Below are 54,124 nucleotides of genomic sequence, written 5' to 3'. Positions count from 1 at the left end.
CCCGGCTGAAGCCAAAGCCCGGCGAAGACGAGAACAAGAAGAACTGGCTGCTGTTCAAGGAGCGCGACCTCGCCGCCGACACGGGGCTGAATATCCTCGAAGCGCGGCCGGAAAGCGTGAAATCCGGCCTGCGCATCGAGGAGCTGGCAGCGCCACCTAAGCCGGCCGCGAAGTCCGCGCCAAAGCCCGGTTCGCTGAAGCCGAGCGACCTGCCGGGCGCGGCCAAGGCGCCAGCGCTGAGCCGCATCGAGCCGCAACTGGCGAGCCAGGTGCCGAAGCCGCCGGGCGGCGAAGGCCTTGCCGAGAATACGAACGAGCCCTGGCTGCACGAGATCAAATTCGACGGCTACCGCACCATGGCGCATATCTCCGACGGGGAGGTGCGGCTGATCACGCGCGGTGGCATCGACTGGACGAGACGCTATGGCGACTTGCCACATGCGTTCGCCAAGCTGCCGTGCCGCGAGGCGATCGTCGACGGTGAGATCGTCGTGCTCGATGCCAAGGGCATTTCCCGCTTTGCGCTGTTGCAGGACGCGCTGGCAGCGGGCGCCGGCAGCAAGCTGCATTTCTACGCCTTCGACCTGCTGCATCTCGACGGCTGGGACCTGATGAAGGTGCCGCTCATCCGGCGCAAGGCGCTGTTGGCCGAACTGCTTGGCGGGCTTGGCGCCAACTCCGCGATCCAGTTCTCCGACCATGTCGAGGGTTCCGGGCAAGCGCTTTACGACCAGGTGACGGAACTCGGCCTGGAGGGCGTGGTCTCCAAACGCGCCACCGCGATCTATCAGAGCGGCCGCACCAAGAGCTGGACCAAGACCAAGGCGCTCGAAAAGGACGATTTCGTCATCGCCGGCTACACCATTTCGGACGCGGCCGAGGGGCTGGCCGCGCTCGGCATGGCCGAGTGGGTGGACGGCGAACTGCACTATCGCGGCAAGGTCGGCACCGGCTTCGATGCCGGGACCGCGGCCGACCTGCTGGCCCGGCTTGGGCCGCTCACATCCGGCGCCACGCCGCCGGAAGGCGTGCCGCGCGAAATCATGCGCGAGATGCACTGGGTCAAGCCGCTGTTTTCGGCGCGCATCCATTTTGCCAACCGAACCGCGGACAATTCGTTGCGCCACGGTGTGTTCCGGGGCCTCAGGGATGTCGGCCTGTCGACGCCGGTGTCGGCCAAGCGCAAACGGCTGATCTCCGAGGCCGACCTCGCCACCATCTGGGTGACCAACCCGACGCGTCGGCTGTTCGGCAAGACCGGCCCGACCAAGCTCGACATCGCCGTCTATTACGCGCTGGTCGGCGACTTCATGCTGCCGCACATCCTTGGCCGCCCGGTGTCGCTGGTGCGCTGCCCGACCGGCCTGCCCAAGGACTGCTTCTTCCAGCGTCATGCGTTCACCGGCATGCCGCCTTCGGTGGTGACGTTCCAGGCGACCAATTCCGAGGGCGAGACCAAGTCCTATCTCTCGGTCGAGGGCGCGAAAGGATACCTGGCGCTGGCGCAGTTCGGCGTCGTCGAGTTCCACACCTGGGGCACGCATCGCTCGAGCCTCGACAAGCCCGACCAGATCGTCCTCGACCTCGACCCGGGCGAGGGGATTTCCTGGCGCGAGGTGGTGGAGGCCGCCGTGCACATCAAGGGCGAGCTGGAGGGGCTTGGCCTGGTGCCGTTCGCAAAAACCTCCGGCGGCAGCGGTATCCACATCACCGTGCCGGTGACGCAAAAGCAGAACTGGAAGAAGCTGCATCAGGCAACCAGCGCCATATCAACGCATCTAGCGGCCACCGCGCCCGACACCTTCACCACCACAATGGGCAAGGAAAACCGCAAGCGGCGCATCTTCATCGACTATCACCGCAACGCGCGCGGCCACACCTCCGCCGCCCCCTATTCGCTGCGCGCCCGCACCAACCTGCCGGCCTCGACACCGGTGAGCTGGGCCGATCTGGAGGCGATCGATGCACCGCAGGATTTAAATTATGCGTCGCTGCCGGGGTTGCTGGAGACGTCGGGCGATCCGTGGGCTGAGATCGACGACTTCGCCAGGGATTTGCCGGTGGTCTCGGGAAAGGTAAACGGGCTTTGAGGCACCCTTCGACGACCAGGGCTCCTGAACTTCGTCATCCTAGGGCGAAGCAGGAGCGAAGCTCCGTCGCGAAGACCCTAGGATGACGAAGCGTGGAGCGTTCGCTGTGGTCGCCGGCGTGTCGGCTCAAACGCCATCGACGCTTTCGACAATTTGAATTATCTTGTCGCCGGTCCTCTCGCAGCCCCGGCGGGAAGATTTCGTCAGGGATTTGTCGGTATTGTGCGGGGTCGGTGTAGGATTTGCGCAGCCTTGTTCGTCCTTCGGACGAAGCGCTGCGAAGTAACAGTCAGTGCATGGCCGCGTAGGAGTTCATCATGGCGCCCAGGGCAAGTTGGAAGGGTTACCTCAAACTCAGTCTCGTCAGCTGTCCGGTGCGGCTATATCCCGCCACCAGCGCCAGCGAGCGCATCTCGTTCAACCAGCTGCACAAGAAGACCCACAACCGCATCAACATGAAGCCGGTCGACCCTGAACTGGGGCTCGTCGAGCGGGCGGATCTGGTCAAGGGCTACGAGTACGAGGACAAGCAGTACATCATCATTGACGATACCGACCTCGACGCGGTGCGCATCGAATCCAACCACACGATGAACATCGAGGCCTTCGTCGATGAGGACGAGGTCGACGTCATCTATCAGGACGCGCCCTATTACATGGCGCCGGACGGGGCGATGGCGGAAGAGACTTTCGCCGTGCTGCGCGAAGCGATGCGCAAATCCGGCAAGCTCGCCATCGCCAGGCTGGTGCTGTCCAGCCGCGAGCGCGTGGTGACGATCGGCGCGCGCGAGAACGGGATGTTCGTGTGCACGTTGAGGAACCCGAACGAAGTGCGTGGCACGGCTGAATATTTCGGCAACATTCCAGCCGGCAAGCCTGACCCGGAAATGCTGCAGCTTGCCGAAGCGCTGATCAAGCAGAAGGAAACCACCTTCGATCCGAAGAATTACGAGGACCGCTACGAGGTCGCGCTGATGACGATGATCCGCGAGAAGCTGAAGGGCCACAAGCCGATCATCGCGGCGGCACCGGAGCGCGGCAACGTCATCAACCTGATGGATGCGCTGAAGGCCAGCCTGTCTCAGTCGAAGCCGCCGGCCAAGTCGAAGAGCAAGGCCGACGAGCCCGCCAAGCCCGCCGCGAAGAAGGCGGCCGCGGGTGGTGCGCCTGAAAATCCGCTCAAGGCCAACCTGCTCAAGGCGGTCGGCAAGAGCAAGAAATGACGGCTCCGGCCGTTCCGGGCGCTGTCTTCGGCACGATCGGCGCACTGGCGGCGTTTCCGCTCAGGCTTGCCACACGCGAGGTGGAGCGCCAGCACGGCCAGCTCAGGCGCGGCGTCACCCGCCGCACTACGCATGTCGTGTTCGGACGCGCATTGTTGGTCAAGGCGGGACTGACCAAGGCCGGACTCACCAAAAATAGCGATAGCGAGATCGAACGTCGCGTTGGCGCCGAGCGCGCGGCCGGGCGCATTCTCATGAGCGAGAACGGTTTCCTGCGGCTGCTCGGGCTGATGAAGGCGCCCGAGGCCTCTTCGCTGTCGCGCCAATCGCTGATCGATCAGTCAAAGCTGTCCGGCGCCGATCTCGACAGGCTCAGCCTGTTCGACGCCTTCGAGCATGATGGCGAGCCCTTTTCCTTCCGCGACCTGATCCTGGCGCGCAAATATGCGGGGCTGATCGCCGGGGGCGCGACATGGGGCGCGATCGCGCGCTCCGTCCACCGCTCCGGCCCGGTGGCTTCGCTGACCGCCAAGTCGCTCAATGTCGGCTCGCAGCACGGCCGCCCCGACGCGATCTACCTCGAAGGCGGCCAGAGCGAGCTCGACGGGCAGCTGCTGTTCGATCTCGGCGCCGCGGCACAAGGCGACGACACGCTGGAAGATTTGTTCGCCGAGGCGGAAGCCGCCGAGGAGGGCGGCGACCATGACGGGGCCGCCGCACTCTACCAGCGCTGCCTCGCCATCGATCCCACCGACGCCATCGCCGCCTTCAACCGCGCCAACTGTTTGCGCGGGTCCGGGCGCGTGGCGGAAGCCGCGCATGATTATGCCAGGGCGATCAAGCTCGATCCGGTCTTCGTCGAAGCCTGGTTCAACCTGGCCGGGCTGATGAGCGAGCAAGGGCGCGACGCTTCGGCGCGAAGGCATTTGCAGAAGGCGATCGCGCTCGACAAGACTTATGCCGACCCGGTGTTCAATCTGGCGCGGCTGGAGTTTGACGCCGGCAATCTGCTTGAGGCGCGGCGGCTGTGGTCTCGTTATCTGGAACTCGACTCCAAGTCCGAGTGGGCCGGGGTCGCCGCCAAAGGCGTGCAGTTCGTGGATATGGAGCTGGCGCAGAAGTCGGCGGGCTGAAATGTTTGCGCTTGAACACCGGGAACTCGGCCTTCATGAGGAAGACACCCATGACCAGCTTCCTCTTTGACGGCCACGAGACCGCTCCCGTCACCATCCTGCTTGCCCATGGCGCCGGCGCTTCAATGGACTCTCCCTCCATGACAGCCGCCGCCAAGGCGCTCGCCGCCGCGGGCTTCCAGGTCGCACGCTTCGAGTTCCACTATATGGCCGCGCGCCGCTACGGGCAGCGCAAGCCGCCGCCGCGTGCCGAAACTGTGAACCCGGAATACATCAAGGCGATCGCCGACCTCAGGGCGAAGGGTGTAACGGGCAAGCTCATCATCGGCGGCAAGTCGATGGGTGGGCGCGTCGCCTCGATGATTGCCGAGGAGATGTTTTCCAAGGGCGAGATCTTAGGATTGATCTGCCTCGGCTATCCCTTCCATCCGCCTGGCAAGCCCGAGCAATTGCGGACAAAACATCTCACCGGGCTGAAGACGCCGACGCTGATCTTCCAAGGCACGCGCGACGAGTTCGGCACCAAGGACGAGGTCGCGACCTACAACCTTTCCGATGCCATCGAAGTGATCTGGCTGGAGGACGGCGACCATGATTTGAAGCCGCGCAAGAGTATTTCGGGTTTCTCTACCGCGGATCATCTGACGACGCTGGCGGAGACGGTGAAGGCTTGGATGGGCAGGATCGCGCCCTGATCCAATGAAGATCGCCAGCTTCAACATCAACAACATCAACAGCAGGCTGGACAACCTGCTGTCGTGGCTCGGCTCCGCAAAACCCGATGTGGTCTGCCTGCAGGAACTGAAGGCGCGCGACACACAGTTTCCGCGTACCGCGCTTGCCGATGCCGGCTATGGCGCGGTGTGGAAAGGCGAGCCGACCTGGAACGGCGTCGCCATACTCGCGCGCGGTGCCGAGCCGGTGCTGACCCGCGATGTGTTGCCCGGCGACGATGCCGACCGGCAGAGCCGCTACATCGAGGCGGCGGTGAACGGCATCGTCATCGCCTGTCTCTATGCGCCCAACGGCAACCCGCAACCGGGGCCGAAATTCACCTACAAGCTCGCCTGGCACGCAAGGCTGGAAGCGCATGCCGAACAGCTCATCGACACCGGCCTGCCGGTAGTGCTGGCCGGCGACTACAACATCGTGCCCGAACCGCGCGACATCTACGCCACACGCTCCTATGACGACAACGCGCTGGTGCAGCCGGAAAGCCGCGCCGCCTTCGCCGCGCTGCTCGAACAAGGCTGGACCGATGCGTTGCGCAAGAAATACCCGAAGGAGACGCTCTACACCTTCTGGGATTACCGACGGAACCGCTGGCCACGCAACGCGGGCCTGCGGCTCGACCATATCCTGTTGTCGACGACGCTGGTGCGCAAGCTCAAGGCGGCAGGCATCGATCGTGACGTGCGCGGACAGGACGGCGCCAGCGACCACGCGCCGGTCTGGGTGGAATTGGGGTGAAGGCCGTCGCGACAGTCGTCGCGTAAACCACGCGACGGCAACGCTGTCACGGCCTCAAGAAAGACAGAGCATCCCTGCCTGCCGATCGGACAGTGCCCCCAACATTATTGGCGGATATGTTCCGGGTACTGAAATCAGCCCGGCAGTATCGGCGCCGAGGGCCCGGCCGTGACCGACTTCAGATTACCCTTCTTGACCAGGACGGGTCGTTCATAAATCTTCTTCATAGTGCAAGCTCTCCACTATATCCCGTCGCGATAGTGACACATTACGGTCATCTGTCAATGTTGTGAGGGCGATAGTCGAGGTTATCCCACCGAAGCATCGCGGACTCTGGGCTCCAGGAGGCCGGGTGCCCTGGCGCAAATCCGAATCCTGCGATCGGTATACATCAGGGCAGGAAACAAGAGCGGCGCTTTGCGGCATCCACCGACGCTGATAATCTTGTCCAGATCGGCGGGCGGAGGGCGCGATGAACAGGTTGGCTGACAAGGTGCTGGCGCTTGTCCTGGCCGTGGTCGCGGCTGCCTGTCTGGCCCAGGTCTATCCGCTGATCGACATCCTGGCCGGGCGTGGCCTTGCCGGGCTCGACGTTGCCATGCTGCGGCCGGCGGCATATTCGGCGGCGGCACTTGCCTGTTTCATCGGTGCGTTGCTGTTCCTGGCGGGCCAATTGCCCGGCCGGCCCGTGCACGCGGCCGGGGTGCCGCTGTTCGGCAGGGACGCCGAATTGGAGCCGGCGGGCCGCCCACGCCTGCGCCAAACTTTCCTGGTGCTGCCAGTGGTTGTCTTGCTGGCGCTGCTTGGCGACGGGTTCGGCTCGTGGCGGCCGCATGAGGGTGGCGAGCATGTCGCCAGCGCGCCGCCCATGGAATCCGTGCCAAAGCCGGAATCGCCGGCGCCGGTTGCTCGGACACCGCCCTTGCCGCCGGCCCTGCCGCCCGAGCAGGCGGCCACGCCGCCAGCCGCTGCAAACCCGCCGGCTTTGCCGGTGCAACCAGCTCCGCCGGTGGCCGAGCCTGCTGTTCCGCCGGCGTCTACGGCCCCGATGCCGCCGGAGGTCACGGTCATTCCGCCGCCGACGGTGGCGCCGTTGCCGCCGTCGCCGCCGGCGGCACCAACGCAGCCCGACGGCCATCGCGATGCGGTCGTCTGGCTGGCGGTGGCGCCGGATGGGCGTTCGATCATGAGCGCCAGCACCGACCACACGATCAAGCTCTGGGACATGGGCGGCAAGCACCTGATGCGCAATCTCGGCGTTCACAAGGACATGGCGCGCACCGCGCTCTACATGCCCGACGGCGTCAGTGCGCTGACGGCCGGCGACAACGGTGAGATCGTGCAGCGAAAACTCGCCGACGGCGCGGTGCTGCACGTCTTCCAATCCGGCCAGAATGGTGGCGTCAACAAGCTGGCGATCAGCCCGGACGGCAGGCGCGCCGTCAGCGGGCACGACACCGGCAACGTCATTATCTGGGACTTCGTCAACGGGTCCGTGCTGCATGTGCTGACCGGCCACGACTGGTCGATCAGCGCGGTCGCCGTCTCGCCCGATGGCAAGCAGGCCCTCTCGGGCAGCATCGACGGGACGCTGAAACTCTGGGACATCGACAGCGGCAAGCAGTTGCGCAGCTGGCACGGCCATGAGCAAGGCACCTATGGCGCCGTCTTCACCGCCGACGGGCATCATCTGATCACCGGTAGCGGCGACCTGACGATCAAGGTCTGGGACGTCGACAGCGGCCGCGAGGTGAAGCGCTTCGAGGGCCACGAGGGCACGGTTTACGCACTGGTGCTATCGGCCGACGGCAAACGCCTGCTGTCGGGATCACTCGACGGCACAGCAAGGCTGTGGGACATGGCGAGTGGGAATCAGATCGCCATGTTCGACAGCCAGACCGGACCGATCTACGCCGTCGCCTTCGCCGCCGATGGCACGGTGCTGACCGGCGGCTCCGACCGCACCATCAGGGATTGGCCGGCGGCCGGTGGTGACGGCGTCGTGCTGTTTGGAGGGGCGCCGGGGTGAATGCCTGGAGAGGCTGGGCCGGGGCATGGACGCTGGTCAAGTAACCGGGCGCTTGCCATGGTCGACGCGGACGGGGGGGCGCATTGTTGGGGTGTGCTCGGCGCCCGCGCCAACCAGGGCGGCTCGTACCGCCGCAACAACACCATCGCACATCGCCCAAACCTCGGAAACTTCCGCGAAAGCGGAATAGGCAGGGGCTGCAAGGCCCGGCATTGTAAGCCGGTATGATCGGCCAACCGCCAGACGGCTTGGCGAGGTGGCAACGCAGTATGGCAAAGTGCTGGTCCATGGATTGACCGGGGACGTTGCGTCGCTATCTGACTCGATAGGCTGCGCGCCTGCGGATCGAACTGATCGGTTTTCCTTGTAGGACCAAGGTCTTGTTTCGTGCACCCGAAAGTCCGAGAGGCCCCGTTCGGTTCCGGCAATGTCCATTGGACGTTCCGCTATTTTATCCAATCGAGATATGATCACCCGGCCTCGCCGCCAGGTTCAAGAACGGTAGCCTGCTCGGACAGGCATGGGCTGGTGGCTGCCCGGCAGGCAAAGACAAGCGCAAAATTCCGGCGAGAGCCGCTGCCAGCCAGCCTGCCCGCGTGAAAGCGGGTAGCTGCGGGTAGCTCTTGAGGTCGTTTGTTTCGGAGCGAAAAACTTGACCGCTCCATGCAGGCAAGGGATCGAACTGCCTGGGCTTGCCGTTACCCCAGCCACCACCACAATGCCGCGATCACCGCCGCGATGGCGGCCATCGTCAGCCCCAGCATGATGTAGGAGCCTTTGATGATGTCGCGGATGATCTTCTTGATCGTTTCGCGGTCGTTCAGGTTGGGGAAGGTTTCGTTTGGCTGGGCGACGTCGAGGAAATGGCAGAGCGGCCCCCAGCCTTCGCTGACGTTGAACACCAGCAGCTTTTCCGGCGGCACGGCTGCTTTCACTTCGTCGACATAGCTGGCGTAGCGGGCAACCGCCTTGTCGCGGTCACCCATGACGCCGGCCAATGTGCGGCCCCAGATGAGCTTGCGCGACATGTCGCCGAACTTGCGGCCGAACGGTGTGAGCCATTCCAGGACCTTGAACTGCCACAGGTTCTCGGTGAAGTAGATCGTGTCGATGGTGCTTTCATACCAGGCCTCGGCGCCGCGTGGGTGTAATGTCAGCAGCACCTTGGCGTCGGGGTAGGCAGCCATCAATTCCTTCCAGACGCAGCAGCCTGGATTGTCGACGGTGGCCGTATAGCTTGCGAACACGCGGTTCCAGTCGTGCTGGGTGCCGGGCGGGCTGTTGGCCACCGCGCGCCAGAAATCAAGATGGCCCTTATTGGCCTTGTTCATGATCACTTCCTGCATGTGATAGCAGGGCAGGCCGAGCCTGTTAAGCGCTGCAAAGGTCGACCATGTGCCGGTGCGGCCGAAACCGGCGCCGATAAGCTTGAGCGTCATTTCCAATCCCCACCGGACTTCTTTTCCCTGATATCGCGGTCCGTGAGCATCAAACTGCTCCTGCCGGGGCCGCCCCGCAACAAACTTCTACATGGATGCCTAGGCGGACGCCATACTTGCGTAGTTGCTAAAATAATGAAAGCCTGTGCGCGGGTGTGGAGATGGGCAGGGAGTCGCCGGACCGGAATCGGTTCGGCGATCTTGATGGTCGATGTATTTTGGGTCTTTTCTCGTCGGGATGTCGGCGACCACGATCGTTGTCGCAGTGTGGACCTATATTGCTACCGGTTCGTTCTGGGTGGCGCTTGGCTGGACAGTGGTGGTCCTGGTCGTCCTGCAGGTCGGCTATTTCGTGCTCGTCGTGGGGCTGATCTACAGGCGCGCGCAAGACGTCGCGATGAGCCCGGATGCAGTCAACCCGGTGCCGCCGCTCCATCGGGACGGCGTCCGATTCTGACGAAGAGCTCCCGCTCCGGTATCGAGCGTTGCGCACCTTCCGCCAAATCGCGGCGGCCGGTGGAACGAAGCTGTGATGCGTGCGTTTTTCCTGCCGCGATCGGTGAGGCGCCACCTCCACCGGTCCGTTGAAGGCCCGTTCTGCTCCCGGCAGGGCGGGCCTTTTTTGGAGGCCCGGTAGAGCATTTGGAACGACACTCTCCGCTATACGTTAGTTGTTCCCAAGGAGCGGGTAATCCGAGAAAGAGGCGACATTGCTTGCGCTGCAACGCGCGATGCTTTTGCTATTTCCGCAAATTAGAAGAAGTTTCTTCAGAAAAGCAAAGCATACCGGTGCTTATCTTTACATGTGTGCATAATAAAATGTGGCATGTTTCTGGTTTCGCGCCACATTTATTTCACAAACAAGGATGGAACCTCCCAGTTGCGTGAGAGTTTTCCCTGAGGCGGAGCGAAATACCAAATCATGGAGGTTGTTATGAAACATTATCTTACGAGCGCCGCGGCTGCCATCGTCCTGCTGGGCGGCGTCGGAGCGGCCCTGGCGGACACGATCGTGGTCCAGCCGGAACAGGAGACGGTGGTTCGCGAATACATCAAGAAGGAGCCGCTGGCGTCGGTGAACCTTCTGGGCGTCGAGCTCAAGCTCGGCTCGTCCGTGCCGGACAAGGTCGAACTGCGCGAGGTCCCCAATGTCAAGTATCGCGTTGCGGTGATCAACGATCAGACCGTGCTGGTCGACCCGGACACCCGTCAGATCGTGGAAGTTCTTCACTGATCCGTCTCATGCATCAAGCAAAAAGCCCATCACCGATTTAATCCGGTGATGGGCTTTTTGCTTGTCGCCCGCCAGTTCTCCAGAATTTACTCGGCGGCCAGCTTGTCCTGCGTCCTGGTGTCGAAGTCGCTGGCGTCATGGCGTTCGTGCAGTTGCATGGACGGTTCGCCAAAGGCGCGGTTGACCATGCGGCCACGCTGGACAGCCGGCCGTTCGTCGATCGCCTTTGCCCAGCGCTGAACGTGCTTGTAATCCTGAACCGACAGGAATTCGGCGGAATCATTGTACATCCGGCCGAGCGCCAACCCGCCATACCAGGGCCAGACCGCCATATCGGCGACCGAATAATCCTTGCCACCGAGATACTCGACCTCGGCCAACCGGCGGTCGAGTACGTCCATCTGCCGCTTCACCTCCATCGAGAAGCGGTCGATGGCGTATTCGAACTTCTCCGGCGCATAGGCGTAGAAATGGCCAAAACCGCCGCCGAGATAAGGCGCAGAACCCATCTGCCAAAACAGCCAGGACAGCACTTCCGCCCGGGCCGGCTGTTCAGTGGGCAGGAATTCACCGAATTTTTCGGCGAGATAGACCAGGATCGAGCCGGATTCGAAGACGCGCAGCGGGGTCTTGCCGCTGCGATCCATCAGGGCGGGGATCTTGGAATTGGGATTGACCTCGACAAAGCCGCTGCCGAACTGGTCGCCATCGTTGATCCGGATCAGCCAGGCGTCGTATTCGGCGCCCTTGTGGCCAAGCGCCAGAAGCTCCTCCAGCATCACCGTTACCTTGACGCCGTTCGGCGTCGCCAGCGAATAAAGCTGCAGCGGGTGCTTGCCGACGGGTAGGTCCTTGTCATGCGTCGGACCGGCGATCGGCCGGTTGATGCTGGCAAAGGTGCCGCCATTGGCCTTGTTCCAGGTCCATACTTTCGGCGGGGTGTATTCGGTCATTGCGCGGCCTCGTGTCGTGGGAAGGATGGATAGGCGTTTATAGGTAGGGCTGTGGAGGGGGAAGTTCAACTTGTGTTGAACTATGTTAATCTTGGGCCGCCGCATTGTCCTGCCGGGCGTTCGAACCTCGAAAGGCCAAGTGATTGGCTTCGTGGTCCATGGCCACCGTTCTCACCCCTTGCGCCTTCTCCCGCGTGGCATACCTATACAGCAAGCCGCCAGGCATTCGCATCGCAGGACAAAATCATGACCATCAATCCCAATCCGCGCTCCGTGGTTGCCGTGCGGGCGACCGTTCCGGAGGATGCCTTCACGGCCGGGGCCCTCGGTACGCTCAGGGAAGGCAGCGGCGTCGTCATCCGCGATGACGGGCTGGTGCTGACCATCGGCTATCTCATCACCGAGGCGGAAGAGGTCTGGCTGACCTCGCATGACGGCCGTGTCATTCCCGCGCATGCGCTGGCCTACGACCAGGAATCAGGCTTTGGCCTCGTCCAGGCGCTGGCGCCGACCGGCCTGCCGGCCGTGGCGCTGGGCGATGCCGGCAAGGCCAGGATTGGCGACGCGGTGGTGCTTGCCGACGGCATCGGCCGGGCAGTCGAGGCCAAGATCGTCACCAAGCAGGAATTCGCCGGCTATTGGGAGTATCTGCTGGACGAGGCGATCTTCATCGCGCCGGCGCATCCGTCCTGGGGCGGCGCGCCCTTGTTCAGCGCCGAGGGCGCACTGCTCGGCATCGGTTCGCTGCGCCTGCAGATGAGCCGCGCCGGCGAGGTGGCCGATATCAACATGGTGGTGCCGATCGACCTGTTGCCGCCGATCCTCGACGACCTGCTGACGCGTGGCCAGGTGGCTAAGCCGCCGCGCCCGTGGCTCGGGGCGCTGTCGGCCGAAAGCGACGGCAAGGTGGTGGTGATGAGCGTGACCGAGGGCGGCCCGGCCGCCAAGGCCGGCCTGCGCGAAGGGGACGTCATCTCCGAGGTCCGTGACGGCGCGGTCGACGGGCTCGCCGATTTCTATCGCAAGCTGTGGGAAAGCGGTTCGGCCGGTGCCGAGATCCCGATGCGGGTGGTGCGCGATGGCCGCGAAACGTGGCTGCGTGTGAAATCCGCCGACCGCGGCAGTTTCCTGAAAAAGCCGCAGCTGCAGTAGGCCGGGCGATTTCGGCCAGCCGATGCATCCAAGACTGCTCAAGACCTTCCTCGTGGTGGCGCGCTGCCGTACCGTCACGCGCGCCGCCGAGACGGTTCATCTCGCCCAGTCGAGTGTGAGCGACCAGATCCAGTCGCTGGAGGCCGAGCTGGGCGCTGTCTTGTTCACGCGCTTGAAGTCGGGCCTGGAACTGACCTCGGCGGGACTGGCGTTGAAGCCCATCGCCGAGGAACTGCTGCGGCTCGATGCCGAAGCGCGGGCGGCGGTGCTCGCGGCGGCGGGACAGACCAGCGGAGCGCTGACCATCGGCGCGCTGGAGACGATCGCCTCGGCCCGGCTGGCGCCCTGGCTGCCGGGGTTCCAGGCCAGTTGTCCTGATATCGCCGTGCGCATGAAAGTGACTGATAGCGGCGCGCTGCTGCGCCTGCTGGAGGAGGGCGACATCGATGTCGCCTTCTGTTTCGAGCGCCGCGATATGTCCAACGGCGGCGCCGATCAGCGCTTCGCCAGGCGCACGATTTTGGCCGAACCGCTGGCGCTGGTCACCGCGCCGGGGCAGAAGCCGGTTCCGTGCGACCTGGCCGCCCTTGCCGCGCTGCGCTTCGTGGCAACGGAGCCTGGATGCATCTACCGGCACATGTTCGACACCGCCTTTGCCGAGGCGGGCACTGGTACGCCTGAACTTGCCGCCGAAGTCGGCAGCATCGGTGCCATTGCCCGGCTGGTGGCGGCCGGCGCGGGGCTGGGCCTCATTCCACGTCTGGCCGTCAGCGACGCGCTCAAGCGTCGTGAGCTGATCGAACTGCCTTGGCCTGGCCCGGAACAGGCGGCGCCGCTGACGATGATCTGGCGGCGTCGGCGCGTCCAGCCGCCGGCATTGCGCCGACTGCTCGCCGCCGCGCGCGACATGCAGGCGCCGGCATCCTCGAAAGCCAGTTCAGACGCTGAATCCTCAAGCCGCTCCAAGGCCCTGCTTTAACAGCATTTCGCAGAGCCGTCCGTTTTAGACGAGACGATGTCCGCCCTCGACGTGGAGCGTCGTGCCGGTGGCAAAGCCATTGCCGATGAGGAAGGCGATCGCGTCGGCGATGTCCTCGGGCTGGCCGATCCTGCCGACCGGCAGCCGCTCGGCCATCGCCGCAAGCGTGTCTGCCTTCCTGTCGCCCGCCACTTGCGCCCAAATTTCGGTATCGACCCAGCCGGGTGACACCGCGTTGACGCGGAGCGGCGCGAGTTCTATGGCCAACGCCCGCACCAGCCCTTCGAGCGCGGCATTGACGGCGGCGACGACCGAGCCGCGCGCGGCCGGCCGGTAGGCGGCGATGCCGGAGACGAAGGTCATCGATCCAGCCACTGCCAACCGTGGCGCACCATGCTTGGCAAGCAGCAGCGGGCCGAAGAGCTTGCTGTCGACCACGCGTTGCGCCGCCTCGAGACCGAGCTCCGGCAGCAGCCGGTAGGCGCCTTCGATGTCGGCGGCGGTGCTGACGATATGGTCGAGGCCGCCGATCCCGGCGAACAACGCCCCGACCTGGTCTTCCCGCGTAATGTCGACAGTGGCCATCCCCAGCCCTGCGGGATTGCCCAGCGCCTCACGCGCCTGCCGCAGCCTGTTCTCGCCGCGCCCGGCGATGATGACTTCGGCCCCGGCTGCCAGGCAGCGCCTTGCAAGCGCGAGGCCCATGCCGGATCCGCCGCCGACGATCAGGATTCTCTGGTTCGAAATGCTCATTCCGCTCTGCCTTCGTTGGTTGGACAAGGGCAGGGAATTGGCAGCTCGATGCGGTGAGGGGAAACGGAAGAAACCGATGGTGCTATCGGAGATGCCGATTGGTCCGACGCCGTGCGGATTGGAAACCCGATTGCCTCGATGGCCGGAGCTTGGTCAACGGGCCAGCGGGCTATCCCAGACTGCGAACAAGAGCGCCTTAAGTTCGGCGAAGCGCTTCGGCCCAAGTTCGGTGCGCCAGTCCTCCTCGATGTCGCGCAATATGTCGACCATTTTCCAGAAAGCGGCGTGGCCGCGCTCGGTGGACCGCACCACGCGCGCGCTGCCTTCGCCGTCGGAGCGGACGAGATAGCCGTAGCCTTCCAGACTGGTGAGCAGCTGGTTGATGGCCTGCTTGCTCATGCCGGCACGCTCGGCGATCGTGCCGGGCCGCGCGCCGTCCGGGCCGGGAAACTGCAGCACGGCCATATGCGGCAGACGCAGTTCGTCGAAGCCGGCGGCATTGAGCTCCCTGATCAGCCGGCGCTGGATCGCCTGGGCTGGCACGCGCAGCAGGGCGCCGATCAAAAGATCCTCGGTCTTGGTCTGCAGAACTTCGGTGGAGGTGGCCATTGACGATCCGGTAAATTGAATTTACTGATAGCTAGTAAATGTAATTTACCGGAGGGGTTTGCGCAATGTCATCCATGAATCCTGGGGTCAACCCAGCCGATGAAACCATCGGCACCAAGGGGCTGTCGGTCCGTTTCCTGGTGTCGGGCGAAAATTCGAACGGCAGCGTCGCCGCTTTCGAACTGATGGTGCCAAGCGCGCAGCGCTTGCCCGCGCCGGCGCACAGCCACGACCATTACGAGGAAACGATCTACGGCATTGACGGGGTTTTGACCTGGACCGTGAACGGCAAGCCGATCGAGGTTGGGCCGGGGGAGGCGCTGTGCATTCCACGCGGCGCCGTCCACCGCTTCGACAATAACGGCACCCGGGATGCCAAGACGCTGTGCGTCATCACGCCGGCGGCAATTGGCCCGGACTATTTCCGCGAGGCATTCGGTCTGCTTAACGCCGCTGCCGGCGGGCCGCCCGACAAAGCTGCGATGATGGAGATCATGCGCCGTCACGGCCTGACGCCGGCAATGCCGCCACCGGCCTGATGCCGGCCGAAGCCCAGCGAGCCATTATTCCTGGCAAGCAGCGAAGGCGTCGCCCGAGTTCCAGTCCCGGAATGCGATGGTCTTGCCTTCCGCCGACACGGTCTTGTGCTTCGTGCTGCCGTCCGGCTGCTGCTTCGAGCTGGTGCCCTTGCCGGTCAGCACATTGTAGTCACAGGCGCTGGCGGCATTCTCCTGCAGGTAATCATCGGAATCGTAGGCGAAGCCGGCAACGATGAAGGCGCCGTTGCGGTAGGCGACGGTCAGAGTCTGGTTGGTGCGCTCGCTGCCGATCTCCGGCGCCGGCAGATGGAATTTGATCGACCCGTTGGGCAGCATTGTCAGCTCCGGCTCGGCGTTGGAGTTCTCGTAGCCCGGTCGGTCGTAGCCGTTCCACTCGCCACCGATCTGTTCGCGCACGATCTCGACAGGCTTGAGGTAATTGTGCTCCTTGTCCCCGAGGAAGAAATGGATGTCCATCGGGTCGGTCGGGCCGGTCTCGACCACCATGGCAAGGTCGGGAGCGCCGTCGCCGTTGAAGTCGCCGGTCAGCGCGGTGATGATCTTGCGGGTTTCGATCGGTTCGGCCAGCGCCACGCCCGGCAGCAACAAGGCAAGGCCGAAGAGCAGAGATTTCATTGCGGCATATCCCCCGCGTGGCATTTGTGGTCCTATAGCACGGTGGGGAAGCGTCGTGCTCCTCCATCTGGTCGGGCGCGCTTCAGCCGCAACGCGGCAATCCATGGTGTGTTTCCAACTTCATGACAGCGTCTCCACTGCTGACGGGAATTGGGTGTGATGCCATGATGCCGGGCCGCAGGATGACGGAGGCAAGATGACAGGGGCCCCAGCGACAACAATTCTGAACCGGCAGGCCCGCTGATGGCTCCGGTCAAGGTCGATCCCGAAAAGGTCAGGGAATTTCCCGACGCGGCCCGTTTCCATACCTGGCTCGGCCAGCACCACGCCACGGAAACCGAAGTGTGGATCAAGGTTTACAAGGTAGGCTCGGGACTGAAGTCGATCACACCGAAGGAAGCCATCGACGTCGCGCTGTGCTTCGGCTGGATCGACGCCGTGCGCAAGGGGCTGGACGAGAACAGTTTCCTGCAGCGCTACACGCCGCGCGGCAAAAAAAGCATCTGGAGCAAGATCAACATCGACAATGTCGCGCGGCTCATCGAGGAGGGCCGCATGACCGAGCACGGGCTGAAACAGGTCGAGGCGGCCAAGGCCGACGGGCGCTGGGCACGTGCCTATGGCAGCGGCAAGGAGATGAAAATCCCCGATGATTTGCAAGCGGCGATCGATGCCGAGCCGGCGGCCAAGGCGATGTTGGAAAAGCTCAGCGCACAGAACCGCTTCTCGCTCGCCTTCCGCACCCACAACATGAAGACCGAAGCCGGGCGCAAGAAGAAGATCGAAGCCTTCGTGGCGATGCTGAAGCGCGGCGAGACGATCTATCCGCAGGGAAAGAAATAGCAGCCTTCAGACGCGGTAGTGTGGGTCAAGGGTCCGGGAATTGTCCGCACGGGCGCCGACGACGCCATCAAGACATCGCCGCGGACGGCCTGGATAAGAAAGTCGAGCACCGTTGTCACACGCAGCGGGATATTCCGGCGGGACGGGTAGACGACATTGATCGGCAGGCGCGTCGGCGGAAAATCCGGCATCAGCTTGACCAGCCTGCCCGCTTCGATGTCCGATCCGGCGAGGATGTGGGAAAGCACCGCAAGCCCGGCTCCCGCCAGGGTCGCGCGATGGACGGCCATCGAATTGTTGGCGACGAGGCGGGGCTCAATCCGCAGAACCACTTCCTCCGCTCCACTAGAGAACGACCACGACCGGCCGTCCCCGCCACGGCTGTAGCAAATGCAGGAGTGATCCTTGATGTCTTGCGGCGTTCGCGGTGTGTCGCGCCCCTCGATGTAGGCTGGCGAGGCCACGAGAAAGGCTGTTGTCCAGCCGATCCGGCGGCAGATCAGGCTGCTGTCACAGACCGGCCCGAGGCGTACCTCTAGATCGATCGCATTCGCGACCACGTCCGACGGTTCATCCCGAAGGAGCAGTTCGACCTGAAGTGCCGGATGGCGCTCCAACAGCCCTGCCAGACGGTCGCTGAGGAAGAAGCCGAGGGGCGTCGGCAGGCTGAGCCTAACCTTTCCGGATATGGCTGCCGCTTCGGCGCCGCTGGCTTCGCCGAGCGCTTCGACCGCTTCGATGACGCGCAGCGCCATCGGCAGCATCCGTTCACCCTCCGCCGTCAAGGCGAGCGCGCTCGTCGTGCGATGCAGGAGGCGCGTCTTGAGATGCGATTCCAGCGCGGAGACCTGCCGGGATACAGCCGGCTGCGTCAGATTGAGGTCGATGGCGGCCGCTGAGAAGGATTTTGTCTGCGCCACCCGCAGGAACGTTCGCAACGCCGATACGACGTCCATCCTCGCCCTCATACTTTTCGACATAAGCCTTATGTTCGCATCGTAGGCGGGTGGCGCTTTACTGTCCAGTCATTATGGATATTGATTGTCCTTAAGGACACAAGATATCCAAAAAAGGAAAAGCCATGACGCAGCGCCTGAACGCCGCCCAGCAATCGCCTGAACTCTTCAAGAAGCTCCTCGATTTCAGCATGGCCGAGACACATGGCGCGATCGAAGAGAAGCTCCGCGATCTGGTCCACGTCAGGGCATCCCAGATCAATGGCTGCGCCTTCTGCCTCGACATGCACGTCAAGGAAGCAAAGATCCACGGCGAGAGCGAGCTGCGGCTGTACCATCTCGCCGTCTGGCGCGAATCGATCCTATTCATTCCCCGAGAACGTGCCGCCCTTGCCTGGACCGAAGCCGTCACCAAACTCCCCGAAGGCGGTATCCCGGACGAGCTCTATGAACGCGTGCGCGGGCAGCTTTCGGAGAAGGAAATCTCCGACCTCACCTTCTCGATCATGGCCATCAACGCCTGGAACCGTGTCAGCGTCGCCTTCAAGACCGTGCCCGGCTCCGCGGACAAGCTCTACGGCCTCGACAAGGCCGGCCTGAACTGACCTCTCCCTCAACGAAACCAGCAACGACGCGGCGCGGCCGCGAACGGAGACTATCATGAAAATCGTCATCATCGGGGGCACCGGGCTTATCGGCTCCAAGACGGTCGAACGGCTGCGCAAGCAGGGCTGCGAGGTGGTTGCCGCCGCCCCGAATACCGGCGTCAACACCATCACGGGCGAAGGCCTGGAGGCGGCGCTGGCTGGCGCCGAGGTCGTCATCGACCTCGCCAATTCACCTTCGTTCGAGGACCAGCCCGCCATGGATTTCTTCACCACTTCAGGCCGCAACCTGCTCGCCGCGGGCAAAGTTGCCGGGGTCAGGCACCACATCGCGCTCTCGGTTGTCGGGACCGAACGCCTGCAGGACTGCGGCTATTTTCGCGCCAAGCTCGTCCAGGAAGAGCTGATCAAGGCCTCCGGCATCCCCTACACCATCGTTCATTCGACGCAGTTCATGGAATTCGTGGCCAGCATCGCCAAGTCCGGCACGGTCGGCGAGGCCGTGCACCTGTCGCCGGCCTATGTGCAGCCTATCGCATCGGACGACGTCGCCGATGCGATGGCCGGGATCGCGCTCGGCGCGCCGATCAACGGCATGATCGAGATTTCCGGTCCGGAGCGTGCGCGCATGAGCGAACTCGTCGCCCGCTACCTCAAGGCTGTCGGCGATCCCCGCGAGGTCGTGGCTGATCCGGAGGCGCTCTACTTCGGCGCGAGGCTGAACGACACTTCGCTCGTCTCCGACAACAATCCGCGCCTTGGCCGCATCACCTTCGAGCAATGGTTCGCCACCGCGGCGCGGAAATGACTGCCAGGATGCGCCGTAGCTCAACACACAAAGGAGTTTTCGAATGATCAAGTCAATCGCCATCGCGCTCGCCCTGACGGCGGCACTGGCCGGCCCGGTTGGAGCCAAGGAGGCCCATCGCGCCGGCGAGAAGGCCGCCAAGGTCACCCTCGTCTATGAGCATGAACTGCCGAATGCCCCCGGCAAGAGCATCAAGGGCATCCTCGTCGAATATGGCCCGGGCGGCTATTCGGAGGCGCATACGCATCCAAGCTCCGCTTTCATCTATGCCACCGTTCTGGAAGGCTCCATCCGCAGCCAGGTCAACGACGATCCGGTCAAGGTCTACAAGGCCGGCGAGAGCTTTTCGGAGATGCCGGGTGATCGCCACAGCGTTAGCGAAAACGGCAGCGAGACGAAGCCCGCGAAGCTGCTGGCGGTGTTCGTGGTCGATAGCGCCCAGAAGGAATTGACCTATCCGGCCAAGAAATAGGGGCGCAAGGCCGGTCGCCCTTCCTCGCGTCCGGCCCTGCCGCCAGCCAAAATACTGTCGGTGAGCCCATGTTCGGCGATCACCATTTCCTGGCCCTGGTCTCGATCAACCTTCTCGGGCTTGCCGGCATCGTGTCTGGTATTTCCAGGGCCGTGGGCGTCCCATGGCACGCCTGAGGCCGCGAGAAGCGCGCCTGCTCCAGGACCTGGTGGTCGCCGCCATCTATCTCGGCGTGGCGCTGTCGATAACGGGCGCCCGGAACGATGCGGGCATGGCTAGCCGCCTGCATGCCGGCGACGGGAGACCGGCCGCCCGCGACGGTCATGCGGCCACGTTCATCCGGCGCGCTCTAGCACCCATTCGAAGCTGTTTTTCCAAAGCTCCGCGGGGATGTCGAGCGCCAACGCTTCGGTGAGGTCGGAAAGCCTGACGGCGCGCAATTTTGCGCGCCAGGCCTCATCGGCCTCCCACATGATGCGCGCCACCGGGCAAGGATTGCTTTCGCAATAGCCCTGGGGACGACACGGATTGTTCTCGCGGATATTGTTGCAGACAAACGTCCGCGCCTTGCCCTCAACCGCCTCCACGATGTCGAGGAAGGTCAGCTCTGCCGGCGTCCGCGCCAACCGGTATCCACCCGACGGCCCCAGCGTCGTGTGCACCAGTCCCGCCTGCGACAGGCTTTGCAGTGCCTTGGAGAGATATTCCTTGGGAAGGCCGTGGAACTCGGCAAGCGCTTTTGTGGAGAGATACCGCCCCTCGGGCAGACCGGCGAGAATGGCGCAGCAGTGCAGTGCCCATTCGACTTGGCTTTTCAGGATCATCCACGGGTTCCCGGGCCGGTACCGACCGACCTATTAAGGATAAAAAGTATCCCTATTCCACCGTGGTGTAAACAGAGACGGATTCTGGCGGGAGCCAGATCCGTCAGCGCATGCGCTCAGGCTCCGGAATGCGGATCGATGCCGTAGGGGTGGACGGGGTAGCCGGGTCCGATGGCATCGCGCACGCGCTCCGTCCATACGGCGAACGCCGGATAGTCCGCGAGCGAAAAGCCGCAATCCCCAGCGCGGTGGCTGTAGGCATAGACGGCGATGTCGGCGACGGTGAAGTCGCTGCCGGCGAGGAACGGCGTCTCGCCGAGGCTGCGGTCCAGGGCGGCGAGCGTACGGGCTCCGGCTTCGCGTTTTCCGGCAACCATGGCCTGGTTGCGCTCGAGCCGTCCCGTCAAGGTCCAGAAGCGCAGCGAGCCGATGACGGGCTCGATATTGTACTGTTCGAAGAACAGCCATTGCATGACCTTGGCACGCCGATAGCGGTCCGACGGCAGGAAGGACGTGCCTTCGGCGAGGTAGGTGAGGATCGCATTGGATTCAGCAATGGCGCTGCCGTCTCGGAGTTGAAGTACGGGAACAGCGCCTGCCGGGTTGAGCGCCAGGAAGGCGTCGGTATGGCTCTCGCCCTCGAAAATCGAGACGGGATGACTGTCGTAGGGAATCTCAAGCAATCCGAGCAGGACCCGGACCTTCCAGCCGTTCTGCGATGGCAGATAATCGTGGAGCGTGAGCATGACCGGTCCTCATGATGGATCAACGATCGCATGGCGCAGCGCCGGCCGACACCCGATTCCTGCGCAAACCAATCCATGCAATCGATCGCACAATGACTGCGATCTCCGCCGCCTAATAAATCAATTCCCTCCGTGCCATCTTCGCTTCGATGATCGGCAGCCACAAAGGCATGACAGATGAACACCCATTCCGACAAAGTCGCCCTCGTCACAGGTGCCAATCGCGGCATCGGTCAGGAAACCGGCCGGCAATTGGCCAAGCTCGGCTTCACCGTACTGCTCGGCGTGCGCGATATCGCCAAGGGCGAGGCGGCGGCCAAGGCGCTCGATGGCCATGTCGAGGTCATCGCGCTCGATGTCGCCGCGCCTGACGCGGCTCAGACGGCAGCCGAAGAGGTGCAGCGGCGGTTCGGCCGGCTCGACGTGCTGATCAACAATGCCGCCATCCATTACGACACCGGCTCGCGCGCCTCGCGGCCCGACTGGACCGTCATCCGCGAGGCGTTCGAGACCAACGTCTTCGGCGCCTGGCGGGCGGGCGCCGCCTTCGCGCCGCTGCTCGGGGCGGGCGGCCATGGCCGACTGGTCAATGTGTCGTCCGAAGGCGGTTCGCTGGCCTCAATGGGGGCGGGGGCGCCGGCCTATTCGACCTCGAAGGCGACGCTCAACGCGCTGACGCGCGTGCTGGCGGCGGAGCTGCGCGGCTCCGGCGTGCTGGTCAATGCCGTCTGCCCTGGCTGGGTCGCCACCGACATGGGCGGACCGGGCGGACGCCCGGTCGCGCAAGGGGCGGCCGGCATCGTGTGGGCCGCGACCTTGCCGGACGACGGCCCGACCGGCGGCTTTTTTCGCGATGGCAGGAGATTGCCGTGGTGACGGCGGGACTGCCGTGGTGACGGCGGGACTGCCGTGGTGACGGCGGGACTGCCGTGGTGACGCCGTGCAGAATTCCTCGACCGCGTTCTACCCGGATTCCACCCAGATCCGTCATCAGAACTTTGCCGCCATCCAGCAAGGGCAAGACATGCTGCGCGAGGGCGGACCGCTCGCGGCATTGCTCGCAGGAAAAAGCCGACCTTTTCGTGACGGTCTTCAAGGGTGATGACTGCTCGTCACTGGTTGAGGTCGACCGGTGTCACACCGAGGAGCTTCAGGGCGTTGGCGTAGGTCCGGATGCCTTGCGCCTGTTTGCTCTCGGCACAGAACCGGTTCGCCTTGTCCTGCAGTGCCGTTGCCTGCGCGATCTGGCTCGCACTGGCACCCGGCCTGGTCCTGGTCTGGATGGCGCCGTCGAGTTGAAGACCGAGCCGGCTGCAATATTCGCTTCGGGTGACCGCCGCCTCCGCACCCGACTGTGCGACCGCGAGCATGGCCAGCGAAATGCCTGCTAGGGCACTCATCCATCCGGTCGAATGTCGTTGCATCGCGGGCAGCATCCCTTTGCATTGGTGGCGACCGCTGTCCGGTTGCCACGAACATGTTATGCCCGACGATGTTTTCCTCAGTTTTTCCCGGATGTTGAATCTTGTTTCTGGAGTGTTTCTGGCGGTCGGGATCACACCTCGTCGGCGTCGAACAACAGCATCGTCAGATCGTCGTCGCCTGGAGCCAGTATCCGCCGGTCGGCGGCGCAGGCGACGCCGACTTCCGAGGCGAAGGCGGCGCGGATGTCTTCGAGGCTGTCGAAATACAATGTTCCCACCAGATAAGGCATCTCGCCCGCCGAGAGCTTGACGATGGGCCGCCTGCTGACATCATAGCGCCGCAGCCCGGGAAGCTTCTTGGCAAGCGGTATGTGAACGTCGAAATAGTGGCGGTCGAAGGCGGCCGGATCGGCCGGGGTTTTGTAGATCACGAGCATCTTGGCCATTGCCATGGTCCTGTCCTGTTGGCGTTTCTGGTCTGGCCGTGCAGGCCACCGCGCCAAAGTCGTTCGAGAAGGGCGGATTTCGACCGCCCGCCGATTTTTCATGGACGCCGGCAGGCAGGAGCAGCCATGCAAACCGCCGATTTCCGCCAGTTGAGGAAATCGGCGCCTCGTGCTCCGCCAGGCATCTGCGGCGCTTCTGCCTCTTCCCCTGGCATCTTCATTCGCGTAAGGGCGCGGGCAAATCCTCCAATCTCCTTTGAGCCTCCCGGATCACCATGATCAGACTTGAAAACATCGGCAAGCAGAACGGCCGTCAGCTTGTCTTCATCGAGGCGTCGGCCACGCTGCAGAAGGGCGAGAAGATCGGCCTCGTCGGGCCGAACGGCGCCGGCAAGACGACCTTGTTTCGCATGATCACCGGCCAGGAGCAGCCTGACGAGGGCCAGGTGCAGGTCGATCGTGGCGTCACCATCGGCTATTTCAGCCAGGATGTCGGCGACATGGCGGGCCACAGCGCGGTCGCGGAAGTGATGAACGGTGCTGGGCCAGTGAGCGACGTGGCGGCCGAAATGGCGGAACTCGAGGCTGCGATGGCCGACCCCGACCAGGCCGACCGGATGGATGAGATCATCGAAAAGTATGGCGAGGCGCAGCATCGCTTCGAGGAACTCGACGGTTATGCGCTGGACGGGCGCGCCCGCGAGGTGCTGGACGGTCTGGGCTTCAGCCAGGAGATGATGGACGGCGACGTCGGCAAACTCTCGGGCGGCTGGAAGATGCGCGTGGCGCTGGCCCGCATCCTGCTGATGCGGCCAGACGCCATGCTGCTCGACGAACCGTCGAACCATCTCGACCTGGAAAGCCTGATCTGGCTGGAGCAGTTCCTGAAAGGCTATGACGGCGCGCTGCTGATGACCTCGCACGACCGCGAGTTCATGAACCGAATCGTCAACAAGATCGTCGAGATCGACGCGGGATCGCTCACCGCCTATTCCGGCAATTACGAATTCTACCAGCAGCAGCGGGCGATCGCTGACAAGCAGCAGCAGGCTCAGTTCGAACGTCAGCAGGCGATGCTGGCCAAGGAGATCGCCTTCATCGAGCGCTTCAAGGCGCGTGCCTCGCATGCCGCGCAGGTGCAGAGCCGGGTGAAGAAGCTAGACAAAATCGACCGCGTCGAGCCGCCAAAGCGCCGCCAGGTGGTGAATTTCGAGTTCCAGCCGGCGCCGCGCTGCGGCGAGGACGTCGTCACATTGAAGAACGTGCACAAGGCCTATGGCAGCCGCACCATCTATGAAGGGCTCGACTTCCAGGTCCGCCGCCGCGAGCGCTGGTGCATCATGGGCGTCAATGGCGCGGGGAAATCGACGCTGCTGAAGCTGGTGGCCGGCGCTTCCGATCCCGATACCGGCACGGTGGCGAGGGGACCGAGTGTGAAAATGGGCTATTTCGCCCAGCACGCCATGGAGTTGCTCGAAGGCGAGCGCACCGTGTTCCAGACGCTGGAGGATAATTTTCCGCAGGCCGGCCAGGCGCCGCTTCGGGCACTTGCCGGCTGTTTCGGCTTTTCCGGCGACGAGATCGAGAAGAAATGCCGGGTGCTGTCGGGCGGCGAGAAGGCGCGGCTGGTGATGGCGCTGATGCTGTTCGACCCGCCCAACCTCCTGGTGCTGGACGAACCGACCAACCATCTGGACATCACCACCAAGCAGATGCTGATCGAGGCGCTGTCGCAGTATGAAGGCACGATGCTGTTCGTCTCGCACGACCGGCATTTCCTGGCCGCGCTGTCGAACCGCGTGCTCGAACTGACGCCGGAAGGCATCCACACCTATGGTGGCGGCTATACGGAATATGTCGAGCGCACTGGACAGGAAGCACCCGGGCTGAGGAGCTGATTTCCAGTTTCAAAATGTGCGCCGGAGCGCGTCGCACGGTCATGGCGACGCGCTTCACGCCACGAGGCTTATCTCAGCGAGATGGCGAGCCCACTCAGATCGGCGTTGACCTGCAGGCCAACCTGTCGGCCCGTGAGTTCAAGCTGGGCGCCCTTGTCGTTGGTCATCACGATCACCTGGGCGCCTTTGCCGAGCGTGCCGCCGCCGCCGGCGGCGCCGTATACGCCAGTCACATCCCGGACGCGCTTGATGTGGCGCACGGTGCCCTGGAAATAGGTCTTGGAGACCCCGAAGGCGAGGCCGCCCGAGACGCCGCCGATCGAGATCGGGTATTTGCGGCCATGGAAAGTCAGCGTGCCCTCGCCACCGGAGCCGCCGACAAAGAAGGCCGCCTTGTAGACGGAGAAGCGGATTTTACCGCTGTCGGCATGCGCGGCGCTGGCCAGGCTGACGCCCGCAGCGGCGATCGCGGCAATGGCGATTGAACGAAATCCGGACGAAATAGTCATGATGGGAACTCCTGAAGATGTCCGCCTTGCCCGCCGGCAAGAATGTCAGCGTCGTATCAAGTTACAACTGAACAGTCTCGCCCATCATTGGTTCCCAGCTGCGGTCCAAATCTGGCGACGGGCGGCCCCCAGGAAACGAGGCCGGGCTCTCTGGTCGCAACGCTCCCCTTGTGAGATGAAGGCGTCCATGTACTCTCCACGGTGGTTGGCAAAGGGATTCTGCATGAAAATTGCGGTGGGGCTTGCAACGTCCGCATTGGCCGCGACGATGGCCGGATGCGCGACCTCTCCAGTCGATTACGGAGCCTCTCTTTCGCAGCAGGACCAGAAATGGGCGTCGCCGCAATGCCAGCAAGCTCGAGCGGCGGCTTCGGACTACGCGGTCCGCGAAAAAACGCATCCGGGTTGGGAATTCGTTGCACTTGGCCCGTATGGATTGGGGATCATAGCGGCTACCAAGGAGCACGAGCAGAAGCAGCGAAAGCTGCTCGCCCGCGACGTCCATCTGCAATGTTCGAGCCTTCCCCTGCCCAAGGAATTGCAGGGCGATATCGGCGCTGCCGGCCCCGGTAAGGCGCAATATCCGTAGACGGGAATGGGGCGCGAGCGCGATCCTCGCCGGAAAATCGTTTTCCTGGGGTTGCTCTACCGCAGCAATCCTTCCGCCTCGAACGTGTCCCAGCCCTCGAGCTTTGGCGCATCGTCTTTTCCCGAATTCCTGGTCTTGCGGGCGTTGCCCGTCCGCTTGCCTGCTCGCGTCAGCGCGGCCTTGCCAGCTCCGCGCCTCCTGTTTTCGGATGTTTCCCGCGCGTCCTCCTCCCGCCAGGCGGTCGCCAGGTCACGATCAAGGACGTCCTCGATGTGGCGTGGATCGAAGACATGGAAGGTCACGGCCTTGGATCGCCCGCGCATCTTCACGGTGCGCGTGCCGATGCTTTTCAGGCGACCGTCCCTGAGCCACCTGTGCCGCTCGCGCGACGAGATGGTGAGAATGTCCTCCGCTTCTCGCGGAAGCACGGCCAGCGCTTCGATCCCCTCCAGCGTCCTGGAGATGGTCGCCGAGGCGGCCCGGAACGCATCCGCGTCGGCTTGCAGCATGCGCAAGACGATGCGGCCGGTCTCGGCCTTGGCAAATTTCCTCACTGTCCAGGGTAGCCTGGCTCGTACTTCGCGTTCGATCCCTTTCAGGCGCAAGGAGGAGCCAAGCGTCGCAGATGGCGGCAGCGGCCATTCGGCAACCATTGACGCGGTGCTCGCGCCTTGCTCGGCCCTCCGGTCAGGGGTGGTCGCAATCGCCGCTGCGATGCCACCTAGGACCTTCCGCAGGGAACCACGCCGCTTGGCTGCAGGTTTCATCTCTCATCTTCGCTCGTCAGGTGCCTGCCGTGCAACGATCGTTCGCACAACAGACAACCGAAACCAGGCTCGATCAGTTCCCCCTGGCATGGGACCCGGCGGGTGTTCGGTTTCATCGGCGGGGCAGTTGGATTCGCCGCCCGACGGACACGCTTCATCGGGTTCGCCAAACCACCGCGCCGCGGCCTTGGCAATTCCCTCGAGGTCCGGATCAGCGTCGGTGGCCCTGGGGCCGCCACCGCAGCCAATAAGCCAGCGCGCGCGAAGTGTCTCGCCGCCGGCGCGGACGGTCGTGCTCATCCGACTGCTCGAAGTCCTCGACTCCGAGGCCGCGCCTGATCTCGGCGCTGATCGCGCTTGCCCGCGCGGCGAGAAGGGTTGCGATCGCCTTCATGTCGGACGCGACGGGCGCTTGAGCAGCGTCCGATGTCGTCGCGGGGATCTCGTGCACGAAGCCGAAGACCAGAACTTTCCCGGCGAAAGGAATTCGCTGGCGAAAGGAGTTGGGCTTGCCAAACCAACTCTGCCTTTTCCGACACGGGCTATATAAGGGGGTGGCGATTGATGCGCAGCAGGGTGCAATCAGAGGGCACGAGGACGGTTCCGAACAACAATGGCCAGGCGTTTTGCGTTTCTCCTCGTTCGCGACTTCACGCTGTCGCCGCTATCGTTGTTCATCGACACGCTGCGGCTGGCGGGCGATGAGGGCGACCGCAGCCGCAGGATAGAGTTCGACTGGGAGATCGTCGGCGAACGCGGCCTGCCGATCCGGGCAAGTTGCGGCGTCGAATTGCTGCCGACCGGGGGGATCGGCAACCCCGAGGATTTCGATAACGTGGTCGTGGTCGGCGGCCTGCTCGACACAAACCGCAGCCTGAGTTCCGAGAAGGAGGCGTTTCTTTTGCGTGCCGCCGGCAAGGGAGTGCCGCTGACGGCGCTCTGCACGGGAAGCTTCGTGCTGGCGCGCTACGGGTTGCTCGACGGCTACAGCGCTGCCGTCAGCTGGTTCCACATCAAGGATTTCCGCAGCCGGTTCCCGGAGGTCAACGCGCATGCCGACAGCCTTTTTACCGTCGACCGGGGCCGCGCGACATGCGCGGGCGGCACGGGTGCCGCCGACCTCGCGGGCCATTTCGTGTCCCAGTTCATCGGCCAGAAGGCGGCCGAGAAGGCCGCCAAGATCCTGGTGCTCGACCGGATCAGGAGCAGCCGCGACGTGCAGCCCGTCGGCGACCTGTTTCCGGCGGCGTCGAGCCGGGCGGTGAAGCGGGCCTTGCTGTTGATGGAGAGCAACCTGCAGGAGACGCTGTCGGTGGCCGAGATCGCAAGCCGCCTGAACTGCTCGCGGCGCCAGCTCGAACGGCTCTTCGGGTTGGAACTGGGAATCGGCCCGATGGCGGCATATCTGGCGCTCAGGGTGCATCATGCGAAGTCGCTGCTGGAAGGCAGCGACTTGCAGATCGGCGACATCGCCTACCGCTGCGGCTTCACCAATGCCGGCCATTTCAGCCGTGTGTTCCGCCAGCAGACCGGCATCACGCCAACCCACCTCAGGCATCCGAACCGGGCAGTGGCGGCGGGAGGATAATTGTCAGTGACGGCCTGGTCGTGTCGCATACTCCGCCTGGCCGATTGCGTCGGTGCAGAAGCTGGCCATAGCATTGCGACGAGCGGCGGTGCCGCCGCCGCCTTGACGGTCAAATTCGCCAGCGAGAGCCATGCCGCATTATCCCGACGCCATGCCTGGATCAAAGAGCCTCTTCGAGCGCGCCAAGAAGGTGATGCCGGGCGGCAATACGCGCACCACCGTCTTTGTCGATCCGTTTCCGATCTATGCCGCGCGAGGCGAGGGGTGCAGGGTCTGGGATGTCGACGGCAACGTCTACTATGACTGCATCAACAATTTCACGTCGATGATCCATGGCTACACGCATCCCGATGTCGCTGCCGCCGTGGTCGAGCAACTGCCGTTCGGCACGGCCTTCGGCGCCCCGACGCTCAGCGAGATCGAGCTTGCCGAGCTTCTCGTCGACCGGCTGCCCTCCGTCGACCGGATTCGCTTCACCAACTCCGGCACGGAGGGGGTGATGATGGCCATCAAGGCCGCGCGCGCCTTCACCGGGCGGCCGAAGATCGTCAAGATCGAAGGCGCCTACCATGGGTCGTATGATTTCGCCGAGGTGAGCCTGGACAGTTCCCCGTCCAATTGGGGCGACATGCCAAGCTCGACGCCTTACGCAAAGGGAACGCCGCGCGGGGTGCTGGACGATGTGATTGCCGTGCCCTTCAACGATGTCGAGGCGCTTCGCGCCGTCTTCGCCACCCAGGGCGACAGCATAGCAGGCGTGCTGATCGATCCTATACCCAATCGTGCCGGCCTCATCCCGGCACGCCGGGACTATCTGCACGCAATGGTCGAGATCGCCTGGGCGGCCGGGGCCCTGATTGTCTTCGACGAAGTCATCTCGTTTCGCCTTGGCTGGTCGGGCGCGCAGGGGTTGTGGGGCATCGAGCCCGACCTGACCGCGCTCGGAAAGATCATCGGCGGCGGCTTCCCCGTGGGCGCCGTTGGCGGGCGCGCCGATGTCATGGCGGTGTTCGATCCGACCAGGGGCAAGCCCGCTCTTCCCCATGGCGGCACGTTCACCGCCAATCCGGTGACCATGCGGGCCGGGCTCGCCTCGATGCGGGCGCTGACGAAGGAGAGCTTTGCCCATCTCGATACACTGGGCGCATTCCTGCGCGAAGGGGTGTCCGCCTCGTTCGACAGGCATGGCCTTGCCGGCCAATGCGTGGGCCTCGGTTCGCTGTTCAAGGTTCATTTTACCTCGCATCCGGTTACGGACTATAGATCCGTCTATCCGGGCCATGCCGAGCACCGGAGGTTCGATACATTCCACAAGGGCTTGCTCGGCCGCGGCGTCCTGTCTGCCAGCTACGGCCTGTTCGCGCTCTCGACGCCCATGACACAGGCGGACGCGCGCAGCATTCTGCATGCGATCGACGACACCCTGGGCGAGATCGCCGCGCAGCGTGGATCAGGATGACGTTTGGTCGATTCGCCTCCCTATCTCTTTGTCGAAGCATGAGCTCTGGAACATCGGGGATCATGCCTGAAAGCAGGTGACCCTATATGACAGCTTCCCTCCATGTCGTGGTGATCGGTGCGGGCACGCTGGGCCTATGCACGGCGCTCAACCTCCTCGAACAGGGCGCGCGCGTGACGGTGCTGGAAGCGCAGTCGATCGCTTCAGGCTCGAGCGGCAGGTCGGTCGGCGTTGTCGGGTCGCAATTTACCGATCCGTTCGAGATCATGCTTCGCGTTCAATCGTTCCGCCGGTTTCGCCAGTGGGAGGGGCAGGGGCTTCAATTCAACCACATCGGTTATCTTCGGCTCGCGCGCACGCCCGCGCAGATGGAGCTGTTCGCGAAATCAGTCGAGATTCAGGGCGGGGCCGGCCTGAAGTCGCGCCTGATCCGTGCGAACGAACTCAGGGACCTTGTTCCCCACCTCAGCCCCGACGGGCTCGAAGGCGGTTTGTTCGGACCCGACAACGGCTTTCTCGATCCCTATGACATGTGCAATTTCCTGGCGCGGATCGTCCGCGAAAAGGCCGGCGACATTCACCAGTACCGCAAGGTGCTCGGGGTGGGAAGGCGGCCAGGCGGCTACAGGCTGGAGACCAATGGCGATCCGGTCGAATGCGATGCCGTGGTCAACGCAGGCGGCGCCTGGGCGCCGCGGGTCGCCGAGCTCTTCGGCCAGCGCCTGCACATATGGCCCGAGCGCCATGAGGCGGTCGTCATCCATCTGGACAGGCCGCTCGACTATACGATGCCGATGGTCATGGACCTCGTGGACGGCGAGGGCAGCGGCCTTAATTTCCGCCACGACAAGCCAGGCGCGCTGATTGCCGAGATCCACAAGGTGACGTCCATCGCTCCCGAGGATCCGGACAATTACAACGACCAGTGCGAGGAGCAATCGAAGGTCCACCTGGCCGAACTGCTGCTGGAACGGCTGCCCGATCTGCCGGGCGCGCGGCTTGGCCGTGGCTGGGCCGGCCTTTATCCTGTCACGGCCGATCATCGGCCGCTCGTCGGACCGATCGATGCCTCGGAACCGGCATTGGTCACCGCCGCCGGCGCCGGAGGCTATGGCATCCAGCTGGCGCCGGCGATCGGGCAGATCGCGGCGGATTGGGTTCTTCAAGGCGCGCCGGCTTCAGTGCCCGGAGCCGGGAGCCTTGCACCCACGGCCGAGCGCAACATCCGCAAAGTCGATCACTGACCGGTGCGAGTTGAAACCAGACCGGCGCTGCCGGAATTGCGCAAAACAAGCGTTTAGAGCCCCGATGGGGATCTGCAGACCCACGCCTTCAGGCGGCTGGGATCTGGGCTGTTGCGCGAGACGGCACGGGGTGGCTGAACCGCACCAAGCGCCCGCGACCTTCAGGAAATCCGCTTCCCGGCCCCGTCCAGCAGCACGCAGCCGTCCGGGGCAAAACCCAATTCGATCGTCTCGCCTTCGCGAAGCACGCGGCCAGTGATCGGTGTATTGGCGCGGAGGCTGGTCTTGCCGCCGATGTCGATCTCGTAGATCGCGCTGCCGCCCAGATAGGAGGCCGAGATCACGCGGCCGGACAGCCGATTGGCGCTCGTTCCAGCACCGACCGAAAATTTCTGCGGCCGCACCACGACGGTGACCTTGCTGCCGTCGGCAAGCGGCCTTGGACAAGCCACGCTGACCGTCTGGCTGGTGCCAAGCACCACCGTTACCGTTCCTTGGCCGGACCGGCTCACGGTCCCTGCAAGCATGTTGGCCTTGCCGAGGAAGTCGGCGACGAAGGCTGTCGCCGGCGCCTCGTAGACCTCCTCCGGAGTGCCGATCTGCTCCACCGCGCCCGCGTTCATCACCACGATGCGATCCGACATGGAAAGGGCTTCTTCCTGGTCGTGCGTGACGAAGATGGCGGTGATGCCGGTTTCCTTCTGGATCTTCTTGATCTCGACGCGCATCTCCTCGCGCATGTTGGCGTCCAGCGCCGACAACGGCTCATCCAGCAGCAGCACCTGCGGCTCGAAGACGATGGCGCGGGCGAGCGCGATGCGCTGCTGCTGCCCGCCTGACAGTTGCGACGGCAGCTTCTTCTCGCTGCCCGGCAGCCGCACCATTTCGAGCGCCTTGCCGACCTTGCGCACGATCTCGGGCTTCGGCACGTTGCGGTACTTCAGGCCGAAGGCGACGTTGTCGAATACGTTCTTGTGCGGGAAGAGCGCGTAGCTCTGGAAGACCAGCCCGATGTTGCGCTTGTAGATCGGGACGTCGTCGACGCGCCGCCCGTCGATCATGATTTGGCCGCCCGAAATATCGACCAGGCCGGCGATGGAGCGCAGGATCGTGGTCTTGCCGCAACCCGAAGGCCCGAGCAGGGTGACGAAGCTGCCCTTGCGGATCGAGAGCGAGAAATCGCGCACCGCGACGAACTTGCCGTAGGCGATGTCGATGTCGCGGAACTCGACCGCCGGGCTGTTCGCCTCGGCGGCCGCGCTCGCGCCGGCTGCCCCGGCCTGAACAGGCCGGGGATGGAGTGTCGTTTCCTGGCTGTCAGGCACCCTTCGAGATCCTGTTCCACTGCTTGGTCCAGGCGTCCTCGTTGGTCGCCCAGTAGGTCGGATCGGCAAAGGTCAGCGACTTCATCGTGCCCGTCTTGTCGAATGCCGGCAGCTTCTCGATCTTCTCGGTCAGCTTGACCTTGTTCGGATCGAGCGACGGCGGATAGCTCTGGCCTTCGGCCACCGCGATCGAGGTCGCCGGGTCGAGCATGAAGTTGATGAGTTCCTCGCATTCGGCCATGGGCGAACCCTTCAGAATCAGCATGTCCTCCATCCAGGCGTAGGAGCCGGCCGGATCGAGATAGCCGATAGGATGGCCCTGGTCCTGCAGCGCGGCGACGCGGCCCGACCAGGCATCGGTCACCACGATCTCACCCTTGGAAAGCAGGTCCATCAGCTCCGCGCCGGAACTCCAGAACTTCTTGGCGAGGTCGCGCGTCTCGCGCACCTTGGCCCAGATGGCGTCCATGTCCTTGAGGTTGTTGGGGTCCTGCCCGGTGGCGAGCGCCGCATACCAGACGCGCGTCGTCATGTCGGAATAGCCGCCGACCTTGCCGGCATATTTCTTGTCGAGCAGGAGCCCGGCGCCCTTTTCCTTGGCTTCCTCAGGCGAGATCACCTTGGTGTTGTAGGCGATGCCGGTGGTGCCGTAGTCGTAGGGCACGGCCGATAGCTTTGGCGTCAGCTTGCGGAACGGCTCGATCATCGGCTGCAGCACGTTCGCCATGTTGGGAATGTTGGCCTCGTTGATTTCCGAGGTCAGGCCGGCGTTCACGTATTTGATGTAGTAGTTGACGCCGGAGGAATGGATGACCTGGTAGTCGCCGGGCTTGGCGGTCTTGATCTTGGTGATGATCTCGTCCTCGTCGCCGAACGTGCCCTGGACCACCTTGATCTTGGTCTTGGTCGTGTAGGGCTGGAAGGCGAACTTGTCGATCGCATCCTGCACCGTGCCGCCCCAACCGTCGAAGCGAACCTCCTGGACCGCGGCGAGCGCCCGGCCCATCCAGGGCATCGAAAGGCCCGCCGATGCTGCCGCGGCTGCGGTCAGCGTCAGGAACGTGCGGCGGCTCAGGTCGCCATTGGCGTATCGATCGTGCAGCCGTTCCAGCCGCTTGGTGGTGGTGAGTTTCATTGTATTTCCTCCTTTGGTTCGCCACGTCTTCTCAGTTTTGTCAGGCTTTGCAGGATCAGGCCACCGATCAGCGGGATGCCGACGGTCACCAGGATCATCACGGTGCCGAGCGCGTTGATCTCCGGGCTGATCGAAATCTTGAGCATGGAAAGGATCTGGGTCGGCATGGTCTCGACGCCGGCCGGCCGCCAGAACAGGCTGGCCGAGGTGTTGTCGAACGAAATGGTGAAGGCGAGCAGGGCGCCGCCGACAACGGCCGGGATGAGCAGCGGCAGCGTGATCTCGCGGAAGGACGAGTAGCGAGAGGCGCCAAGCGACAGTGCCGCCTCCTCGTAGACGCGCCGGATGCCGATCATGCGCGCCTGGGCGATCAGCACCACATAGGGCACGGCGAGCAGGATATGGCCAAGCACCAGGAGCAGCATGGTCCTCGGCTGGTCGATGGCCTTGATCAGCACCAGCAGGCCGACGCCGAGGATGGTTTCCGGCACCAATGCCGGCAGGATCACCAGCGTGCTCAGCGCCTGCTTGCCGCGAAATTCGAAGCGGACCAAGGCAAACGCCGTGGTGACGCCGATGGCGGTGGTGACGATGGCGGTGACCAATGCGATCCACAAGGATGTTCGAAAGGCAGCCAGCACCGCCTCGTTGGCCATCAGCTTGCCGTACCATTGCAGGCTGAAGCCGGTCATCGGGAAGCCGCCGAACATCGAGGCGTTGAACGACAGGACCACCGTCGCCACGATCGGCGCGAACATGAAGACGTAGACGCAGACCGTGACAAAGCCGGTCAGCCGCCAGGCCCATCTCCCTTCCTGCCTGCGCCGTGTTCCCCTCATCCTGCAAGCCCCGTCATCCGCCAAGCCCTTTGACGATCTGCGACATGCCCATGTAGCGCGTGTAGACGGCGGCGAAGAAGCCGAGCACGATGAACAGCACGATCGAAAGCGTGGCTCCCATCGGCCAGTTCAATTCGCCCATGATGGTGTCGTAGATCAGGTTGCCGAACAGAGCGTCGCGGCCCGAGCCGAGAAGCTGCGGCGTCACATAGCTGCCGGCGGCCAGCACGAAGCAAAGCAGCAGGCCCGCCGCCAGGCCGGGCAGCGACAGCGGCAGCGTGACCTCCCGGAACGCCTGCGCACTCGTGCAGCCCATCGAGCGGGCCGCCGAAATCAACGTGCGATCAATGCTCTCCAGGCTGACATAGACGTTGAGGATCATGTAGGGCAGCAGGAAGTGCAGCATGCCCAGGATGACCGCGCCTTCGTTGTAGAGCATCTGCAGCGGCTCATGGATGATGCCCATTTTGAGCAGCGCGACGTTGATGACGCCCTGTTCCCCCAGGATGTTGATCCAGGAAAAGGTGCGGATGGTGAAGCTGATCCAGAACGGCACGATCAGCAAAAGCAGCAGCAGCCATTTGTGCTTGAAGGTCGTGGCCCAGATGAAATAGGCGGGGAAGTAGCCGAGCACGCCGCACAGCAGCGCCGTCATGGCTCCGACCCTCAGCGTCTTCAGGAGGAAGCCGTGATAGTAGCTGTCGGTGAGGAATTCGTGCCAGTTCGCGGTCGTCAGCGCGCTCGTTTCCACGCCGGCGGTGACAAAGGTGAAGAAGGTATAGCCGGCCATCACGGCGATCGGCAGCACTAGGAAAAAGATCAGCAGCAAGAGCACCGGCGCGACCAGCATCCAGGCCAGCCGTGGATCATACAATGTCCATCGTCGTTTCATGAGCACCCGGTGCGCTCTCTTTGAAGCGCCTGTTTTGTTCCCGGGCCAAGATTGAGGGATTGCAGGCGCGATGTCCACAGTCGGCGATTGAGCCAGCGGACTTCAGTGTCGCCGGGTGCGAGAGATGCCGAAATTTGTCGGGAGACGGGGTCGCCACGCAACCCCGTTCGACCACACGTCGGGAACGGCTGGCCGGCGTCTCCTCAGCCCTTCGAAATACCGCGCGCGAGCAGCCGGGCGAGGCGCTCCGAAAACGCCCTTGCGTCGGCCGGCTTGTCGCCGTCGAGGACGCGCGCCTCGTCGTAGAGAAGGTGGGCGGCATCCTCCTTGAAGGCCTGTTCGTCTTCGCCGAGGCTGGCGAGTGCCAGGACGCGCTGGTGGCGGGGGTTGATCTCAAGGATCGGTTTGGCCGTCTTGTCGAGGCGGCCGGCGGCGTTGAGCAGCCGCTCGAACTGCCGGTCGGGACCGTGTTCGGGCGCCACCAGGCAGACCGCGCTTTCGGTCAGGCGGTCGGAGGCCTTCACGTCCGACACTGCATCGCCAAGCGCCGCCTTGACGAAGGCCAGGAAGCCATCGACCTCGGGCGCCGCCGCCGCATCCGGCTTGTTCGCCTCGTCGAGCAGCGGGATCTCGGAAAGTTCGGCCACGCCCTGCGTCACCGACCTGAACGGTTTGCCGTCGAATTCGGGCGCCATCGACGTCCAGAAACTGTCGACCGGGTCGGTGAGCAGCAGCACCTCGATGCCGCGTGCCTTGAAACCTTCGAGCTGCGGCGAGGCTTCGAGCCGTGCACGGTCGTCGCCGGCCATGAAGAAGATCGCCTTCTGCCCTTCCTTCATCGCCGAGACGTAGTCGGCAAGGCCGCGCCAGCCTTCGCCGGAGGCGGTTGAGCGGAAGCGGGCGAGCTTCAAGAGCTGCTCGCGCCGCTCATGGTCCTCGTAGAGTCCTTCCTTGAGGACGACGCCGAAGTTTTCCCAGATTTTCGCATAGGCCTCGGTCTCGTTCTCCGCCAGCTTGGCGAGATCGCCAAGCACGCGGTTGGTCAGGCCCTTGCGGATCGCGGCCAGCAGCGGGCTTTCCTGGATCATCTCGCGCGAGACGTTGAGCGGCAGGTCGGCGGAATCGACCAGGCCGCGCATGAAGCGCAGGTAGCGCGGCAACAGATCGGCATCATCGGTGATGAAGACGCGGCGCACATAGAGCTTCATGCGGCCCTTCCGGTCCTGATCGAACAGATCGAAGGGACGCGAGCCGGGCACGAAGGCCAGCACGCTATATTCCTGCCGGCCTTCGGCGCGGAAATGGATGGTGGCGGCCGGCTCGTCATACTGGCCGGAGACGCCGCGGTAGAAATCGGTGTATTCCTCGGGCTTGATCTCGCTTTTCGGCCTGACCCAAAGGGCCGTGCCATCGGCAATGTCGCGCGCCTCGGCACCGGGCTTCTCGATGAGCGTGATCGGCACCGGCACATGGCCCGACTGCGACTTGGCCAATTGCTCGAGCCGATAGGATCCGGTGTAGGACGTGGCGTCGTCCATCAGATGCAGCACGACGCGGGTGCCGCGTTTGGGCGCTGCTTCGAGCGGGGCGGGCGCGATCTCGTAGGAACCCTTGCCGTCGGACGACCAGCGCCAGGCTTCTTCGCTTCCCGCCAGGCGGCTGATGACGTCGACGCGGGTCGCGACCATGAAGGCGGAGTAGAAGCCGACGCCGAACTGGCCGATGAGCTGCGTGTCCTCGCTCGAATTGCCGGCGCCGACGCGCTCGATGAAAGCGCGCGTGCCCGAGCGCGCGATCGTGCCCAGCGCCTCCGTCATGTCGTCGCGGCTCATGCCGATGCCGTTGTCCTCGACGGTGATCAGCTTGCCGTCGGGATCGGCTGAAATCGAGATGCGGGGCTTCGGATCGTCGGCCAGCAATTCGGGGCGACTGACGGCCTCGAAGCGCAGCTTCTCGCAGGCGTCGGCGGCGTTGGAAATCAGTTCGCGCAGGAAGACGTCCTTATCGGAATAGACCGAATGCACCATCATGTGCAGCAGCCGCGAAACATCCGCCTCGAATGCCTTGGTTTCCGTCGCTTTCGTGTCTGTCGTCATTCCGAGTTTCCCACGCTTTCATCCGCCCGTCGCGCCATGCGCGATCAGGACTTCCTTTCACCAATTTTCAACTGTGCTGGCAACTGCCGTCAGCAAGGCCAACGCGCCGACAATATCGTGATGGGATGCTGGGGCCGCAAGGGGGTGGAAACGGTGCTGACGACGAAACAGCCAATCTCCCCCGCGAAGGGGGAGATTGGCAGCGTCGGCGCCGCGCCGGTCCTGCGCGCCCTACTTCCCCGCCATCTGGTCGGCAAGCGCCTGCGCCTGGGCAAGCAGCGTGGGGAAGGCCGGGTTGTCGCGCAGGTTCTTGCCCATGCAGGCGCGGAAGTCGCTGTCGCCTTTTGCCCAGGCGGCGTCGGCGGCATCGGATGTATTTTCGTCGCTGTCGTCGGTGGCCTGCTTGACCAGTTTCTGGGCGGCGGCGTCAGCCGCGGTCCACACCGCGTCGCAGGCCGCGATCCTTGGGACGGGCGGTGTCGCGGGCGCCTCGGCGATCATGACACTGTTGCCCTTGACCAGCGTGACGACGATTTCCTGGTCGTAGTTAGGTCCGACATCCTGTGCCCAGCCGCCAAGGCGGGCGATCGCCATGTCGGCGCCGTCGGGCGTCTTCAGGGTGAAATCGAGCGTGCCTGTGAAAGCGGCGTCGCTGCCGATCGCCTGGGTGTAGAACGCATCGAGCTTCAGCGCCGCGTCGAAGCTGGTGGGCAGTTTGAGATCGGCGTCCGTCTCCGCCGCACGCGATTGCAGCCAGCGCTCGACCAGCCCGCGTGTCGACGCGACGATGCTGGGGCCGTCCTCGGTGCCGTGACGCAGCCCGTCCAGCATGCCGAAGCCGACATCGGAGGAACTGAGGCTTTCGATATTGATCCTGCCGGCCGCCGGAAAACCCTTGACCGTGAAAGGTCCAAGAAGCGTCGAAAGGCGCTGTTCGAGATCGGCGCGGGCCTTCTCATTGGCGGCGTCGAGCGTTTCCACGGGAGCGTTCGCGCTTTCCATCGCGGCGATGGCCGCGATCGCCTTGTCGCGCGCGGCGATGTAGTCGTCCTCCGGCGAAGCCGCATACGCCGCACCGCTCGCCAGCGCGAACACCAAAGTCCAGACCAGACGCATCGTGAAAACCTCCGTTTTACAAGCTCTTCGCGTGGCTTGGTGGCGATTGTGCGGCGGTGAACTCATGGCGAGACGTGGCGGATATCGGGGCACCAGGACAGCCCTGGCAAGGTCGCAAGCCCTCATGATGAAACCTTCCGATACCCAGGCCGTTATGGCCGTTGTGGCAGACATCAAACCCAAACAGAGGCCGGCCGGCGGCGCCAAGCCAAACGGTGCCAGGAAGCCCCGCCGGGAGAAGGTACCCGATGTCGAGGCCGCATCCGAGGTCGTCGGCGAGGCGGCGCCGCCGCCAGCGGCGGTGGAACCTGATCCGCAGCTGAGCCCCGAGCAGGCCGAACAGGCGCGCAAGAAATACCTGCTGAAGCGCTTCTGGATCAGCGCGCGCGGCTATTGGAGCCGGCGGGGCGACAAGCTCGCCTGGCCGTGCACGATCGCGCTCCTGATCCTGATCTGCGTCAATGTCGGCTTCCAGTACGGGATCAATGTCTGGAACCGCTCGATCTTCGACGCCATCGAACAGCGCAATGCGCCGACCGTCTATTTCCTGAGCGCCGTGTTCGTGCCGCTGGTGCTTGGAAGCGTCGGCCTCGTCGTTGCGCAGGTCTATCTGCGCATGACGATCCAGCGCCGCTGGCGCTCCTGGCTCACTACATCCATCATCGGCCGCTGGCTCACCAACGGCCGCTACTACCAGCTCAATCTCGTCAGCGGCGATCACCAGAACCCGGAAGCCCGCATCGCCGACGATTTGCGGATCGCCACCGAATCGCCTGTTGATTTCGTCTCCGGCGTGCTCAACGCGTTCCTGGCGGCCTCGACCTTCATCGTCGTCTTGTGGACCATCGGCGGCGCGCTGACGCTGCCGATCGGCTCCTCGACCGTCACCATTCCGGGCTTTCTCGTCATCACCGCGGTCATCTATGCCGGCATCACCTCCACCTCGATGGTGGTCATCGGCCGGCATTTCGTCGAACTCTCCGAGCAGAAGAACCAGGCGGAAGCGGAATTTCGCTACACGCTGATGCGCGTGCGCGAAAACGGCGAGAGCATCGCCCTGCTCGGCGGCGAGGAGGAGGAGCGCAGCGGCATCGACAGGACCTTCGCCGGCGTGCTGGGGAAGTGGGCGATGCTTGCTGGCCAGCACATGCGCACGGCGCTGGTCTCGCAGGGATCGAGCCTGTTCGCGCCGGTGGTGCCGGTGCTTTTGTGCGCGCCAAAATTCCTCGACGGCTCGATGTCGCTTGGGCAGGTCATGCAGGCGGCATCCGCCTTTGCCATCGTGCAGGGCGCGTTCGGATGGCTGGTCGACAATTACCCGCGCCTGGCCGACTGGAACGCCTCGGCACGGCGCATCGCCTCGCTGATGATGTCGCTGGATGGGCTCGAGCGCGCGGAAGAGAGCGACGCGCTCGGACGCATCAATCGCGGCGAGACCAAGGACGACACGATGCTCAACCTCAACAATCTGTCCGTGTCGCTCGATGACGGCACCGCCGTGGTCAAGGAAACCGAGGTGGTGATCCAGCCGGGCGAGCGTCTGCTGGTGGCCGGCGAATCCGGTTCGGGCAAGAGCACGCTGGTGCGGGCGATAGCGGGCTTGTGGCCGTGGGGCGGCGGCAGCGTCGATTTCCACCCGGGCAAGCGCATGTTCATGCTGCCGCAGCGCCCCTACATCCCCTCGGGCACGCTGCGCCGGGCCGCTGCCTATCCAGGCGCCGCCGAGGATTGGACGATCCCGCAGATCAGGGCTGCCCTCGACAAGGTTGGGCTCGGTCATCTTGGCGACCGGATCGAGGAAGACGCGCCGTGGGACCAGACCCTGTCGGGCGGCGAGAAGCAGCGCCTGGCCTTCGCGCGGCTGCTCCTGCACGCGCCCGATATCATCGTGCTGGACGAGGCGACGGCGGCACTCGACGAGAAGAGCCAGGACAGGATGATGGAGACCATCATCCACGAATTGCCTAATGTGACCATCTTGAGCGTGGCGCACCGCGCCGAGCTGGAGGCCTTCCACAGCCGCAAGATCACGCTCGAGCGGCGCAAGGGTGGCGCCAAGCTGGTCAGCGATATCGACCTCGCCCCGCGCAAACGCAGGGGCTTGCTCGGCCGCGCCCTGTGGGGTTCCGGCACTTCCGCCGAAAAGCGCGGCGCCGCCCGTAAAAAGAGTTGATGACGCTCAGGCGAGTTCCGGTTTCAGCTCAAGGGATGACCTTCTATCAGCCGCCCAATTCTTCCTGATGCGCCTTGGCGAGGTCGGCCATGCTGTCGAAGCGGAAGTCCACCTTCGGCATCTCGCCGGGATCAATCGTGGCGCCGAAACCCTGATCGGCATGCCGGCGGTGGATCCAGCACGATTTAAGGCCCAGGCGATTGGTCACGGCATGGTCATGGAACAGGCTTTCGGCGGTGTGCAGGACTTGCTTGTCGCCGATCCCGAGCGTCGCCAGTTTTTCCAGCATATAGTCGAAATTCCGGGACGACGGCTTGTAGGAGCCGATGTCCTCCGCCGTGTATATCGCATCGAAATCGACGCCGAGCTTCCTGTTGCTGAAGGAGAAGCTGGTGTTGTCGACGTTGGAGAGGATGACGAGCTTGTAGTGCTGCTTGAGGTATTGCAAGGCGGCGGCTGTATCGGCAAAGGCCGGCCAGTCCTTCACGCTTTGGCCATAGGCGATGCATTCCTCCGGCGTGGTCACGACGCCCCATTCCTCGGCGAGCCGCTTGTAGACGACAGCCAGAAGGTCGCAGTAGCGCTTTTGCGGCGTCCAGTCCTGCTGGCTGGATTCGTGCCTGGCATGCGCCTGCAGGATCTCGTCGCGGCCGAGGCCGCGGCTAACCCGCCCGGTCAGCGGCTTCAGTGCGTCGATCATGCCGGATTCCCAATCGATCAGCGTACCGTAGCAGTCGAAGGTCAAGGCCTTGAAATCAGTCAGCTTCATGGTTCACTCCCTTGAGTTGGATAATTGGCTGGCGTTTGCGTGGATCGCGATCAATCGGCCGGCTGCCCGGCTGGGCGCAAACCTGCCTCGCCCTTCGATGTGGTGCCACGCGACGATGTCAGCCAGACGCCGAACAGCGTCACCGCGAGGCCGAGGACCATCGCCGCCGAAAGCGGCTCGCCGAAGAGCAGCCAGGCCCAAAGCATCGTCACCGGCGGGCTGAGATAGATCACGCTGCTGACCTGCGCGGCGCTGTGGAGGCGCAGGCTCGCATAATAGACGCCGTAGCAGAAGAAGGTCGAAAACAGCACCAGCCAGGCGATGCCGAACTCGAACCGGCCATCAAGGGGCGGCATCAGCCCGCCTTTCCATTCGGCGCAAACGGCAAAAAACAGCGCCGCCGTCAGGCATTGGATGCACAGGCTCTGGTGGATGGGCATGTTGATCGTCCCCATCCGCTTCTGCAGCACGGTCGCCAGGGCGAAGACCATCATGGAAGCGATCGTGACCACGTACGCCCAGGCCGGCGCGGTGCCGAGACTGAGGCTGTTCAGCGAAACGATCAGCACGCCCAACACGCCGAGAGCCGTTCCGGTCCACTGCCTCGATGGCAGCCGGTGGCCGAGAACGGGCTGCGACAGTGCCGCGATGGCGAGGGGGACGAGGTCCGAGATCAGCGCGACAAGGCCGGTCGGCACGCGCTGGCCGATGGCAAGCGCGAAGCCGCCGAGATAGAGGAACATCATCGCCACGCCGAACGCCATCTGCTGGAGCAGCGCCCGGACGCCGATGCGCGGCCCGACCATGAGCGCGAAGGGCAGAAGGACCAGCCCTGACATCAAGGTTCGCCAGAACAGCACGAGCATGACGTCGGCGCTCTCGCTGGCGTAACGGATGCCGACAAAGCCCGAGCTCCAGCTTACGACCAGGGCTGCCGCCAGAAGCGGCCAGGCCAGGCAACGGGACGGAGGTTTCGGGAGCGTCATGCGGTCTCTTCGTCGAAGCGGGTTCGCCAGCGGATTACGGCCGATCTCGGATGCGGGATTTATGGCGGCGCGCAAGCGCCTTTGCACATGACAAATTTCGATGTATTCATGAAATAGGCGCGAGATGTGGCATATCTGATTGACCTCAAAGCCCGTTCTCTGCCGAAACCTTGAAGCGCTGCTTTCGTTTCAAACGAGGATTGTCATGGCTGGAGTGATGAGCCGCCGCCTGGATGTCGATGCCTTGCGGGCGATGGTGGCGATCGAGAAACATGGCGGTGTTACCCGGGCTGCCGAGATGCTCGGCCTGTCGCAATCGGCCGTCAGCCACAAGATCAGGCGGCTGGAAGCAAGTCTCGACTGCGAAATCCTCAGCCGCAAGGCGAATGCGCCGATGTTCACCAGTTCAGGGCAGGATCTGCTGGGCTATGCCAGGCGGATCCTGGGCATCCATGACGAGGCGATCCTGAGCCTGTCGAAGAGCACGCTGCAAGGCAAGATCGCTTTGGGGATGACCGAGGATACGACCTGCACGGACCTTTCGCGCATCCTTGGCCGGTTTCGCCGGCTGTACCCTGAGGTGAGCGTGCGCACGCAGGTGCGCATGAGCCTGGCCTTGCAGAAGCTGTTGGGCGAGGGCGCGCTCGACGCGGCCATCATCCAGGTGTTCCAGCACGACGTCCGCCCCACCGATGTCCTGCTGTTCCGCGAGACCCTGCATTGGGTGAAGTCGCCCGAGCTGACCCTTGGGAAAGGCGACCCGGTGCCGTTCCTGTCCTTCGACGAGAACTGCTTCTATCGCCGTTGGGGCCTCGATCTCGGCCAGGACGAGGGAACGGTGTTCGAGATCGTGTTCGAATGTTCGAGCGCGGCCGGCATCATCGCCGGCGTGACCTCCGGCCTCGGCGTGGCGCTGCTCAGCCAGCGCCATCTGCGGCCCGGCATGGAGATCGTCGACAAGTCGTTCCCCAAGCCTCCGGACCTCGCCTACGTCATTCGCCGCGCCCGCAACGTCCGCAATCCCGCGCTGGAGACGCTGGTGCGGGAGATAGAGGCTGAGGTGAAGCGCCACGGGACCCTGCAGATCGCGATGTGAGGGGTGTGATTAGCGCTTTCGCCCATGCGCCCGGTCGATGATATCGCGCGCTCGAGCCTCTCTCCTCATTTCCGGAGTATCTTCTCCATCGCTTTCCCCTTCGCAAGCTCGTCGATCAGCTTATCGAGGTAGCGAATTTCCTTCATCAGCGGATCCTCAATATCTTCCACGCGGACGCCGCAGACCACCCCTGTAATCAAATTCCGCAAAGGATTCAGTCGAGAGGCCTGACCAAAGAACTCCTCGAAGCTGGTTTTCTTCTCCAGTTCGGCGTCGAGTTCCTTCTCGGTGTAGCCCGTCAGCCAGCAGATGATCTCATCGACCTCGGCTCTGGTGCGTCCTTTCCTTTGCGCCTTGGCGACATAGTGCGGATAGACGCTGGCAAAGCTTGTGGAATAGATTCGATGCTCCTTCATGACGTGCCCTTACCGGTGGCGCCTATCGCCCGCACTCAACTTTGCCTCCAATGCGCAGGTCTCAGCAATTGGCGCAGGACCGACTCCAATCTTCCCGCCGCCCTTCACCCGTTCCTTTTCTCCACCTCAGCCTTGCGCAACAAGAACCGTTGGATCTTGCCGCTAGGGGTCTTCGGCAATTCCCCGACGAAGTCGATCTCGCGCGGATAGGCATGGGCCGAGAGGCGTTTGCGGACATGCTGCGCCAATTCTTCGGCGAGTTCCGGGCTGCCCTCGTAGGCGGGCGCCAGGATGACGAAGGCCTTGACGATCTCGGTGCGCTGCGGGTCGGGTACGCCGACCACCGCCGCCTCGTTGACGGCGGGATGTTCGATCAGCGCGCTTTCGACGTCGAAGGGGCCGATGCGGTAGCCTGACGAGGTGATGACGTCGTCGGCGCGGCCGATGAAGGAGACCGAGCCGTCCGGCTCGTATTCCACCGTGTCGCCGGTGCGGTAGTAGCCGCCCGATATGGCCGGCGTTTCGGCCTGGTGGTAGCCGTCGAACCAGCGCAACGGCGAGTTGGCGATGTCGACGGCGAGGATGCCGGGCTGGTTGGGGCCGAGCTCGTTGCCGGCCTCGTCCAGCACCACCATGCGATAGCCCGGCATGGCAAAGCCCGCCGAGCCGGCGCGGACAGGGTGCGCCAGGCCGTGATGGTTGTTGACCATCATGCCGTTCTCGGTCTGGCCGTAATGGTCGTGGATGGGCGCGGCGAGATGGGCGTCGAACCAGCGGATCACTTCCGGGTTGAGCGGCTCGCCGGCGCTGCTCACCACACGCAGCCGGCCTTTTGCACGCGCGGCGGCGTCGGGACCTTCGGCGAGCAGCAGGCGGAAGGCGGTGGGCGAGCCGGCAAGGCTGGTGACGCCAAGCCGCTCGATGACATCATAGGTGTTTTTGGCGGTGAAGGCGCCCTCGTTGAAGGTCGTGGCGATGCCGAGCAGCAGGGGTCCCGTGATGGCGTAGTAGAGGCCATAGGCCCAACCCGGATCGGCGATGTTCCAGAAGATGTCGTCTGGGCGCAGGCCGATCGCGTCGCGCATATAGGCGCCGAAGGCGAGCAGCGCGTTGAGCGGCACCGGCACGCCCTTCGGCAGGCCGGTGGTGCCCGAGGTCGACATCATCATGAACAGGTCTTCGCCCTTGCGCATCACCGGGTCGCAGTTGGGTGAGGCGGCGGCAAGCGCGGCACGGAAATCGATGTCGCCCGGGGACAGGGCGTCGCCAGCACCGAGGATGGTGGCGATTTGCGGAGGGTTCGCGACCTCGTCGAGCTTGCCGCGATTGGCCGGATTGGTCACCACCAGCCTGGCGCCGCTGTAGCCGAGCCGGTGTTCGATCGCCTTCGGGCCGAAGGCCGTGAACAGCGGCTGGTAGACCGCGCCGATGCGCCAGGCGCCGAGGATCAGCGCCACCAGTTCGGGGATGCGCGGCAGCATGCCGGCCACGACATCGCCCGGGCCGACGCCCAACTCCTTCAGCAGAGTGCCGACGCGGCCGGACATGTCGGCGAGATCCTCGAAGCTGAATTCGCTGAGTTCGCCGCCGGCAGAGATGGCGCGCAGCGCCAGGCGGTTTCCGCCGGTGTGCCGGCCGCAGCATTCGACATAGGCGTTGATGCCGGTCGCGGGGTCGCCCTGCAGTCTCGCGATCTTATCCTCAATACGAAAGCTTGCAACGGCATCGTCATAGCGCGGCAAGCCGGCTTGCTGCTTGGTCATGAAAATCCTCCCTGGCGGTGCGCCATCTCCCCATGGCGCGCTGTCGCGGCGACATTGACATCAGATGGCGCCGATGGGCAACGGCGAGTGCCTGTTCCTTTGTATTGACGCTCCGGACGAAAAACCGCTACACACTTTTCCCGGAATTGCGCTTACAGGTTCGCCTCGGCGAAAATGCGTGCCGCCCAGTCGAGAAAGACGCGCAGGCGCGGCGAAAGCTGCCGGTTCTGCGGATAGAGCGCCGAGAGCGGTGTCGGCGAGGGCGGATACTCGGCCAGCACCTCGACCAGTGTTCCCTCTGCCAAATCCTTCTCGAAGCGATAGCGCGGCGCCTGGATGAGGCCGAGGCCAAGCCGGGCGAGGTCGGCGGCGGTGTCGGAATTGTTAGCGGCGACGCGGCCGGGCAGCCTGACCTCGCGCGTCTTGCCGCCGACGGTGAATTCGAAGGGCAGCACTTCGCCGGTGCGGGAGGAGACGAAGCCGATCGCCTGATGGCCGTCCAGCGCATCGGGGGAGGCCGGCGTGCCGTGGCGAGAGAGATAGGCGGGGCTGGCGCAGGTCATCTCGCGGATCATGCCAAGCCGGCGCATGATCATGCCGCTGTCAGGCGGCTCGCCGACGCGGATGACGCAGTCGACACCCTCACGCACCAAGTCGACCAGCCGGTCGCTCTGGCCGATCTGCAGGTCGATCCTGGCATAGCGGGCGAGGAATTCCGGCAGGCGCGGCAACAGGAAGGTGCGTGTGAGCAGCGTGCTGGCGTCGATGCGCAGCAGGCCGAACGGTTCGGCATTGCGGAAGGCGGCCTCGGCATCCTCGATCTCGGCCAGGATGGACAGGCAGCGCCGGTAATAGGCCTCGCCATCCTGCGTGGCGTTCACCTGGCGCGTGGTGCGCTCGAGCAGCCTTGCGCCGAGATGTTCTTCCAGCCGCCGGACCGCTTCCGTCGCGGTCGAGCGCGGCAGGCCAAGATCGGCGGCGGCAGCGGTGAAGCTGCGCCGCTCCAGCACGCGAACGAAGAGCCGCATCGTGTCCAGGCGATCCATGGTCTTTGTTCGCAGTTTCCGAATAGTGATGTCAAGACAAGGCTGATTATCCGGAAGTTGGTTCGGCCTATATCCGTCTCACCAACAAGAAGGAGAGACTTCCATGACTTCAGGCCAAACGAGCACGGGCCAAACTAAAGCGGCGATCGTGACCGGCGCCTCCAAGGGCATCGGCGCGGCGATCGCGCGGCGGCTGGCCCGCGACGGCATCGCCGTCGTCGTCAATTACGCGCGGGGACAGGCCCAGGCCGAGGCGCTGGTGCGCGCCATCGAAGCCGATGGCGGCAAGGCGATCGCCGTGCAAGCCGATATCGCGGTTCCGGCCGGTATCGCCAGCCTCTTCGACGCCGGCGAGAAGGCGTTCGGAGGCATCGATATACTGGTCAACAATGCCGGCATCATGAAGCTTTCGCCGATCGCACAGGCCGATGATGCCTTCTTCGACACCCAGGTCGCGATCAATCTCGGCGGCGTGTTCCGTGGCATGCGCGAAGGCGCAAAACGCATTCGCGATGGCGGCCGCATCGTCAATTTTTCGAGCAGCGTGGTCGGCCTCTACCAGCCGGGTTACGGCGTCTATGCCGCCACCAAGGCGGCGGTCGAGGCGATGACGCACATCTTGGCCAAGGAGCTTGGCGCGCGCGGCATCACCGTCAACGCGGTGGCGCCCGGACCGGTCGAGACGGCGCTGTTCACCGATGGCAAGAGCGCGGCGCAGATCGAGGCCACGGCCAAGATGATCCCGCTCGGCAGGCTCGGCCAGCCCGACGACATTGCCGGCGTGGTCTCGTTCCTGGCCGGGCCGGACAGTGCCTGGGTCAACGGGCAAATCATCCGCGCCAATGGCGGCGTGATCTGAAGGAGGCTGGCCGCTGCTGCTGTGGCGGCCTGCCTCCCGTTCCATTCGAAACCTAGCCCAAACGATTGAGAAGACAAGGAAAAGACCATGCCATTCGCCAATATCAAGATGCCGCAGGCGGCGCTCTCCAAGGCACAGAAAGAAGACCTCATCCATCGCACGACCGCCATGTTCGTCGACTTTTTCGGCGAGGGCGTGCGGCCCTACACGATGGTGCTTGTGGAGGAAGTCGCCGATGGCGGCTATGGCCGCGCCGACGAAGTGTTCGTGGTGCCGGACGCTTTTCGCGCCAAGGACTAAGGTTGCCGATGTCCGGCCGGCCTGCACATGGCTCACGCCCGCGCTTCCGGTACTCACATGCTCAAAAGCACCCTCTTCTTTTCCTCCTCCAGCCAGCGGTCGCGCGGCTTGCAACTCGCTGGCCGTGGCGCAAGCGCGACATGCACGGCGCCGTCGGCCAGCCGGGGCAGGGCGGCCCGGTAGAGCTGCATCGGGCGCACGCCGTCGCTGACCTCGAAGGTCAGCTTGGCCGCCTGGTCGAGACCGACATGCTCGGTCACTTTCCGGATGATCGCCGCGAATTTTCCAGCCGGCATATGGGTGCGGTCCTCATTGACGTCCCATAGCTGCACGAAGATCTCCGACCATGATTCCGGATTCCCGCCGCAGTCGAGCGCGTCGAAGCGGCCGGCCTTGACCTCGGTGACATGGTAGCCCGGCAACACTGGCCTGCCTTCATGGAAAAACACCAGTGGCTTTTCCCTGTGATCCGCCAGAAAGCCCAGCAAGCCGGCCATGGTGATGTCCCGCGGGTCGGCCGTGATCACGGGATCAAATTCCCGATTGTCAGAGGCGAGCATGTGCGATAATCCTTGCTTCAATATTCATAGGATTGTTGAAATATGAATGAACGTCAAGCCCTGTCGGCCTTCGCGGCGCTGTCGCAGGAAACACGGCTGCGCGTGCTGCGCCATCTGGTGATCGCCGGCCCCGACGGCATCGCCGCCGGGGCGATCGCCGAAAAGGTCGAAGTTTCGGCGTCCAACGTCAGCTTCCACCTTAAGGAGCTTGAACGCGCGGGGCTGGTGAGCGTGCGCCGCGATTCCCGCTCCATGGTCTACAGCGCCGAGTATGACATGCTGAGCGGTCTTATCCGCTTCCTGATGGAGGATTGTTGCTCCGGCCGGCCGGAAATCTGCGCGCCGGCGGTGTTGCCGGGCTGCTGTGCGGCCGACACGCGGGAGCCTGCCCGATGACTGGCGACCACCCTGTGCCTGGCGCGTCCTCCATCAGGGACACGGCCGGTTTTGATTTGCCGCGCCGGCTCACGGCGGAAGCTCTCGGCACCGGCTTGCTGGTGGCCACGGTGGTCGGTTCCGGTATCATGGCGCAGTCGCTGACGCCCGATCGCGCGCTGGCGCTGCTTGGCAACACCTTGCCGACGGGGGCAATCCTCGTGGTGCTCATCACCATACTGGGGCCGGTCTCGGGCGCCCATTTCAATCCGGCCGTTTCAATGGCCCTGGCGCTGTCGCGCCGGCTGCCGGCGAGCGACTGCGCCTGGTATGTGCTCGCCCAATTCTCGGGCGGCGTCGCCGGCACGGTCGGCGCGCACCTGATGTTCGGGCTTTCGCCGCTCGCCTTGTCGACGCATGACCGAACGGGACCCGCGCTCTGGCTTTCGGAAGGGATTGCGACCTTCGGGTTGCTGGCGGTCATTCTCGCCGGCCTGCGTTTCAAGCGCTCGGCCATCCCCTGGCTAGTCGGCCTCTATATCACCGCCGCCTACTGGTTCACCGCATCGACATCGTTCGCCAACCCAGCGGTCGCGGCCGCACGGTCACTGACGGACAGTTTTTCCGGAATCAGTCCGGCAAGCCTGCCGGGCTTCATCGCCGCCGAACTGGCCGGCGCGGGCATTGCCCTGGCGCTGACGACATGGCTGCTGCAGCCGCACGTTCAACCGTTCCCCATCGAGGCCAGGCCATGACGATCACCATCTACCACAATCCGGACTGCGGCACCTCGCGCAACACGCTCGCCATGATCAGGGCGAGCGGCGAGGAGCCGACCATCGTCGAATATCTGAAACATCCGCCGCCACGTGCGCGGCTGGAGCAGTTGATAGCGACGCTCGAAATTCCCGTGCGCGCCCTGCTGCGTGAAAAGGGCACCCCCTACGCCGAACTGGGCCTGGCCGATCCAAAATGGTCCGACGGCCAACTGCTCGATGCCATGCTCGAGCATCCGATCCTGATCAACCGGCCGATCGTCGAAACGCCGAGAGGGACACGGCTGTGCCGTCCGTCCGAGCTTGTGCTGGATCTGCTCGACCACCCGGTGAGCCGGTTCACCAAGGAAGACGGCGAGGTGGTGAGCCATGACCGCGGTGGGCAATGATGGAAGCCTTGCAAAAGCCGAAACCGCGGAGCGTGCGCCGATAGCGGCTGTCGCCGCGCTCGGGATCACCCAGATTATCGGCTACGGCACGCTCTATTACAGTTTCAGCATCCTTGCCGGCGACATGGCGAAGGATATGGGCTGGCCAACCGAATGGATATTCGGCGCGCTATCGGCCGCGCTGCTGGCCGGCGGGCTGACCGCACCCTTGCTCGGCGGCTGGATCGACCGTTTTGGCGCGGGACGGATCATGACCGCCGGCTCGGCCGTTGCTGCCGCTGCGCTTGCCGCCTGTGCCTATGCGCCCAACGGTCCAGCCTTCGTCGCCGCGCTGATTGCCCTGGAGGCAGCATCGAACCTTGTCCAATACGGCGCGGCCTTCGCGCTGCTGGTCCAGATCCGGCCGCGTGCCGCGCAGCGCAGCATAACCTATCTCACCCTCATCGCCGGTTTCGCATCGACCGTCTTCTGGCCGATCACATCGGCGCTGCATGGGCATTTGCCTTGGCGAGACGTCTACCTCGTCTTTGCCGGGCTGAACCTGCTGGTCTGCCTGCCGCTGCACGCCTGGCTATCGCAGGGGCTGGCCAGGAGCAGGCGCGCGGCGATCGAGCCGCCACGGCACGTCGCGGGATCGCTGCCGGCCCCGGCGCGGCCGCTCGGCTTTGCCTTGATGGTTGTCGCTTTCTCGCTCCAGAACCTGGTCAGCGCCGCCGTGCTGGTCCATATGGTGCCGCTGCTGTCCGGGCTCGGTCTGGGTGCCGCCGCCGCCATCGTTGGAACGCTGTTCGGGCCGTCGCAGGTGCTCAGCCGTTTCATCAATATGGTCTTCGGGATCAACCTGCCGCCGCTGCGGCTCGCCATCATCTCAGCCGTGCTGATGACGGCGGGCGTGGTCATCCTGCTTGGCACCGCGCCTTCGATCGCCGGCGCGATGGCGTTCGCCGTCGTCTTCGGAATGGGCAACGGGCTGTTCAGCATCGTCACCGGGGCACTGCCACTGATGCTGTTCGGCAGCGAAGGCTATGGCCGGCTGCAGGGACGCGCCATGTCCGCCCGCCTGATCGTCTCGGCGGTCGCGCCGTTCGCCCTGGCATTGGCGATGGCCCATATCGGCATTTCCTGGTCGCTGGGCCTGATGGCGCTTGTTGGCTGTCTGGCTCTGCTGGTGCTGGCGGCGATCGCGAAAGTGTCGAACGCCACCTGAAACCGGGCAGGGATGCCCAGAGGCGGTTTGGCGCCACTCCGCCGGCTCAACCCCTCTCGGAACCGTCGTGGATCGGCTTGTGATGCGTCAAATCGTCGGCCGCAGCAGCGGATGTCTGGCGTCTCAAAACTGGCCCGCCGAACAGTGGCTACGCGCCTTTGTCACGACGGCAGGTTCATCTGTTTTCGGAGGCTTTTGTCGAAGGCATGCGCGGGAACAAACCGTCGCAGCAGGTATAGGCGATGCGCCTGCTTGCTGGTGGGATAGCGCAGCTTCGGCGATGTCGCGGTGGCCGCGGTGACGACCGCCTGGCCGACTACCTCGGGAGCATCGCCGGTTTCGATCGCCCTGTTCCAGACCGCGGTTGCCGTTGCCCGCGCCTGGTCATAGACACTCATCATCCTGTCCGGCTTCGTCGCATTGTGATCGAGAGCCGTACGGGTGAAGGCCGGTTCGACCAGCAGGACGCGAATACCGAAGGGGCGGACCTCATGGTCCAGCGACTCGGAGTAGCCCTCGACGGCATGTTTCGTGGATGTGTAGAGCGCGCTGAACGGGCTGGGGACAAAGCCGACAACCGAGCTGATGTTGACGATCCGGCCGCCGCCCTGACGTCGCATGATCGGCAGCACCTCGTTTGTGACGCGGATGAGACCGAAGACGTTGACGTCGAAAAGGGTCTTTGCCTGTTCAACGGACGATTCTTCCGCACCCGCGATCAGTGCATTGCCAGCATTGTTGACCAGCAGGTCGATGCGCCCGGCCTGGCTTATCACTTGCGACACCATGCTTGCGACGGAGTCCGCGTCGGTCACGTCGCAGCTCAGCATCGTGATCCCGGGCGGTGACCCGGTCGCGGCTTTCCGGCTCGTGCCGAAGACGCGGTAGCCGGCCGACTGAAGGGCTTTGGCTGTCGCAAGCCCGATGCCGCCCGCTGCTCCGGTGACGACGGCGACGCCGCGATTTTTGTTGTTCATTTCAATATCCTTCGAGATGCATGATCATGACGCTTTGTGCCGACGGACTTGTCAGCCGTGTACGCTCAGATGAAGCATGGGGTGATGTTCGTAATGGCCGGCGCCATTTCTCACGATGGGGTCTTGTGAGGTTATCGCCTGGATGTCCTGGTCGTCGGCGATCCGGTATAGTGACAAGCCATAGCCGCCGCCTGGATCCATCACCGGACCGTGGGCGACGATCAGTCCGCGGTCGAGCAACTCGTCCAAGAAGGCGCCATGCTGCCTCATCCATTCCCGCTCGTCGCCGGTCATGGATGCAAGAAAGTCGGCACGGGGCGGGATGTACTTGCACAGATAGAATTTCATTTGGGACTCCCAGCGGCGCGATGACCGGCCGTCACCATCATTTTTCGGTGGAACGGCCTCGCGAGATCAGATACTATCAAATTAATAGTAAGTCACTATCAAAATGGTATCGACGTGAAGAATCTTTCCAACCAGCCCTGTTTGATCGCCCGCAGCCTCGGCACGGTGGGCGACACGTGGAGCATGCTGATCATGCGCGATGCCCATGCGGGGCTCAGCCGCTTCGACGAATTCCGCAAGAACCTCGGCATCGCTCCGACGATGCTGACCAGCCGGTTGGCGACCTTGACGCAGGAAGGGCTGCTGGAGAAACGGCGATATTCGGAGCGGCCGCCACGGGATGAATATGTGCTGACCGAGGCCGGTCGGGATTTGCTTCCGGTGCTGTTCTCGCTCGCCGCCTGGGGCAGCAAGCACCGGGGCGGTGGCAATTTCACCCGGTTCTTCGACGCCGAGACAGGAACCGAAATCGACCCAGTCAGCATCGATCGCGGGACCGGGGCGCCGATCGGCAGTCGTCCCATACAGATCGTGACGCCCAAGCTGTCTGACGGCCCGTCGGACTGACTGGATGCGCCGGAGCGAACGGCGATATCTGGCCGGCAAGAGAGGGAATTCAGGTGGGCCTTCCTCGGATCAGCCGCTCTTCTTCGCACCAATCCAGTCGGCGGCCACTTCGGCGAACAGCCAGTCGCGGAACGCCCTGATCTTTTTCTGGCGCAGCGCGCCTTCGGGATAGACGACGTAGTAGCTGGCCGCCGATTTCAGCGCGAGATCGAAGGGCCGGACCAGCCGGCCTGCCGCGAGGTCGGCCGAGACCAGCGCGCTGCGGCCGAGCAGTACGCCTTCGCCATGCACGGCGGCCTCGACGGCGAAGGTGGCGGAATCGAAGCGCACGCCGCGTGTGGGGTCGATGCCTTCGACACCGGCGTGCTCAAGCCATGTCGCCCAGTCGATGCGAAAGGCGTCGTGGATCAGCTTGTGGTGCCTCAAATCGTCCGGCTGTCGCAGCGGATGCTCGCCTTGCTGCAGTTCCGGGCTGCAGACCGGGAAAACCTCCTCGTCGGCGAGGAATTCCGCCGTCACCCCGCTATAGCCGCCGCGGCCGTAGCGGATGGATATGTCGATGCCGTCGCTGACGAAATCGGCCAGCACGCCCGAAGTCGCCAGCCGCACGTCGATATCGGGATTGGCGCGATGGAAACGATGCAGCCTCGGCACCAGCCAGCGGCCGGCGAAACCGTCGGACGTGCTGACATTGAGG

The 54,124-nt window shown here is 64.1% G+C and carries 59 protein-coding genes and 1 pseudogene (2 of these 60 cut by a window edge); 32 read left to right on the top strand and 28 right to left on the bottom strand.

Annotation, left to right across the window (positions count from 1 at the left end; all coding sequences use genetic code 11):
- The 5 genes from ligD to FJ954_RS23560 all read left to right on the top strand — a co-directional run.
- On the top strand, positions 1–2,090 hold the 3' portion of the coding sequence (gene ligD / locus FJ954_RS23580) for a DNA ligase D (RefSeq protein WP_140663485.1). 418 nt of this gene lie to the left of the window's left edge; 2,090 of the gene's 2,508 nt are visible here — the last part of the coding sequence; its start codon lies beyond the left edge, outside the window; it ends in the stop codon at positions 2,088–2,090.
- 317 nt (positions 2,091–2,407) lie between these two features.
- The gene (locus tag FJ954_RS23575; RefSeq protein WP_140663483.1) at positions 2,408–3,313 is read left to right on the top strand and encodes a Ku protein; all 906 of its coding nucleotides are present in this window, start codon (positions 2,408–2,410) and stop codon (positions 3,311–3,313) included.
- Positions 3,310–4,446: a tetratricopeptide repeat protein gene (locus tag FJ954_RS23570; RefSeq protein ID WP_140663481.1), complete on the top strand. Its 1,137-nt coding sequence runs from the start codon at positions 3,310–3,312 to the stop codon at positions 4,444–4,446. The genes FJ954_RS23575 and FJ954_RS23570 overlap by 4 nt, the downstream gene beginning before the upstream one ends.
- A 50-nt stretch (positions 4,447–4,496) precedes the next feature.
- A complete protein-coding gene (locus FJ954_RS23565; RefSeq protein ID WP_140663479.1) occupies positions 4,497–5,141 on the top strand; it encodes an alpha/beta family hydrolase in 645 nt (214 codons plus the stop codon).
- A 4-nt stretch (positions 5,142–5,145) separates the two neighbouring features.
- Complete coding sequence (locus FJ954_RS23560) at positions 5,146–5,916, top strand: exodeoxyribonuclease III (protein ID WP_140663477.1); 771 nt, start codon at positions 5,146–5,148, stop codon at positions 5,914–5,916.
- 134 nt (positions 5,917–6,050) lie between these two features.
- Here FJ954_RS23560 and FJ954_RS23555 read toward each other — a convergent pair whose 3' ends face one another.
- Positions 6,051–6,143: a lasso RiPP family leader peptide-containing protein gene (locus FJ954_RS23555; protein ID WP_140617931.1), complete on the bottom strand. Its 93-nt coding sequence runs from the start codon at positions 6,141–6,143 to the stop codon at positions 6,051–6,053.
- Between the two features lie 245 nt (positions 6,144–6,388).
- Here FJ954_RS23555 and FJ954_RS23550 point away from each other — a divergent pair, with 245 nt between their 5' ends.
- The gene (locus tag FJ954_RS23550; RefSeq protein ID WP_140663475.1) at positions 6,389–7,945 is read left to right on the top strand and encodes a WD40 repeat domain-containing protein; all 1,557 of its coding nucleotides are present in this window, start codon (positions 6,389–6,391) and stop codon (positions 7,943–7,945) included.
- Between the two features lie 698 nt (positions 7,946–8,643).
- On the opposite strand, the gene FJ954_RS23545 is transcribed toward FJ954_RS23550, so the two are convergent.
- The gene (locus FJ954_RS23545) at positions 8,644–9,384 is read right to left on the bottom strand and encodes a sulfotransferase family protein (protein WP_140663473.1); all 741 of its coding nucleotides are present in this window, start codon (positions 9,382–9,384) and stop codon (positions 8,644–8,646) included.
- Between the two features lie 211 nt (positions 9,385–9,595).
- On the opposite strand from FJ954_RS23545, the gene FJ954_RS23540 reads away from it, so the two are divergent.
- Together FJ954_RS23540 and FJ954_RS23535 are read left to right on the top strand one after the other, a co-directional pair.
- A complete protein-coding gene (locus tag FJ954_RS23540; protein ID WP_140663471.1) occupies positions 9,596–9,841 on the top strand; it encodes a hypothetical protein in 246 nt (81 codons plus the stop codon).
- Between the two features lie 477 nt (positions 9,842–10,318).
- Complete coding sequence (locus tag FJ954_RS23535; RefSeq protein WP_015316855.1) at positions 10,319–10,618, top strand: DUF1236 domain-containing protein; 300 nt, start codon at positions 10,319–10,321, stop codon at positions 10,616–10,618.
- An 86-nt stretch (positions 10,619–10,704) separates the two neighbouring features.
- Here the strand turns inward: FJ954_RS23535 and yghU are convergent, their stop codons facing one another.
- Positions 10,705–11,571 (bottom strand): glutathione-dependent disulfide-bond oxidoreductase, encoded by an 867-nt coding sequence (yghU, locus tag FJ954_RS23530; protein WP_015316856.1) that lies wholly within the window; start codon positions 11,569–11,571, stop codon positions 10,705–10,707.
- A 246-nt stretch (positions 11,572–11,817) separates the two neighbouring features.
- Between yghU and FJ954_RS23525 the strand changes: the two genes are divergently transcribed.
- The gene (locus FJ954_RS23525; protein WP_023775064.1) at positions 11,818–12,723 is read left to right on the top strand and encodes a S1C family serine protease; all 906 of its coding nucleotides are present in this window, start codon (positions 11,818–11,820) and stop codon (positions 12,721–12,723) included.
- Positions 12,724–12,745: 22 nt separating this feature from the next.
- Positions 12,746–13,702, top strand: a complete 957-nt coding sequence (locus FJ954_RS23520; protein WP_140663470.1) for a LysR family transcriptional regulator — start codon at positions 12,746–12,748, stop codon at positions 13,700–13,702.
- A gap of 24 nt (positions 13,703–13,726) precedes the next feature.
- Here the strand turns inward: FJ954_RS23520 and FJ954_RS23515 are convergent, their stop codons facing one another.
- Both FJ954_RS23515 and FJ954_RS23510 read right to left on the bottom strand, forming a co-directional pair.
- Positions 13,727–14,455 carry an SDR family oxidoreductase gene (locus FJ954_RS23515; protein WP_140663468.1) on the bottom strand — a complete coding sequence of 243 codons (729 nt, stop codon included), beginning with the start codon at positions 14,453–14,455 and terminating at the stop codon, positions 13,727–13,729.
- 153 nt (positions 14,456–14,608) lie between these two features.
- Positions 14,609–15,064 carry a MarR family winged helix-turn-helix transcriptional regulator gene (locus FJ954_RS23510; protein WP_015316860.1) on the bottom strand — a complete coding sequence of 152 codons (456 nt, stop codon included), beginning with the start codon at positions 15,062–15,064 and terminating at the stop codon, positions 14,609–14,611.
- A 65-nt stretch (positions 15,065–15,129) separates the two neighbouring features.
- On the opposite strand from FJ954_RS23510, the gene FJ954_RS23505 reads away from it, so the two are divergent.
- The gene (locus tag FJ954_RS23505; RefSeq protein WP_140617937.1) at positions 15,130–15,603 is read left to right on the top strand and encodes a cupin domain-containing protein; all 474 of its coding nucleotides are present in this window, start codon (positions 15,130–15,132) and stop codon (positions 15,601–15,603) included.
- A gap of 24 nt (positions 15,604–15,627) precedes the next feature.
- On the opposite strand, the gene FJ954_RS23500 is transcribed toward FJ954_RS23505, so the two are convergent.
- Positions 15,628–16,239: a hypothetical protein gene (locus FJ954_RS23500; protein WP_140716435.1), complete on the bottom strand. Its 612-nt coding sequence runs from the start codon at positions 16,237–16,239 to the stop codon at positions 15,628–15,630.
- Between the two features lie 243 nt (positions 16,240–16,482).
- On the opposite strand from FJ954_RS23500, the gene FJ954_RS23495 reads away from it, so the two are divergent.
- Entirely contained in the window at positions 16,483–17,082 is a 600-nt protein-coding gene (locus FJ954_RS23495) for a YdeI/OmpD-associated family protein (RefSeq protein WP_140663466.1), read from the top strand.
- On the opposite strand, the gene FJ954_RS23490 is transcribed toward FJ954_RS23495, so the two are convergent.
- Positions 17,061–18,038, bottom strand: a complete 978-nt coding sequence (locus FJ954_RS23490) for a LysR family transcriptional regulator (RefSeq protein WP_140617940.1) — start codon at positions 18,036–18,038, stop codon at positions 17,061–17,063. The two genes, FJ954_RS23495 and FJ954_RS23490, sit on opposite strands and share 22 nt — an antisense overlap.
- A gap of 125 nt (positions 18,039–18,163) precedes the next feature.
- On the opposite strand from FJ954_RS23490, the gene FJ954_RS23485 reads away from it, so the two are divergent.
- The 4 genes and pseudogenes from FJ954_RS23485 to FJ954_RS32115 all read left to right on the top strand — a co-directional run.
- Positions 18,164–18,643, top strand: a complete 480-nt coding sequence (locus FJ954_RS23485; protein WP_015316865.1) for a carboxymuconolactone decarboxylase family protein — start codon at positions 18,164–18,166, stop codon at positions 18,641–18,643.
- Positions 18,644–18,698: 55 nt separating this feature from the next.
- A complete protein-coding gene (locus FJ954_RS23480) occupies positions 18,699–19,451 on the top strand; it encodes an SDR family oxidoreductase (RefSeq protein ID WP_140663464.1) in 753 nt (250 codons plus the stop codon).
- Between the two features lie 43 nt (positions 19,452–19,494).
- On the top strand, positions 19,495–19,923 hold the full coding sequence (locus FJ954_RS23475; protein ID WP_140663463.1) for a cupin domain-containing protein: 429 nt from the start codon (positions 19,495–19,497) through the stop codon (positions 19,921–19,923).
- A gap of 68 nt (positions 19,924–19,991) precedes the next feature.
- Positions 19,992–20,176: pseudogene (locus tag FJ954_RS32115) on the top strand (hypothetical protein); the annotation flags it as partial.
- Between the two features lie 82 nt (positions 20,177–20,258).
- Here FJ954_RS32115 and FJ954_RS23465 read toward each other — a convergent pair.
- Together FJ954_RS23465 and FJ954_RS23460 are read right to left on the bottom strand one after the other, a co-directional pair.
- On the bottom strand, positions 20,259–20,747 hold the full coding sequence (locus FJ954_RS23465; RefSeq protein ID WP_015316869.1) for an Rrf2 family transcriptional regulator: 489 nt from the start codon (positions 20,745–20,747) through the stop codon (positions 20,259–20,261).
- Positions 20,748–20,863: 116 nt separating this feature from the next.
- The gene (locus FJ954_RS23460; RefSeq protein ID WP_140663462.1) at positions 20,864–21,493 is read right to left on the bottom strand and encodes a glutathione S-transferase family protein; all 630 of its coding nucleotides are present in this window, start codon (positions 21,491–21,493) and stop codon (positions 20,864–20,866) included.
- A 177-nt stretch (positions 21,494–21,670) separates the two neighbouring features.
- Here FJ954_RS23460 and FJ954_RS23455 point away from each other — a divergent pair, with 177 nt between their 5' ends.
- Positions 21,671–22,369: an SDR family NAD(P)-dependent oxidoreductase gene (locus FJ954_RS23455; protein WP_140663460.1), complete on the top strand. Its 699-nt coding sequence runs from the start codon at positions 21,671–21,673 to the stop codon at positions 22,367–22,369.
- A 64-nt stretch (positions 22,370–22,433) separates the two neighbouring features.
- On the top strand, positions 22,434–22,595 hold the full coding sequence (locus FJ954_RS31680; protein ID WP_181177904.1) for a hypothetical protein: 162 nt from the start codon (positions 22,434–22,436) through the stop codon (positions 22,593–22,595).
- Between the two features lie 10 nt (positions 22,596–22,605).
- Here FJ954_RS31680 and FJ954_RS23450 read toward each other — a convergent pair whose 3' ends face one another.
- Together FJ954_RS23450 and FJ954_RS23445 are read right to left on the bottom strand one after the other, a co-directional pair.
- Positions 22,606–22,893, bottom strand: coding sequence for a hypothetical protein (locus tag FJ954_RS23450; protein ID WP_140663458.1), 288 nt, complete (start codon positions 22,891–22,893; stop codon positions 22,606–22,608).
- 155 nt (positions 22,894–23,048) lie between these two features.
- The gene (locus FJ954_RS23445) at positions 23,049–23,363 is read right to left on the bottom strand and encodes an EthD family reductase (protein WP_140663456.1); all 315 of its coding nucleotides are present in this window, start codon (positions 23,361–23,363) and stop codon (positions 23,049–23,051) included.
- Positions 23,364–23,638: 275 nt separating this feature from the next.
- Between FJ954_RS23445 and FJ954_RS23440 the strand changes: the two genes are divergently transcribed.
- The gene (locus FJ954_RS23440; protein WP_140663454.1) at positions 23,639–25,261 is read left to right on the top strand and encodes an ABC-F family ATP-binding cassette domain-containing protein; all 1,623 of its coding nucleotides are present in this window, start codon (positions 23,639–23,641) and stop codon (positions 25,259–25,261) included.
- 68 nt (positions 25,262–25,329) lie between these two features.
- Here the strand turns inward: FJ954_RS23440 and FJ954_RS23435 are convergent, their stop codons facing one another.
- On the bottom strand, positions 25,330–25,770 hold the full coding sequence (locus FJ954_RS23435; protein ID WP_140663452.1) for a hypothetical protein: 441 nt from the start codon (positions 25,768–25,770) through the stop codon (positions 25,330–25,332).
- Positions 25,771–25,993: 223 nt separating this feature from the next.
- On the opposite strand from FJ954_RS23435, the gene FJ954_RS23430 reads away from it, so the two are divergent.
- Positions 25,994–26,359: a hypothetical protein gene (locus tag FJ954_RS23430; protein ID WP_140663450.1), complete on the top strand. Its 366-nt coding sequence runs from the start codon at positions 25,994–25,996 to the stop codon at positions 26,357–26,359.
- A 56-nt stretch (positions 26,360–26,415) separates the two neighbouring features.
- On the opposite strand, the gene FJ954_RS23425 is transcribed toward FJ954_RS23430, so the two are convergent.
- Positions 26,416–27,126, bottom strand: a complete 711-nt coding sequence (locus FJ954_RS23425) for a hypothetical protein (protein ID WP_140663448.1) — start codon at positions 27,124–27,126, stop codon at positions 26,416–26,418.
- Positions 27,127–27,739: 613 nt separating this feature from the next.
- On the opposite strand from FJ954_RS23425, the gene FJ954_RS23420 reads away from it, so the two are divergent.
- From FJ954_RS23420 to FJ954_RS23410, 3 genes are all read left to right on the top strand, one after another.
- Complete coding sequence (locus FJ954_RS23420; RefSeq protein ID WP_015316877.1) at positions 27,740–28,714, top strand: GlxA family transcriptional regulator; 975 nt, start codon at positions 27,740–27,742, stop codon at positions 28,712–28,714.
- A 130-nt stretch (positions 28,715–28,844) separates the two neighbouring features.
- Positions 28,845–30,173 carry an aspartate aminotransferase family protein gene (locus tag FJ954_RS23415; RefSeq protein WP_140663446.1) on the top strand — a complete coding sequence of 443 codons (1,329 nt, stop codon included), beginning with the start codon at positions 28,845–28,847 and terminating at the stop codon, positions 30,171–30,173.
- 86 nt (positions 30,174–30,259) lie between these two features.
- A complete protein-coding gene (locus FJ954_RS23410) occupies positions 30,260–31,417 on the top strand; it encodes an FAD-dependent oxidoreductase (protein ID WP_140663444.1) in 1,158 nt (385 codons plus the stop codon).
- 161 nt (positions 31,418–31,578) lie between these two features.
- Here FJ954_RS23410 and FJ954_RS23405 read toward each other — a convergent pair whose 3' ends face one another.
- From FJ954_RS23405 to FJ954_RS23380, 6 genes are all read right to left on the bottom strand, one after another.
- The gene (locus FJ954_RS23405; protein WP_140617952.1) at positions 31,579–32,742 is read right to left on the bottom strand and encodes an ABC transporter ATP-binding protein; all 1,164 of its coding nucleotides are present in this window, start codon (positions 32,740–32,742) and stop codon (positions 31,579–31,581) included.
- Positions 32,735–33,877 (bottom strand): ABC transporter substrate-binding protein, encoded by a 1,143-nt coding sequence (locus FJ954_RS23400; protein WP_140617953.1) that lies wholly within the window; start codon positions 33,875–33,877, stop codon positions 32,735–32,737. Before FJ954_RS23400 ends, FJ954_RS23405 begins: the two co-directional genes overlap by 8 nt.
- The gene (locus tag FJ954_RS23395) at positions 33,874–34,716 is read right to left on the bottom strand and encodes an ABC transporter permease (protein WP_140663442.1); all 843 of its coding nucleotides are present in this window, start codon (positions 34,714–34,716) and stop codon (positions 33,874–33,876) included. Before FJ954_RS23395 ends, FJ954_RS23400 begins: the two co-directional genes overlap by 4 nt.
- 13 nt (positions 34,717–34,729) lie before the next feature.
- Positions 34,730–35,608 (bottom strand): ABC transporter permease, encoded by an 879-nt coding sequence (locus tag FJ954_RS23390; protein ID WP_140617955.1) that lies wholly within the window; start codon positions 35,606–35,608, stop codon positions 34,730–34,732.
- A gap of 203 nt (positions 35,609–35,811) precedes the next feature.
- Positions 35,812–37,704, bottom strand: a complete 1,893-nt coding sequence (gene htpG / locus FJ954_RS23385) for a molecular chaperone HtpG (RefSeq protein WP_140663440.1) — start codon at positions 37,702–37,704, stop codon at positions 35,812–35,814.
- Between the two features lie 231 nt (positions 37,705–37,935).
- Complete coding sequence (locus tag FJ954_RS23380; protein WP_140663438.1) at positions 37,936–38,820, bottom strand: hypothetical protein; 885 nt, start codon at positions 38,818–38,820, stop codon at positions 37,936–37,938.
- Between the two features lie 163 nt (positions 38,821–38,983).
- Between FJ954_RS23380 and FJ954_RS23375 the strand changes: the two genes are divergently transcribed.
- The gene (locus tag FJ954_RS23375; RefSeq protein WP_140663614.1) at positions 38,984–40,993 is read left to right on the top strand and encodes an ABC transporter ATP-binding protein/permease; all 2,010 of its coding nucleotides are present in this window, start codon (positions 38,984–38,986) and stop codon (positions 40,991–40,993) included.
- A gap of 46 nt (positions 40,994–41,039) precedes the next feature.
- Here the strand turns inward: FJ954_RS23375 and FJ954_RS23370 are convergent, their stop codons facing one another.
- Positions 41,040–41,762 carry a haloacid dehalogenase type II gene (locus tag FJ954_RS23370; RefSeq protein WP_140663436.1) on the bottom strand — a complete coding sequence of 241 codons (723 nt, stop codon included), beginning with the start codon at positions 41,760–41,762 and terminating at the stop codon, positions 41,040–41,042.
- Between the two features lie 50 nt (positions 41,763–41,812).
- Positions 41,813–42,748, bottom strand: a complete 936-nt coding sequence (locus FJ954_RS23365; RefSeq protein WP_140663434.1) for a DMT family transporter — start codon at positions 42,746–42,748, stop codon at positions 41,813–41,815.
- A gap of 205 nt (positions 42,749–42,953) precedes the next feature.
- On the opposite strand from FJ954_RS23365, the gene FJ954_RS23360 reads away from it, so the two are divergent.
- Positions 42,954–43,844: a LysR family transcriptional regulator gene (locus FJ954_RS23360; RefSeq protein WP_140663432.1), complete on the top strand. Its 891-nt coding sequence runs from the start codon at positions 42,954–42,956 to the stop codon at positions 43,842–43,844.
- A 65-nt stretch (positions 43,845–43,909) separates the two neighbouring features.
- Here FJ954_RS23360 and FJ954_RS23355 read toward each other — a convergent pair whose 3' ends face one another.
- The 3 genes from FJ954_RS23355 to FJ954_RS23345 all read right to left on the bottom strand — a co-directional run bounded on the left by FJ954_RS23355 (position 43,910) and on the right by FJ954_RS23345 (position 47,069).
- Complete coding sequence (locus tag FJ954_RS23355; RefSeq protein WP_140663430.1) at positions 43,910–44,260, bottom strand: DUF2200 domain-containing protein; 351 nt, start codon at positions 44,258–44,260, stop codon at positions 43,910–43,912.
- 104 nt (positions 44,261–44,364) lie between these two features.
- Positions 44,365–46,023, bottom strand: a complete 1,659-nt coding sequence (locus FJ954_RS23350; protein ID WP_140663428.1) for an acyl-CoA synthetase — start codon at positions 46,021–46,023, stop codon at positions 44,365–44,367.
- Positions 46,024–46,175: 152 nt separating this feature from the next.
- Complete coding sequence (locus FJ954_RS23345; RefSeq protein WP_140663426.1) at positions 46,176–47,069, bottom strand: LysR family transcriptional regulator; 894 nt, start codon at positions 47,067–47,069, stop codon at positions 46,176–46,178.
- A 103-nt stretch (positions 47,070–47,172) separates the two neighbouring features.
- Here FJ954_RS23345 and FJ954_RS23340 point away from each other — a divergent pair, with 103 nt between their 5' ends.
- Together FJ954_RS23340 and FJ954_RS23335 are read left to right on the top strand one after the other, a co-directional pair.
- Complete coding sequence (locus FJ954_RS23340) at positions 47,173–47,928, top strand: SDR family oxidoreductase (protein ID WP_140663424.1); 756 nt, start codon at positions 47,173–47,175, stop codon at positions 47,926–47,928.
- 87 nt (positions 47,929–48,015) lie between these two features.
- Positions 48,016–48,228: a 4-oxalocrotonate tautomerase family protein gene (locus tag FJ954_RS23335; RefSeq protein ID WP_015316894.1), complete on the top strand. Its 213-nt coding sequence runs from the start codon at positions 48,016–48,018 to the stop codon at positions 48,226–48,228.
- A 53-nt stretch (positions 48,229–48,281) separates the two neighbouring features.
- Here FJ954_RS23335 and FJ954_RS23330 read toward each other — a convergent pair whose 3' ends face one another.
- Positions 48,282–48,788 carry a DUF6428 family protein gene (locus FJ954_RS23330; protein ID WP_140663422.1) on the bottom strand — a complete coding sequence of 169 codons (507 nt, stop codon included), beginning with the start codon at positions 48,786–48,788 and terminating at the stop codon, positions 48,282–48,284.
- A 42-nt stretch (positions 48,789–48,830) separates the two neighbouring features.
- Between FJ954_RS23330 and FJ954_RS23325 the strand changes: the two genes are divergently transcribed.
- From FJ954_RS23325 to arsK, 4 genes are read left to right on the top strand one after another with little or no spacing between them, the layout of a single operon-like run.
- Entirely contained in the window at positions 48,831–49,184 is a 354-nt protein-coding gene (locus FJ954_RS23325) for a metalloregulator ArsR/SmtB family transcription factor (RefSeq protein ID WP_140663420.1), read from the top strand.
- Entirely contained in the window at positions 49,181–49,918 is a 738-nt protein-coding gene (locus FJ954_RS23320; RefSeq protein ID WP_140663418.1) for an MIP/aquaporin family protein, read from the top strand. The genes FJ954_RS23325 and FJ954_RS23320 overlap by 4 nt, the downstream gene beginning before the upstream one ends.
- A complete protein-coding gene (gene arsC, locus FJ954_RS23315) occupies positions 49,915–50,328 on the top strand; it encodes an arsenate reductase (glutaredoxin) (RefSeq protein WP_140617965.1) in 414 nt (137 codons plus the stop codon). Before FJ954_RS23320 ends, arsC begins: the two co-directional genes overlap by 4 nt.
- Positions 50,309–51,535 carry an arsenite efflux MFS transporter ArsK gene (arsK, locus tag FJ954_RS23310; protein WP_140663416.1) on the top strand — a complete coding sequence of 409 codons (1,227 nt, stop codon included), beginning with the start codon at positions 50,309–50,311 and terminating at the stop codon, positions 51,533–51,535. Before arsC ends, arsK begins: the two co-directional genes overlap by 20 nt.
- Positions 51,536–51,696: 161 nt before the next feature.
- Here the strand turns inward: arsK and FJ954_RS23305 are convergent, their stop codons facing one another.
- The gene (locus FJ954_RS23305; protein WP_140663414.1) at positions 51,697–52,512 is read right to left on the bottom strand and encodes an oxidoreductase; all 816 of its coding nucleotides are present in this window, start codon (positions 52,510–52,512) and stop codon (positions 51,697–51,699) included.
- A gap of 51 nt (positions 52,513–52,563) precedes the next feature.
- Positions 52,564–52,860 carry a YciI family protein gene (locus FJ954_RS23300; RefSeq protein ID WP_015316901.1) on the bottom strand — a complete coding sequence of 99 codons (297 nt, stop codon included), beginning with the start codon at positions 52,858–52,860 and terminating at the stop codon, positions 52,564–52,566.
- Positions 52,861–52,974: 114 nt separating this feature from the next.
- Here FJ954_RS23300 and FJ954_RS23295 point away from each other — a divergent pair, with 114 nt between their 5' ends.
- On the top strand, positions 52,975–53,427 hold the full coding sequence (locus tag FJ954_RS23295; RefSeq protein ID WP_140663412.1) for a helix-turn-helix domain-containing protein: 453 nt from the start codon (positions 52,975–52,977) through the stop codon (positions 53,425–53,427).
- Positions 53,428–53,496: 69 nt separating this feature from the next.
- On the opposite strand, the gene FJ954_RS23290 is transcribed toward FJ954_RS23295, so the two are convergent.
- Positions 53,497–54,124: the 3' portion of a transcriptional regulator GcvA gene (locus FJ954_RS23290; protein ID WP_140663410.1), read on the bottom strand. The gene runs 269 nt beyond the window's last position; the window shows 628 of its 897 coding nt (coding positions 270–897); the start codon falls outside the window, past its right edge; it ends in the stop codon at positions 53,497–53,499.

This window comes from Mesorhizobium sp. B2-3-15 (assembly GCF_006442875.1).
GTDB classification, from domain to species: domain Bacteria; phylum Pseudomonadota; class Alphaproteobacteria; order Rhizobiales; family Rhizobiaceae; genus Mesorhizobium; species Mesorhizobium australicum.
Note: the sequence above shows the minus strand (reverse complement) of the source record. Positions and strands in the feature narration are given on the sequence as shown.

Coding starts and splice junctions, on each gene's coding strand:
- FJ954_RS23575 (WP_140663483.1), top strand. CDS start 2,408: ATGGCGCCCAGGGCAAGTTGGAAGGGTTACCTCAAACTCAGTCTCGTC.
- FJ954_RS23570 (WP_140663481.1), top strand. CDS start 3,310: ATGACGGCTCCGGCCGTTCCGGGCGCTGTCTTCGGCACGATCGGCGCA.
- FJ954_RS23565 (WP_140663479.1), top strand. CDS start 4,497: ATGACCAGCTTCCTCTTTGACGGCCACGAGACCGCTCCCGTCACCATC.
- FJ954_RS23560 (WP_140663477.1), top strand. CDS start 5,146: ATGAAGATCGCCAGCTTCAACATCAACAACATCAACAGCAGGCTGGAC.
- FJ954_RS23555 (WP_140617931.1), bottom strand. CDS start 6,143: ATGAAGAAGATTTATGAACGACCCGTCCTGGTCAAGAAGGGTAATCTG.
- FJ954_RS23550 (WP_140663475.1), top strand. CDS start 6,389: ATGAACAGGTTGGCTGACAAGGTGCTGGCGCTTGTCCTGGCCGTGGTC.
- FJ954_RS23545 (WP_140663473.1), bottom strand. CDS start 9,384: ATGACGCTCAAGCTTATCGGCGCCGGTTTCGGCCGCACCGGCACATGG.
- FJ954_RS23540 (WP_140663471.1), top strand. CDS start 9,596: ATGTATTTTGGGTCTTTTCTCGTCGGGATGTCGGCGACCACGATCGTT.
- FJ954_RS23535 (WP_015316855.1), top strand. CDS start 10,319: ATGAAACATTATCTTACGAGCGCCGCGGCTGCCATCGTCCTGCTGGGC.
- yghU (WP_015316856.1), bottom strand. CDS start 11,571: ATGACCGAATACACCCCGCCGAAAGTATGGACCTGGAACAAGGCCAAT.
- FJ954_RS23525 (WP_023775064.1), top strand. CDS start 11,818: ATGACCATCAATCCCAATCCGCGCTCCGTGGTTGCCGTGCGGGCGACC.
- FJ954_RS23520 (WP_140663470.1), top strand. CDS start 12,746: ATGCATCCAAGACTGCTCAAGACCTTCCTCGTGGTGGCGCGCTGCCGT.
- FJ954_RS23515 (WP_140663468.1), bottom strand. CDS start 14,455: ATGAGCATTTCGAACCAGAGAATCCTGATCGTCGGCGGCGGATCCGGC.
- FJ954_RS23510 (WP_015316860.1), bottom strand. CDS start 15,064: ATGGCCACCTCCACCGAAGTTCTGCAGACCAAGACCGAGGATCTTTTG.
- FJ954_RS23505 (WP_140617937.1), top strand. CDS start 15,130: ATGTCATCCATGAATCCTGGGGTCAACCCAGCCGATGAAACCATCGGC.
- FJ954_RS23500 (WP_140716435.1), bottom strand. CDS start 16,239: ATGAAATCTCTGCTCTTCGGCCTTGCCTTGTTGCTGCCGGGCGTGGCG.
- FJ954_RS23495 (WP_140663466.1), top strand. CDS start 16,483: ATGGCTCCGGTCAAGGTCGATCCCGAAAAGGTCAGGGAATTTCCCGAC.
- FJ954_RS23490 (WP_140617940.1), bottom strand. CDS start 18,038: ATGGACGTCGTATCGGCGTTGCGAACGTTCCTGCGGGTGGCGCAGACA.
- FJ954_RS23485 (WP_015316865.1), top strand. CDS start 18,164: ATGACGCAGCGCCTGAACGCCGCCCAGCAATCGCCTGAACTCTTCAAG.
- FJ954_RS23480 (WP_140663464.1), top strand. CDS start 18,699: ATGAAAATCGTCATCATCGGGGGCACCGGGCTTATCGGCTCCAAGACG.
- FJ954_RS23475 (WP_140663463.1), top strand. CDS start 19,495: ATGATCAAGTCAATCGCCATCGCGCTCGCCCTGACGGCGGCACTGGCC.
- FJ954_RS23465 (WP_015316869.1), bottom strand. CDS start 20,747: ATGATCCTGAAAAGCCAAGTCGAATGGGCACTGCACTGCTGCGCCATT.
- FJ954_RS23460 (WP_140663462.1), bottom strand. CDS start 21,493: ATGCTCACGCTCCACGATTATCTGCCATCGCAGAACGGCTGGAAGGTC.
- FJ954_RS23455 (WP_140663460.1), top strand. CDS start 21,671: ATGAACACCCATTCCGACAAAGTCGCCCTCGTCACAGGTGCCAATCGC.
- FJ954_RS23450 (WP_140663458.1), bottom strand. CDS start 22,893: ATGAGTGCCCTAGCAGGCATTTCGCTGGCCATGCTCGCGGTCGCACAG.
- FJ954_RS23445 (WP_140663456.1), bottom strand. CDS start 23,363: ATGGCCAAGATGCTCGTGATCTACAAAACCCCGGCCGATCCGGCCGCC.
- FJ954_RS23440 (WP_140663454.1), top strand. CDS start 23,639: ATGATCAGACTTGAAAACATCGGCAAGCAGAACGGCCGTCAGCTTGTC.
- FJ954_RS23435 (WP_140663452.1), bottom strand. CDS start 25,770: ATGACTATTTCGTCCGGATTTCGTTCAATCGCCATTGCCGCGATCGCC.
- FJ954_RS23430 (WP_140663450.1), top strand. CDS start 25,994: ATGAAAATTGCGGTGGGGCTTGCAACGTCCGCATTGGCCGCGACGATG.
- FJ954_RS23425 (WP_140663448.1), bottom strand. CDS start 27,126: ATGAAACCTGCAGCCAAGCGGCGTGGTTCCCTGCGGAAGGTCCTAGGT.
- FJ954_RS23420 (WP_015316877.1), top strand. CDS start 27,740: ATGGCCAGGCGTTTTGCGTTTCTCCTCGTTCGCGACTTCACGCTGTCG.
- FJ954_RS23415 (WP_140663446.1), top strand. CDS start 28,845: ATGCCGCATTATCCCGACGCCATGCCTGGATCAAAGAGCCTCTTCGAG.
- FJ954_RS23410 (WP_140663444.1), top strand. CDS start 30,260: ATGACAGCTTCCCTCCATGTCGTGGTGATCGGTGCGGGCACGCTGGGC.
- FJ954_RS23400 (WP_140617953.1), bottom strand. CDS start 33,877: ATGAAACTCACCACCACCAAGCGGCTGGAACGGCTGCACGATCGATAC.
- FJ954_RS23395 (WP_140663442.1), bottom strand. CDS start 34,716: ATGAGGGGAACACGGCGCAGGCAGGAAGGGAGATGGGCCTGGCGGCTG.
- FJ954_RS23390 (WP_140617955.1), bottom strand. CDS start 35,608: ATGAAACGACGATGGACATTGTATGATCCACGGCTGGCCTGGATGCTG.
- htpG (WP_140663440.1), bottom strand. CDS start 37,704: ATGACGACAGACACGAAAGCGACGGAAACCAAGGCATTCGAGGCGGAT.
- FJ954_RS23380 (WP_140663438.1), bottom strand. CDS start 38,820: ATGCGTCTGGTCTGGACTTTGGTGTTCGCGCTGGCGAGCGGTGCGGCG.
- FJ954_RS23370 (WP_140663436.1), bottom strand. CDS start 41,762: ATGAAGCTGACTGATTTCAAGGCCTTGACCTTCGACTGCTACGGTACG.
- FJ954_RS23365 (WP_140663434.1), bottom strand. CDS start 42,748: ATGACGCTCCCGAAACCTCCGTCCCGTTGCCTGGCCTGGCCGCTTCTG.
- FJ954_RS23360 (WP_140663432.1), top strand. CDS start 42,954: ATGGCTGGAGTGATGAGCCGCCGCCTGGATGTCGATGCCTTGCGGGCG.
- FJ954_RS23355 (WP_140663430.1), bottom strand. CDS start 44,260: ATGAAGGAGCATCGAATCTATTCCACAAGCTTTGCCAGCGTCTATCCG.
- FJ954_RS23350 (WP_140663428.1), bottom strand. CDS start 46,023: ATGACCAAGCAGCAAGCCGGCTTGCCGCGCTATGACGATGCCGTTGCA.
- FJ954_RS23345 (WP_140663426.1), bottom strand. CDS start 47,069: ATGGATCGCCTGGACACGATGCGGCTCTTCGTTCGCGTGCTGGAGCGG.
- FJ954_RS23340 (WP_140663424.1), top strand. CDS start 47,173: ATGACTTCAGGCCAAACGAGCACGGGCCAAACTAAAGCGGCGATCGTG.
- FJ954_RS23335 (WP_015316894.1), top strand. CDS start 48,016: ATGCCATTCGCCAATATCAAGATGCCGCAGGCGGCGCTCTCCAAGGCA.
- FJ954_RS23330 (WP_140663422.1), bottom strand. CDS start 48,788: ATGCTCGCCTCTGACAATCGGGAATTTGATCCCGTGATCACGGCCGAC.
- FJ954_RS23325 (WP_140663420.1), top strand. CDS start 48,831: ATGAATGAACGTCAAGCCCTGTCGGCCTTCGCGGCGCTGTCGCAGGAA.
- FJ954_RS23320 (WP_140663418.1), top strand. CDS start 49,181: ATGACTGGCGACCACCCTGTGCCTGGCGCGTCCTCCATCAGGGACACG.
- arsC (WP_140617965.1), top strand. CDS start 49,915: ATGACGATCACCATCTACCACAATCCGGACTGCGGCACCTCGCGCAAC.
- arsK (WP_140663416.1), top strand. CDS start 50,309: ATGACCGCGGTGGGCAATGATGGAAGCCTTGCAAAAGCCGAAACCGCG.
- FJ954_RS23305 (WP_140663414.1), bottom strand. CDS start 52,512: ATGAACAACAAAAATCGCGGCGTCGCCGTCGTCACCGGAGCAGCGGGC.
- FJ954_RS23300 (WP_015316901.1), bottom strand. CDS start 52,860: ATGAAATTCTATCTGTGCAAGTACATCCCGCCCCGTGCCGACTTTCTT.